The following is a 57,671-nucleotide window of genomic DNA, read 5'->3' on the forward strand; positions in this document are numbered from 1 at the left end:
AGCATGGGGCAGATTCTCTCTATCCCGATGATTATCGCTGGCGCGATCATGATGGTTTGGGCATATCGCCGCCGCCCGCAGCAACACGTTTCCTGAGGAACCATGAAACAGTATTTAGAACTGATGCAAAAAGTGCTGGATGAAGGCACACAGAAAAACGACCGTACCGGCACCGGCACGCTTTCCATTTTTGGCCATCAGATGCGTTTTAACCTGCAGGAAGGCTTTCCTCTGGTGACGACGAAACGCTGCCATTTACGTTCAATTATTCACGAACTGCTATGGTTTTTGCAGGGCGATACCAACATCGCTTACCTGCACGAAAATAATGTCACCATCTGGGACGAATGGGCTGATGAGAACGGCGATTTAGGCCCGGTTTATGGTAAGCAGTGGCGTGCATGGCCAACACCGGATGGCCGCCATATCGATCAGATCGCCACGGTCTTAAGCCAGCTTAAAAACGACCCGGACTCTCGTCGTATTATCGTTTCTGCGTGGAACGTCGGCGAGCTGGATAAGATGGCGCTGGCGCCGTGTCACGCCTTTTTCCAGTTTTATGTCGCAGATGGAAAACTCTCCTGTCAGCTTTATCAGCGCTCCTGCGATGTGTTCCTCGGTCTGCCGTTCAACATTGCCAGCTACGCGTTACTGGTGCATATGATGGCGCAACAGTGCGACCTGGACGTCGGCGATTTTGTCTGGACCGGCGGCGACACGCACCTGTACAGCAACCATATGGAGCAGACGCACCTGCAATTAAGCCGTGAACCTCGCGCGCTGCCGAAATTGGTGATTAAGCGTAAACCCGATTCGCTTTTTGACTACCGGTTCGATGATTTCGAAATTGAAGGCTATGATCCGCACCCCGGTATTAAAGCGCCGGTCGCTATCTAAGCGCTGACGATCCTGCCATAACCGACGTCATTGCGCGTCGGTTTTTTTTACCCTTCGTCTCAATCTTCGGCGCGGATTCCTGAAATTTTGCAACGCGCTGCAAGACATGAACTTTTTCTCGTAACGCGCCGAACAATCTGTATTTGGCGCTCGTTATTTTTCCCCCGCCCGCCATACTGCCGACATGAAAAAACAACAGGGCTATACGCTCATTGAAACGGTGGTCGCGATGTCACTCATTATCATTCTCAGCGCCACAGGACTTTATGGCTGGCAACGCTGGCAACAGCAACAGCGCCTGTGGCAAACCGCATGTCAGGTGCGGGATTACCTGCTGCAACTTCGTGAGGACGCTCACTGGCATAACCGCGATCACATTCTTCGCGTGGTCAGCGAAGGTGGTTCATGGTGCTTTGTCAGCTCTGTTGCTACGCAAACATCGTGTACGCCATCTTCCCCCTTTGTGTTTACGCCCGACTGGCGTGATGTCGTCCTTGCCGATATCACGCCGTCGTTAGCCTTCTTTGGCCTGCGCAATACGGCATGGGCAGGGCACATCGTACTGAAAAACGCTGCCGGAGAGTGGCGTCTGGTCGTCTCTTCCTGGGGGCGAATCAGGCTATGTGAGCGTAACGAGGCCGCCACGTGTCAATAACCACGCGGGGGTTCTCGCTACTGGAGGTTGTGCTGGCGATGGCGATAGGTTCCATTTTACTGCTTGGGTCCGCACGATTTTTACCGGCGCTACAGCGTGAGATCTGGCACAACACGCGACAGTTATCGCTGGAAGATGAAATCTGGCAGCGAACCTATACCGTAGCGAAGCATCTTCAACGTGCGGGTTACTGTCATGGCCACTGCATTGGCGAAGGGTTACATCTTGCCGAACAGGGGCAATGCGTTATCGTTCAGTGGGACGGGAATAATAACGGGGTCTGGGATACCATACCGGCGAAAGAGGCCGACCAGATCGGGTTCCGTATGAAGGATAACGTTCTGGAGACATTACGCGGAGCAACATCTTGCCAGGGGAAGGGATGGGAAAAAATGACCGATCCCAATACGGTACTCATCACGGCGTTTACCGTTGAGCGCCAGGATATAACGGGATTCTCGCCAGTGCTCATGCTGCATCTGCGCGGTGCCAGCAAAGCCGAGCCTCAGACGGTTATTGACGCGCAATACAGCGTAACGGGATTTAATCTGTGAATCGGGAACGTGGCGCTTCTTCGCTAATACTGGCGCTTTTAATACTGATTCTGGGTAGTCTGCTACTGCAAGGCGTAAATCAGCAGCAGGCCAGCTATGCCGCCCGCGTAACGACGCAGAGCATGGCGATACAACGCCAGGCGCTCGTACAGTCGGCGCTGGAATGGGGGCGGGGGCAGCTATGGTCAGGCGTAACCGAAATGGAATGTCGGCGCTATTCCCCTTCAGGAGCGAGGGTCTGTTTGCGGAGATTATCGGGGGATGAGGTGGTGATGGCGGCGCAAGATGATGGCATGACGTTATGGCGTTTGGGCAACGTCATTCAGGGAAGCATTGTCTTTTCTCCCCACGGCTGGAGCGATTTTTGTCCGTTAAAAGAGGTGGCGTTATGTCGCATCCCCTGAATTTACAACGCGGGTTTAGCCTCCCGGAAGTTTTAGTGGCGATGGTTCTAATAGTAATGATCGTCACCGCGCTGTCAGGCTATCAGCGGGTATTAATGCACAGTTTTGCATTGCGACACCAGTATCTTCAGATCTGGCGGCAGGCGTGGCAGCAAACGGCGCTGTATCCATTTTCGCCTGCTGAGGACTGGAAGGCCAACCGGATGCAGACAACGCAATCGGGATGTGTCAGCATCAGCGTCACGATGGTTTCACCCTCTGGCAGGCAGGGGCAGATGACGCGCTTGCATTGTCCAAATCGTTAATCGTCAGGAGTAATTATGTTAAGGGTCTACCACTCCAATCGTCTGGATGTGCTGGAAGCGTTGATGGAATTCATCGTCGAACGCGAGCGGCTGGATGATCCCTTTGAACCAGAAATGATTCTGGTACAAAGCACGGGTATGGCGCAGTGGCTGCAGATGACCCTTTCACAAAAGTTTGGTATTGCGGCGAATATCGCTTTTCCGTTACCGGCGAGTTTTATCTGGGAGATGTTTGTCCGCGTATTGCCTGATATCCCCAAAGAAAGCGCTTTCAGCAAACAAAGCATGAGCTGGAAACTGATGACCTTGCTGCCGCAGTTGCTGGATAAGGATGAGTTTGTACTGCTGCGCCATTATCTGACCGACGACACCGATAAACGCAAACTCTTTCAGCTTTCCGCGCGCGCCGCCGACCTGTTCGATCAGTATCTGGTTTATCGGCCTGACTGGCTTACGCAGTGGGAAGCGGGAAAAACCGTGGAAGGTCTGGGGGAGGCGCAAAACTGGCAGGCGCCGTTGTGGAAAGCATTGGTGGAATATACCGCCGCGCTGGGGCAGCCGCGTTGGCATCGCGCCAATCTCTACCAACGCTTTATTCAGACGCTGGAGCGCGCGACCGCCTGCCCGCCAGGGTTGCCGTCCCGCGTTTTTATTTGCGGCATTTCCGCGTTACCGCCAGTGTATCTCAGCGCATTGCAGGCGCTGGGTAAACATATTGAAATCCATCTCCTTTTTACTAATCCGTGCCGGTATTACTGGGGGGACATTAAGGACCCAGCCTGGCTGGCAAAACTCATGGCTCGCCAGCGTCGTCACAGTTTTGAAGACCGTCATTTACCGTTGTTCCGTGAAAACCAGAATCCGGAAGCCTTATTTAACAGCGACGGTGAACAGGATATCGGTAATCCGCTACTGGCCTCATGGGGAAAACTGGGGCGGGATTATATCTACCTGCTATCTGAACTGGAAAACAGCCAGGAGCTGGATGCGTTTGTTGATATTACGCCAGATAATCTTTTGCATCGGATTCAGGCGGATATCCTTGAACTGGAAAGCCATGCGGTGGCGGGCGTAAATATTGAGGAGTATTCGCGCAGCGACAATAAGCGTCTGCTCGATCCCGAGGATAACAGCCTCTCTTTTCACGTTTGTCACAGCCCGCAGCGCGAGGTGGAGATACTGCACGATCGCCTGCTGGCGATGCTGGAAGCCGATCCGACGCTAACGCCGCGCGACATTATCGTTATGGTGGCTGATATTGACAGCTATAGCCCGTTTATCCAGGCGGTATTTGGTAGCGCGCCAACGGAGCGCTATCTGCCTTATTCCATTTCCGATCGGCGGGCGCGTCAGTCACATCCGGTGTTACAGGCATTTATCAGCCTACTTTCGTTACCGGACAGCCGCTTTGTCTCCGAGGATGTTCTGGCGTTGTTAGACGTACCGGTATTGGCTGCCCGCTTTACGATCAACGAAGAAGGGCTGCGTTATTTGCGCTTGTGGGTCAATGAGTCAGGCATTCGCTGGGGGATTGACGATGACAACGTGCGCGAGCTGGAACTTCCTGCCACGGGGCAGCATACATGGCAATTTGGCCTGACGCGTATGCTGCTGGGGTATGCGATGGAAAGCGCCCAGGGCGAGTGGCAGTCGGTTCTGCCTTATGACGAATCCAGCGGTCTGATTGCTGAGCTGGTCGGGCATCTGGCTTCGCTGCTGATGCAGCTTAATATCTGGCGGCGCGGTCTGGCGCAGGAGCGACCGCTGGAAGAGTGGTTGCCCGTTTGTCGCGATATGCTCAATGATTTCTTCCTGCCCGATGCGGACACGGAAGCGGCAATGACATTGATTGAACAGCAGTGGCAGGCCATTATCGCCGAAGGCGTCGCGGCGGAATATGGCGACGCGGTACCGATTTCGCTACTGCGGGATGAGCTGGCGCAGCGTCTGGATCAGGAACGTATTAGCCAGCGCTTCCTGGCGGGCCCCATCAATATTTGTACGCTGATGCCGATGCGTTCCATTCCGTTCAGAGTCGTTTGCCTGCTGGGAATGAACGACGGCGTATACCCGCGCCAGCTTGCGCCGTTGGGCTTTGACCTGATGAGCCAAAAACCCATGCGCGGGGATCGAAGCCGTCGCGACGATGACCGCTACCTGTTTCTGGAAGCGTTAATCTCGGCGCAGCAGACGCTGTATATCAGCTACATCGGTCGCTCCATCCAGGATAATAGCGAACGCTTTCCCTCTGTACTGGTGCAAGAATTGGTGGATTACATCGGACAAAGCCACTATTTGCCGGGCGACGAAACGCTGACCTGTGATGAGAGCGAAGCACGAGTCAAAGCGCATATTACGCGTCTGCATACCCGTATGCCTTTTGATGCGCAAAATTACCAACCCGGCGAACAGCAAAGTTATGCCAGAGAGTGGTTGCCCGCGGCGAGTCAGTCGGGAAAAGCGCATTCTGACTTTGTGCAGCCGCTTCCTTTTACGATGCCGGAAACATTGACTCTGGAAAGTCTGCAGCGTTTTTGGGCCCATCCGGTACGCGCATTTTTTCAGATGCGGCTGCAGGTTAATTTCCGCTCGGAAGAGAGTGAGATTCCTGATGCGGAACCGTTTGAATTAGAGGGATTGACGCGATATCAACTTAACCAACAGTTGCTCAATACGCTGGTTGAAGAGGACGACGCCGAACGCTTGTTCCGCCGTTTCCGGGCTGCGGGAGAGTTGCCTTACGGCGCGTTTGGCGAAATATTCTGGGATGCGCAATGTCAGGAGATGCAGCAACTGGCAAGCCGGGTCATCGCCTGCCGTAAGCCGAGCCAAAGCCTGGAAGTGGATCTGCTTTGCAATGGCGTTCAGCTAACCGGCTGGCTACCGCAGGTACAGGAGGATGGATTATTGCGCTGGCGTCCCGCTTTAATCAGCGTGGCGCAAGGTGTGCAACTTTGGCTGGAACACCTTGTCTATTGTGCCAGCGGCGGTAGTGGCGAAAGTCGCCTGTTTTTGCGCAAAGAGGGAGAATGGCGATTTCCGCCTCTTGATAAAACGCAGGCAATGGCTTACCTGGCGCAACTGATTGAAGGCTACCGGGAAGGCATGTCTTCTCCGCTATTGGTACTGCCGGAAAGCGGCGGCGCATGGATAAAAGCCTGTTATGACGCTGAAAATGATGTCATGTTAGACGACGATGATACCTTACAGAAGGCCAGGACAAAGTTTTTACAGGCTTATGAAGGCAACATGATGGTGAGCGGCGAAGGCGAAGATATCTGGTATCAACGTCTTTGGCGTCAGCTGGAATCGGAAACGTTGCAGGCTATCATTGCGCAGTCCCGGCATTACCTGTTACCGCTGTTTCGTTTTAATCAGTCTCGTTGATTGTATGAAAATCGCGCAATTAAAAGGCTTCGACTATGATGCGCTCTTCGTCACGGACTGATTACTGATAAAAAGATGCTGCCTGGTTCAGCACAATAATATCCCGTTCTGCTCAGGTCGATGGTTTACGTGGCCATACAGATGAGTGGGAATGAAAGTTAATGATGAGGTCCGTGAATGCCCCGCAGCACCTGGTTCAAAGCGTTATTGTTATTGGTCGCCCTCTGGGGGCCTGCAGTTCAGGCGGATATCGGTTGGCAACCGCTGCAAGAAACTATCCGTAAAAGCGATAAAGATACCCGGCAGTATCAGGCGATACGTCTTGATAATGACATGGTGGTGTTGCTGGTATCCGATCCGCAGGCTGTAAAGTCGCTTTCTGCGTTAGTGGTGCCCGTTGGATCGCTTGAAGATCCTGAGGCTCATCAGGGGCTTGCTCATTATCTTGAGCATATGTGCCTGATGGGGTCAAAAAAATATCCGCAGGCGGATAGCCTTGCCGAATACCTTAAAAGACATGGCGGTAGCCACAACGCCAGCACCGCGCCTTATCGAACAGCCTTCTACCTGGAGGTTGAAAACGACGCGCTTCCAGGTGCCGTAGATCGCTTGGCCGACGCCATTGCCGCGCCATTGCTCAATAAAAAGTATGCCGAACGCGAACGAAACGCGGTGAATGCCGAGCTGACGATGGCGCGCACCCGCGACGGTATGCGTATGGCGCAGGTAAGCGCCGAAACCATTAACCCGGCGCATCCAGGCTCGCACTTTTCTGGCGGCAATCTGGAAACGCTAAGCGATAAGCCGGGCAATCCGGTGCAACAGGCGTTGATCGCTTTTCATGAAAAATACTATTCATCTAATCTGATGAAGGCGGTGATTTACAGTAATAAACCCTTGCCGGAGCTGGCGCGTATTGCCGCCGCAACCTATGGTCGCGTGCCGAATAAACAGATTAAAAAACCGGAAATTAACGTACCTGTCATCACCGAGGCGCAGAAGGGCATCATTATTCATTACGTGCCGGCGCTACCGCGTAAAGTGCTACGCGTGGAGTTTCGTATTGATAACAATAGCGCGCAGTTCCGTAGCAAGACCGATGAACTGGTCTCTTATCTGATTGGCAATCGTAGCCCGGGGACGCTCTCTGACTGGCTGCAAAAACAAGGACTGGTCGAAGGTATTAGCGCGGATTCCGATCCGATTGTTAATGGTAACAGCGGCGTATTTGCCATTTCGGCAACGCTGACCGATAAAGGTTTGGCCAATCGTGATGAAGTCGTCGCAGCTATCTTTAGCTATCTCAATACGTTACGTGAAAAAGGGATAGATAAACGTTACTTTGACGAGCTGGCGCATGTGCTGGATCTCGACTTCCGCTATCCGTCGATTACCCGCGATATGGACTATGTCGAATGGCTGGCGGACACTATGATCCGCGTCCCGGTAGCGCATACGCTGGATGCGGCGAATATCGCCGATCGTTACGATCCTGCCGCTATCAAAAATCGCCTGGCGATGATGACGCCGCAGAATGCGCGCATCTGGTACATCAGTCCCCAGGAACCCCATAATAAGATTGCGTATTTTGTGGATGCGCCTTATCAGGTCGATAAGATTAGCGAACAGACGTTTAAAAACTGGCAGCAAAAAGCACAGGGCATTGCGTTGTCGCTACCGGAGTTAAACCCCTATATTCCTGATGATTTTACGCTTGTTAAGAATGACAAAAACTACGTGCGGCCAGAACTGATTGTCGATAAAGCGGATTTGCGCGTGGTTTATGCGCCGAGTCGTTATTTCGCCAGCGAGCCAAAAGCTGACGTGAGCGTGGTATTGCGTAATCCGCAGGCGATGGACAGCGCCCGCAATCAGGTACTGTTCGCCCTTAATGATTATCTGGCGGGAATGGCGCTCGATCAGCTCAGCAACCAGGCGGCAGTGGGCGGCATTAGCTTTTCCACTAACGCCAACAATGGTCTGATGGTCACTGCGAACGGTTATACCCAGCGTTTGCCGCAGCTTTTCCTGGCGCTGCTGGAAGGATATTTTAGCTACGACGCCACGGAAGAACAGCTGGCGCAGGCGAAATCCTGGTATACGCAGATGATGGATTCTGCGGAGAAGGGAAAAGCCTACGAACAGGCGATTATGCCGGTGCAGATGATTTCGCAGGTGCCTTATTTTTCCCGTGATGAACGTCGCGCTTTGCTGCCGTCCATTACGTTGAAAGAGGTGATGGCCTATCGTAATGCGTTAAAAACGGGCGCTCGTCCGGAATTTCTGGTTATAGGAAATATGAGCGAAGCCCAGGCGACCTCGCTGGCGCAAGATGTTCAAAAACAGCTCGCGGCGAACGGATCGGCGTGGTGTCGCAATAAAGACGTGGTGGTTGAGAAAAAGCAGTCCGTAATATTTGAAAAAGCGGGCAGTAGCACCGACTCCGCGTTAGCAGCGGTCTTTGTCCCGGTCGGCTACGACGAGTACGTCAGCGCCGCCTACAGCGCGATGTTAGGTCAGATTGTTCAACCGTGGTTTTACAATCAGCTACGAACCGAAGAGCAACTGGGATACTCTGTTTTCGCCTTTCCGATGAGCGTTGGCCGTCAGTGGGGAATGGGATTCCTGCTACAGAGCAACGATAAACAGCCCTCTTACCTGTGGCAACGCTATCAGGCATTTTTCCCTGACGCCGAGGCGAAGCTGAGGGCGATGAAGCCGGAAGAGTTCGCCCAAATTCAGCAGGCGATCATTACGCAAATGCGCCAGGCGCCGCAAACGTTGGGCGAAGAAGCATCCCGTTTAAGCAAGGATTTCGATCGGGGTAATATGCGCTTTGACTCGCGTGATAAAATCATCGCTCAGATAAAATTGCTGACGCCACAAAAGCTTGCCGACTTCTTCCACCAGGCGGTGGTGGAACCACAAGGTATGGCAATATTGTCACAGATTGCCGGTAGCCAGAATGGAAAAGCAGAATACGTGCATCCGACAGGCTGGAAAGTGTGGGATAACGTCAGCGCTTTGCAGCAAACGTTACCTCTAATGAGCGAAAAGAATGAATGATGTCGCCGAGACTCTTGATCCTCTGCGCTTGCCCCTTACAGGCGAGCGTTTGATTGAAGCATCAGCGGGCACAGGCAAAACGTTTACTATCGCGGCGCTGTATCTGCGGCTACTGCTCGGTTTAGGCGGCAGTGCCGCATTTCCCCGTCCGTTGACCGTTGAAGAACTGCTGGTGGTAACCTTTACGGAGGCCGCCACTGAAGAGCTGCGTGGGCGAATCCGCAGTAATATCCATGAGTTGCGCATCGCCTGTCTGCGGGAAAGCACGGATAATCCGCTGTATGCCCGCTTGCTGGAAGAAATTAGCGACAAAAAGCAGGCCGCGCAGTGGTTATTACTGGCGGAACGACAAATGGACGAGGCCGCGGTTTTTACCATCCACGGTTTTTGCCAGCGTATGCTCAGCCTGAACGCTTTCGAATCCGGTATGTTGTTTGAGCAACAGCTTATTGAAGACGAATCTTTGTTGCGTTATCAGGCCTGCGCCGATTTCTGGCGGCGTCATTGCTATCCGCTGCCGCGCGACATCGCGCAGGTGGTGTTTGACGTGTGGAAGGGACCGAAGGCGCTCTTAAAGGATATCGATCGTTATCTGCAGGGCGAAGCGCCGGTCATTAAAGCGCCGCCATCGCAGGAGGAGACGCTGGCATCGCGTCATGAACAGATCCTGGCGCGTATCAACCAGGTGAAGCAGCAGTGGTGTGAGGCGGTTAGCGAGCTGGACGCGCTGATCGAATCATCCGGCATCGATCGCAGAAAATTCAACCGCGGCAATCAGGCGAAATGGATCGAAAAGATCACCTCGTGGGCGCAAGAAGAGACGAAAAATTATCAATTACCCGAGGCGTTGGGAAAATTTTCACAGCGTTTTTTAGCTGAGCGCACCAAAGCTGGCGGCGTGACGCCCCAGCACCCATTGTTTGTCGCCATTGATAACCTGTTGGGCGAACCGCTATCGATTAAAGATCTGGTTCTTACCCGAGCGCTCTCAGAGATCCGTGAAACGGTGGCTCAGGAAAAACGCCGGCGCGGCGAGCTGGGGTTTGACGATATGCTCAGCCGTTTAGATACCGCGCTGCGTAGTGAAAGCGGCGAGGCGCTGGCTGCGGCGATTCGTACCCGTTTTCCGGTGGCGATGATCGATGAATTTCAGGATACCGACCCACAACAGTACCGTATTTTTCGCCGTATCTGGCGACATCAACCCGATACGGCGCTATTGCTGATTGGCGATCCTAAACAGGCGATTTATGCGTTTCGTGGCGCGGATATCTTTACCTACATGAAGGCTCGCAGCGAAGTGAGCGCGCACTATACGCTTGACACTAACTGGCGCTCCGCGCCGGGGATGGTGAATAGCGTTAACAAGCTGTTCAGTCAGATGAACGACGCCTTTATGTTCCGCGATATTCCCTTCAGTCCGGTAAAGTTTGCGCCCAGAAACCAGTCGCTGCAATTTAAAGTGAATGACGCGCCTCAACCGGCGATGACCCTGTGGCTAATGGAGGGGGAAAGCTGCGGTTCGGGCGATTATCAAAGTTATATGGCGCAGGTGTGCGCCACGCAAATTCGCGACTGGCTGCGCGCCGGACAAACGGGCGACGCGCTGCTGACGAACGGCGATTCGTCGCGGCCCGTTCGCGCCTCGGATATCAGCGTGCTGGTGCGCAGCAGGCGGGAAGCCGCGCTGATACGGGATGCGCTGACCTTACTGGCGATCCCCTCCGTCTATCTTTCAAACCGCGACAGCGTATTCGAAACGCTCGAAGCGCAGGAGATGCTGTGGGTGTTGCAGGCGGTGATGGCGCCCGAACGTGAGAATACGCTGCGTAGCGCTCTGGCGACATCAATGATGGGCCTTACCGCGCTGGATATCGAAACGCTTAACAATGATGAAAATGCGTGGGATGCGGTTGTCGAAGAGTTTGATGGCTACCGACAGATTTGGCATAAACGCGGCGTGATGCCGATGCTGCGCGCGCTAATGTCGGCGCGCAATATTGCTGAAAACCTGCTGGCGACGGCGGGAGGCGAACGTCGGCTGACGGATATTCTGCATATTAGCGAACTGTTACAGGAAGCCGGTTCGCAGCTGGAAAGCGAACATGCGCTGGTGCGTTGGCTGGCGCAACATATCCTTGAACCCGATAGCAATGCTTCCAGCCAGCAACTACGTCTGGAAAGCGATAAGCATCTGGTGCAAATCGTCACCATTCATAAATCGAAAGGTCTGGAATACCCGCTGGTCTGGCTACCTTTTATCACCCATTTCCGCGTGCAGGACCAGGCTTTTTATCACGACAGGCACTCCTACGAGGCGGTGCTGGACCTTAGTCACGCCGAAGAGAGCATAGCACTGGCGGAAGCCGAACGCCTGGCGGAAGACCTGCGCCTACTTTATGTCGCGCTGACCCGTGCAGTGTGGCATTGCAGCCTCGGCGTCGCGCCGCTGGTGCGGCGTCGTAGCGATAAGAAAGGCGAGACGGATGTGCACCAAAGTGCGCTTGGGCGACTCCTGCAAAAAGGCGAACCGATGGATGCCGCAGGCCTTCGCGCCTGTATTGAGGCGCTATGCGACGAGGATATCGTGTGTCGAACGCCAGGCAGTACGGATAACGACCGCTGGCAAATTGCCGCTGCATCGCACGCGGAACTCAGCGCCAGAACGCTGCAACGCCTGCTTTATGATAGCTGGCGCGTCACCAGTTATTCCGGTTTGCAGCAGCGGGGACATAGCGTGGCGCAAGATCTTATTCCTCGTCTCGACATTGACGCCGCAGGCGTTGGCGAAGCGGCGGAAGCGCCGGCAATGACGCCGCATCACTTTCCTCGCGGGGCATCGCCGGGAACATTTTTGCACAGCCTGTTTGAAGAGCTTGATTTTACTCAACCGATAGACCCCCAATGGGTACAGGAAAAACTGGAGCTGAGTGGTTTTGAAACGCGATGGGAGCCCGTACTTACCCGCTGGCTGGACACCGTGTTGCACGTTCCCCTTAACGAGACGGGCGTTAGTCTGAGCGTGCTGACCGAGCGTGAAAAACAGGTTGAAATGGAGTTTTATCTGCCGATTGCCCAGCCGCTTACCGCCGGAGAGTTAGATGCGTTGATTCGTCGATACGACCCGCTTTCAGCAGGTTGCCCTGCGCTGGATTTCATGCAGGTTCGCGGCATGTTAAAGGGCTTTATCGACCTGGTGTTCCGTTATGAGGGGCGCTATTACCTGCTCGACTATAAATCTAACTGGCTGGGCGAGGATAGCGCCGCTTATACCCAGACGGCGATGGCTGCGGCGATGCAGGCGCATCGCTATGATTTGCAGTACCAGCTTTATACGCTGGCATTGCATCGTTACCTTCGTCATCGAATGGCGAATTACGACTATGAACGCCATTTCGGCGGCGTCATCTATCTCTTTTTACGCGGGGTGGATAGCGAACGTCCGCAGCAGGGTATTTTTACCACTCGCCCTGCGGCGGCGTTAATTAACCAACTGGATGATATGTTTGCAGGTGAAATGAGTGAGGAGGCGCAATGACAATCCAGGAGCGGTTGCTGGAGGCCGTTGAACAAAAACTCTTACGGCCCATTGATGCCCAGTTTGCTTTAACCGTCGCCGGTAACGACGATCCCGCCGTGACGCTGGCGGCAGCGCTGCTTAGTCATGACGCAGGTGAAGGTCACGTGTGTCTGCCGTTGTCGCGTTTAACGTTAACGGAGGAGGCGCATCCCTTACTGGTCGCCTGGATAAGCGAAACGGCTACGCCAATCGACTGGAAAAAGCGGTTACTGGCGTCTGCGGCGGTTAGCTGCGGCGATAGCCCCGCGCCGTTAATTCTGTGCGGCGAGCGTCTCTACCTGAATCGCATGTGGTGCAACGAACGTACGGTTGCGCGCTTTTTTAACGAGGTTAACCAGGCCATCGCCGTAGATGAAGATCAGTTATCCCGTATTCTGGACGCGCTATTCCCTCCGACAGACGAGGTGAACTGGCAAAAGGTGGCCGCCGCCGTAGCGCTAACTCGCCGTATCTCCGTGATTTCAGGCGGTCCCGGCACCGGTAAAACCACCACCGTCGCGAAGTTGCTGGCGGCATTAATTCAAATGGCGGATGGCGAACGTTGCCGTATCCGGCTGGCGGCGCCGACCGGGAAAGCGGCCGCACGCCTGACGGAGTCGCTCGGCGCGGCGTTGCGTCAGCTTCCTCTTACCGATGCGCAGAAAAAGCGTATACCGGAGGACGCCAGTACGCTGCACCGACTGCTGGGCGCACAGCCCGGCAGCCAGCGATTACGCCATCATGCGGGCAACCCGCTGCATCTGGACGTGCTGGTGGTCGATGAAGCATCAATGATTGATTTGCCGATGATGTCACGTTTGATTGACGCTCTGCCGCCGCACGGGCGGGTCATTTTTCTTGGCGATCGCGATCAGTTGGCATCCGTTGAGGCGGGCGCTGTGTTGGGCGATATTTGCGCCTATGTCAACGCAGGGTTTACGGCGGAACGCGCCCGACAGCTAAGCCGACTCACAGGGAACGCCATTCCGGCGGGGGCCGGAACGCAAGCCGCGTCTTTACGCGATAGCCTCTGTTTATTGCAAAAGAGCTACCGTTTCGGCAGCGATTCTGGCATCGGCAAGCTGGCGGCGGCGATTAACTGCGGCGACAGGTCGGCAATCCAGGCTGTTTTTCAGCAGGGGTTTAGCGATATAGAGAAGCGTACATTGCAAAGCAGCGACGATTATGCCGGGATGCTGGATGAAGCGCTGGCGGGCTATGGTCGCTACCTGCGGTTGCTGCATGAGAAAGCGACGCCGGAGGCAATCCTTCAGGCTTTCAATGAGTATCAACTGCTTTGCGCGCTGCGTGAAGGCCCATTTGGCGTGAGGGGACTGAATGACCGCATTGAGCAGGCGATGGTGCAGCAACGAAAAATTCAGCGGCACCCGCATTCTCGCTGGTATGAAGGGCGTCCGGTAATGATTGCGCGCAACGATAGCGCGTTGGGGCTATTTAACGGCGATATTGGTATTGCGCTCGATCGCGGGCAGGGGTTACGCGTCTGGTTTGTGATGCCGGACGGCACGATCAAGTCCGTTCAGCCCAGCCGTCTGCCGGAACATGATACAACCTGGGCGATGACGGTACATAAATCTCAGGGGTCTGAATTTGATCACGCCGCGCTGATTTTACCCAGCCAGCGTTCGCCGGTCGTGACGCGGGAGCTGGTGTATACCGCTGTTACGCGGGCGCGGCGGCGGTTATCGCTGTATGCCGATGAACGGATCCTGGCAGGCGCGATTGTGACGCGCACGGAGCGGCGCAGCGGATTAGCCACCTTATTTGATGAAGTCAGTCGTACCGGATAAGACGAGTTCTCGCCGGATGGCGACGCGTAGCGTCTTATCCGGCCTCCAAATGATGCTTTCGAGCGTAGGCCTGATAAGCGCAGCGCCATCAGGCCCCCTCGTTACCCTAAATCCGCCATCAGCACCTTTGAACGTCGCTGATAGTTATACATTTTTTTCTTGCTCTCAGGCAGTAACTCAATATCGACAGGCGTGAAACCGCGCTCCTGGAACCAGTGAATACTGCGCGTCGTCAGCACAAACAATTTACGCAGCCCCATTTGCCGCGCCTGGGCGGCAACCCGCTCCAGAAGCACTTCTCCACGCGATGAGCTGCGATAATCCGGATGTACCGCTACGCAGGCCATTTCGCCTATTTTCTCTTCCACAAAAGGATACAGCGCCGCGCAGGCGATAGTCATATTATCGCGCTGAATAATGGTAAATTTATCGATCTCCATCTCCAGTTGTTCACGGGAACGGCGTACCAGAATGCCCTGCTGTTCCAGTGGGCGGATAAGCTCCAGAATACCGCCAATATCGTTGATGGTGGCGCGGCGGATCTGCTCGGCGCTCTCCATGACGATCTGCGTACCGATACCGTCACGCGAGAACAATTCCTGTAATAGCGAGCCATCTTCCTGATAGCTGATCAGATGGCAACGACGAACGCCGCTACGACAGGCTTTTACCGCGCCGCGCAAAAAACGTACGGTTCCGGAGTTGTAATCGCCCTGCGCTTCCAACTCTTCCACCCGCGCCTGTGCTTCATTCGGGAAGAGTTCAGAAATGATGCCGCCCTCGCTATTGGTAACGCCCTGAGAAGAACAGAAACCGATCATTTTTTCCGCTTTCAGTTTAACGGCGAGTTGAGTGGCAATCTCTTCTGAGGTCAGATTAAAACTTTCGCCGGTCACTGAGACGGCGACCGGCCCCATCAGAACGATCGCGCCGTTATCCAACTGGCGGTTGATCGCATCTTCATCAATGCGCCGGATACGGCCGCTATGACAGTAGTCCACGCCATCATCAACGCCCAGCGGCTGCGCAATGGTGAAATTGCCACTGACGACATTAATGTGCGCGCCCTGCAACGGCGTATTGTTCAGACTCATCGACAGACGGGCGGTAATATCAAGCTGGAGTAAACCGGCGGCCTGTTTCACCAGCTCCAGTGTTTTGGCGTCCGTCACCCGTGTGTTTTTGTGGTAAATCGGTTCATGATGATGCGCGGCCAGATTGGCGTCGATTTGCGGTCGCGCGCCATACACCACGACAAGGCGAATACCGAGGCTATGCAGTAGCCCGATATCGCTAACGATGCTGGAAAAATTGTCATGCTCAATGGCTTCGCCGCCGAGCATAATGACAAAGGTTTTTCCGCGATGGGTATTGATATAGGGAACTGAATGGCGAAACCCTTCTACCAGTTCGGTTTTACGTTCCTTTATCATTGCGCGCCCCACTAGTGAATTATTATTCGAAATTAGTGTATTTTTATTCTGTTTTTGCCCTCTATGCAAGCGTAAATTTTATGCGGTCCGATCGCTTTTCTTAGTAATGCCGTGAATATAAAAAGAATGTTTACCCTTTTATAGATGACAGATTATGCGTCATTCGCTAAAGTTTCCGGTCAATTTGGATGAACTTTGTATGATCTCTATTTAGTTTTTGCTCGGGAGAAGCATGTCGGGAGCCAATTCAGCAATCAGCCGTCGCCGTTTACTACAAGGCGCGGGCGCCATGTGGCTATTAAGCGTGAGCCAGGTCGGGCTGGCTGCCGTAAGCCAGGTCGTTGCGGTGCGTATCTGGCCTGCGTCCAGCTATACCCGCGTCACGGTAGAGTCGAATCGTCTGCTGAAATATAAACAATTTGCCTTAAGTAACCCGGACCGCGTGGTGGTAGATATTGAGGATGTGAATCTGAACTCGGTGCTTAAAGGCATTGGCGCGCAGATTCGCAGCGACGATCCGTATATCAAATCCGCAAGGGTAGGGCAGTTTGATCCTAAGACTGTGCGTATGGTCTTTGAGCTAAAACAAAACGTGAAGCCGCAGCTATTTGCGCTGGCGCCTGTAGCAGGCTTTAAAGAACGACTGGTAATGGATCTTTATCCTGCCAATGCGCAGGATATGCAGGATCCGCTGCTGGCGCTGCTGGAAGACTACAATAAAGGCGATCTGGATAAACAGGTGCCGCCTTCGCAAAGCGGGCCGCAGCCCGGTAAAGCGGGGCGCGATCGTCCCATTGTCATTATGCTTGATCCGGGACACGGCGGCGAAGACCCCGGCGCGATAGGCAAATACAAAACACGTGAAAAAGACGTGGTGCTCCAGATAGCCCGCCGCCTGCGCGCGTTGATCGAAAAAGAAGGCAACATGAAGGTCTATATGACGCGCAATGAAGACATCTTCATTCCGTTAAAAGTCCGGGTGGCGAAAGCGCAGAAACAGCGCGCCGACCTGTTTGTCTCTATTCATGCGGATGCCTTCACCAGCCGGCAGCCTAGCGGTTCATCCGTATTCGCGCTATCGACTAAAGGCGCCACCAGTACTGCGGCGAAATATCTGGCGCAAACGCAGAACGCCTCGGACTTAATTGGCGGCGTGAGCAAAAGCGGTGACCGTTATGTCGACCATACGATGTTCGATATGGTGCAATCGCTGACCATTGCCGATAGTTTGAAATTCGGTAAAGCGGTGTTGAAGCAGCTTGGTAAAATTAATGACCTGCATAAAAACAAGGTCGAGCAGGCGGGGTTTGCGGTGTTAAAGGCGCCCGATATTCCGTCTATTCTGGTCGAGACGGCGTTTATCAGTAACATTGAAGAAGAACGCAAGCTCAAGACGGCGACGTTCCAGCAACAGGTCGCAGAGTCGATTCTGGCGGGCATTAAAGCGTATTTTGCCGATGGGGCGACGCTGGCGAGAAGAAGTTAACCTGAGATGACGGCGAGTTTATTGCGCGGGTAAGTAGGATGCTGCCCGCACTGTCGTTGCGGACCAGACGACAGATACAAAAAAACACCCGTAAGGGTGTTCATTAAGTTGGTTGCGGGGGCCGGATTTGAACCGACGACCTTCGGGTTATGAGCCCGACGAGCTACCAAGCTGCTCCACCCCGCGTCCGTCTAAACTTGCATTCTCATTGTAATTGGTTGCGGGGGCCGGATTTGAACCGACGACCTTCGGGTTATGAGCCCGACGAGCTACCAGGCTGCTCCACCCCGCGTCCGTGGATGCGCACTATACTCCGCTGAGCTTTTGTTGCAACCCTTTTTTCATATAAATCGCTAATTTCTCATGAATTGCGCAAATACACCGCAGATAGCGCGATTTTTAAACGAATTTACATAATGAGATCGCGATCGCATTTCATTACTTCGGACGGTTTGTTATCTTCACCGGGCACTTTCGATTACGCAGAAGACGAGACACCATGAAAGGACGTTGGGCAAAATATGTGGCGACAGGCGTAATGCTGGCAATGCTGGCTGCCTGTTCATCAAAACCGACCGATCGCGGTCAGCAATATAAGGACGGGAAATTTACCCAGCCCTTCTCCCTGGTAAACCAGCCGGACGCGGTGGGCGCGCCGATTAATGCTGGAGACTTTGCCGAGCAGGTCAACCAGATCCGTTCCGCGTCGCCGCGTTTATACACCAATCAAAGCAACGTCTATAACGCTGTCCAGAACTGGTTACGTTCCGGAGGCGATACGCGCACTATGCGCCAGTTTGGTATTGATGCCTGGCAGATGGAAGGCACCGACAACTACGGTAACGTCCAGTTCACGGGCTACTATACTCCCGTCGTTCAGGCTCGCCATACGCGCCAGGGCGCGTTCCAGTATCCTATCTATAGTATGCCGCCAAAACGAGGACGCTTACCGTCCCGCGCTCAGATCTACGCAGGCGCGCTGAGCGATAAGTACATCCTGGCCTGGAGTAATTCGCTGATGGATAACTTTATTATGGATGTCCAGGGCAGCGGTTATATTGATTTTGGTGATGGTAGTCCGCTGAACTTCTTTAGTTATGCCGGTAAAAACGGCTGGCCTTATCGCAGTATTGGTAAAGTGCTTATCGATCGCGGTGAAGTGAAAAAAGAAGATATGTCGATGCAGGCTATACGCGAATGGGGAGAGAAGCACAGCGAAGCGGAAGTGCGTGAATTACTGGAGCAGAACCCGTCGTTCGTCTTCTTTAAGCCGCAATCTTTTGCGCCGGTCAAAGGCGCCAGCGCCGTACCGCTGATTGGGCGAGCATCCGTCGCCTCCGACCGCAGCATCATTCCGCCTGGCACGACCTTGTTGGCGGAAGTACCGTTGCTGGATAACAACGGTAAATTTAGCGGTCAGTATGAGCTACGTTTGATGGTCGCGCTGGATGTCGGTGGAGCGATTAAAGGCCAGCACTTTGATATTTACCAGGGGATTGGCCCGGATGCCGGGCATCGTGCCGGATGGTATAATCACTATGGTCGCGTCTGGGTGTTAAAAAGCGCGCCGGGCGCCGGTAACGTGTTTAGCGGCTGATTGTGGTATTCTGCGACAACCGGATTGCCCGATAACGCGATCGCTATCGGGCCTGAAAATAGTGAGCAGGGGTGAGGAATAACCTCACCTTTTTTTATTCTGAGGTCATATGTCAGTGGTGATAAGTGATGCCTGGCGCCAACGCTTTGGCGGCACCGCGCGTCTGTACGGTGAAAAAGCGCTGCAGCGGTTTGCTGAGGCGCATATCTGCGTCGTGGGAATCGGCGGGGTGGGATCATGGGCGGCAGAGGCGCTGGCGCGTACGGGCATCGGCGCGATTACGCTGATTGATATGGACGATGTCTGCGTGACCAATACGAACCGCCAGATCCATGCGTTGCGTGATAATGTCGGGTTGGCGAAAGCGGAAGTGATGGCCGAACGGATTCGTCAAATTAACCCGGAGTGCCGGGTAACCGTTATCGATGATTTCATCACGCCGGATAATGTGGCGGGTTATATGGACGCGGGTTTTACCTATGTCATTGACGCCATTGACAGCGTTCGCCCAAAAGCCGCGCTGATTGCGTACTGTCGCCGATATAAGGTTCCTTTAGTGACCACTGGCGGCGCGGGCGGGCAGATCGATCCGACGCAAATCCAGGTCGCTGATTTGGCGAAAACCATACAGGATCCGCTGGCGGCAAAACTGCGCGAGAGATTGAAACATAATTTTGGCGTAGTGAAGAACAGTAAAGGTAAGCTGGGCGTGGACTGTGTTTTTTCCACTGAAGCGCTGGTTTACCCACAGGCGGACGGTTCCGTATGCGCGATGAAAGCTACCGCAGAAGGGCCAAAACGGATGGATTGCGCCTCTGGCTTCGGCGCGGCGACGATGGTGACAGCAACGTTCGGTTTTGTCGCCGTTTCCCATGCGCTGAAGAAGATCATGGCTAAAGCGGCGCGACAAGAATAAAAGGACGGGGCGGAGTGTCACGCAGACGCGTATCCGGCCCTGCGCCCTTCGTTAGCGAAAGAAGCGCTGTACCCTGCCGAACACCGGTTTCAGACGGGCGCGGAGATAATGGGAATATAAATTTTCAGATATGCATAGAAACAACCCGAACCATACCGCACAAAAGCAGAGCAGTTCTGCGTAATTAATGTGTTCGCCAAATATCATAATGGCAAGTAAGAACTGTAAAGACGGCTCTATATATTGCGCCAGTCCGGTGACAATCAACGAGGTGTGATTTAACGCGATGGCAAATAATACCAGTGGAATGATCGTCACTGGCGCCGTCATGACATACAAAAAGAAAGGAGTATTAGCGGATATAATTGGTCCAGTATCGCTAAAGAGAAAAATTAATAGTGAGACAGGCAATGCCCATAATGTTTCAATCGTTATCGATGTCATCACATCATAATGTATAAACTTTCGCGCCAGGCCATATAGCGCAAATGATAATCCCATGGTTAGCGCCAGCGCCGGGAAATGCCGTAACATGATAATTTGAAAAGTCAGGCCGCAGACACCGGAAAAAACGGCGATGGCCTGAAACAACGACAGTTTTTCTTTAAGAAAAATGCATCCCAGCGCAATAACAAATAGCGGGTTGATAAAATAACCGAGGCTGGCATCAAGCACCAGATGATGGGTTAGCGCATAAATAAAAGATGACCATGAGACAATCATCAAAAGTCCGGCGATCATGCAGAAGAAAAAAGATTTTTTATCTTTCCAGGCATCATGGAATCGCGTTCGCTGCCGAAATAACAACCTTACTACCAGTAATAATGGAATTGACCAGAACACCCGGTATATCAATATTTGTGCGAGGTTTCCCCCTGATAAATATTGATAGTATAAAGGTGTTAACCCCCATAATATAAATGCCAGCACCACAAACATGGTACCGTTACGCAGATATTTTTCCACTTATCCATATCCTGTTATAACTTCACCCGATGCGTATGAATTTTCCAGTTCTCCTGCTACGCTACATCGAGTGGCTTTATTTACTCTAAAATCTTCACGCCGTTTTAACATGGATTCTAACATTGTAATTTCATTGTGATAGCTGATAAAAATCAAAAGAATGTTTATCAGGGAAATCTGACGCCGAAACTAATAAAGTGACTGGATTATTTTATCTGCATCGCCTGACCGCCGCGGACGGCACTGTCAGGCGACAGGATATTTACGTTATTTCAACGCTTATGCGTTGCGGCAACAATCGCTTCGCTCAGCGCGTTCAGCCCCTGACTGCGTGAGGCGCTAAGCTGGGCGCGTAAACCCAGCTCATCAAATAGCGCCAGCGGTGAACGAGCCTGTAATTCGGCGGCGTTTTTTCCTTCCACCGCGGTGAGCAATACCGCCAGCAGGCCGCGGACAATCCGCCCCTCACTGTCGCCGAAAAAGTGCATCGTTCCGTTATCTGATCGGGTAAAGCCCAGCCAGACGCGGTTCTCGCAGCCGGCTATCTCTTTCGCCTGCGCTTTGCATTCATCCGGCAGAGCGGGGAGCTGTTTTCCTAACAGAATCAACTGACGATATTTATCCTCCCACTGGGTCAGCGGGAGAAAGATAGCGCGTAACGTCTCTTCCGTTACCGTTGTGCCGAACGGGTGTCCGGTATAAAGAGGGTTTGTCATTAATCCACCAGCAGTTCCAGCGCGCGGTCAACGGCGTTAACCAACGCATCCACATCATGTTGGGTATTATACGGCGCAAAAGAGGCGCGCAGAGTTCCTGTGACGCCAAGTTCCGCCAGCAATGGCTGGGCGCAATGTTGCCCGGCCCGGAGCGCAATACCGTATTCCGCCAGCAGTGTCACCATATCGCCGTGGTGCACGCCGACAAAATCAAAGGCCAGAAGGCTGGAGTCCTGGCAGCGGAACGAACGAAAGCCCGGGCGTTTCGCCAGTGCGTCTTCCGCCAGCGTTGCCAGCCCCCGGCTCCAGTTTTCGGCCTGTTCAATATCGATATCGGACAGCCATTCCAGCGCAGCGCTCAGGCCGATGACCCCGGCGACGTTCGGCGTCCCCGCTTCCAGTTTCCAGGGAGCGCTTTGAGTGGTGAAGCCTTCAAAGCTAACGTCACGGATCATCTTGCCGCCGCCGAGCCAGGGCGACATCGCCTCAAGAAGCTCCGGCTTACCGTACAGCACGCCGATACCGGTCGGGCCATACAGTTTGTGAGCGGAAAAAGCATAAAAATCGATATCAAGCTGCTGAACATCCGCCGGGAAGTGTACCGCGCCTTGCGCGCCATCTACCATCACGACCATTCCCGCAGCGTGAGCGGCGCTGATAGCGCTTGCGAGATCCGGGCAGCCGCCCGTTACGTTCGACATTTGCCCCAGCGCCAGAATGCGGCTGCGCGACGTGATCAGTTCCGGCAGACGCTCAACATCAGGAAGACGCCGGTCATTAAGCGGCAGTTTTATGACCTGCGCGCCGGTTTGTTGCGCCACCATCAGCCAGGGCACAAGGTTGGCGTGATGCTCGGCGACGCTAACGATAATTTCATCGCCGGGGCGCAGACGAGGACGGGCGTAACACTGCGCCACCATGTTGATCGCTTCGGTGGTGCCTCGTGTCCAGACGATACTTTTTTCATCGGGCGTATTTAACAGCCGCGCTGCTTTTGCTCTGGCCGCTTCATATTGCGCCGTCAGGCGCTGCGCCTGCGCAAACTGGCTACGATGAACGTTACCGGCGCTCAAACAATAAAACTGGTGCGTGGCGTCAATGACTGCCTGTGGCTTTAATGCCGTGGCGGCGCTATCGAGATAAACACCCGCATCGGCTAGCGCGGGAAACTGCGCGCGAAACTGCGTGGGATTAAAAGCGTTCATGATATTCCTCGGTTCAGTTTACCGATCGTGGCGTAAAAGCGCGGCTGATACAAGGTTTGTCCTAACCATCGGAATCGTCTGTATATCCTGGCGAATTATGTAAAGGAGGTTATGCTGAATAATGTTAGGCGAATGTTTAAGCCTGTTACGGAGTCCGCTTTAAATAGCACAAACAGCTTTAAGGAGAAGAAGATGAAAAAGACTGCCGCAATTATCTCTGCATGTATGCTGACTTTTGCCCTGAGCGCCTGTTCCGGTCCTAATTACGTTATGCACACCAATGATGGACGTAGCATTGTGACCGACGGTAAACCCCAGACCGATAACGATACCGGTATGATTTCGTATAAAGACGCTAATGGCAACAAACAGCAGATCAATCGTACTGACGTGAAAGAGATGGTGGCTCTGGAAAACTAACCGTTTGTTATACAAAAAAAAGCACCGCAATATGGCGGTGCTACATTAATCACTATGGACAGACAGGGTAAATGTACAGGAAGTGAAAAAGGGTAGTCTCGCTACCGTGGTCTGAATCGCAGACCAATTGCAAACACAACAACACAACATCACAACCGTAAGCCAAAAGCCCATCAGAACACGCATTCCGATAAAACTTTTCGTTCCGGCTCAGGAAGTGCCGCCACTATAGGTATTTGCTGGTAGAACCTCAACGGACAATTTATAATGTCTCAGATTAAAAAAACTAATAGGTTACATGTTGTTACCTATTTGTTAAATTCATTCGACATTAAGTCCAGAGGCCATGTCAAAACGATTACCTCCTTTAAATGCGTTACGCGTTTTTGATGCTGCCGCGCGCCATTTGAGCTTTACGCGAGCAGCGGAAGAACTTTTTGTGACGCAGGCCGCAGTAAGCCACCAAATTAAGTCACTTGAGGATTTTTTGGGGCTAAAACTGTTCCGCCGCCGCAATCGTTCGCTGCTGCTGACGGAAGAAGGCCAAAGCTATTTTCTCGACATTAAAGAGATATTTTCCCAGCTCACGGAAGCAACGCGTAAGCTCCAGGCGCGCAGTGCCAAAGGGGCGCTGACGGTGAGTTTACCGCCCAGTTTTGCCATCCAGTGGCTGGTGCCCAGGCTCTCCAGCTTTAACTCAGCTTATCCGGGAATTGACGTTCGGATACAAGCCGTTGACCGTCAGGAAGATAAACTGGCAGACGATGTCGATGTCGCGATTTTTTATGGCCGGGGAAACTGGCCGGGCTTGCGCGTCGAAAAATTATACGCAGAATATTTACTGCCCGTCTGTTCTCCTTTATTACTCACAGGCGAAAAACCGTTAAAAACGCCGGAAGATCTGGCGAAACACACGCTATTGCACGACGCCTCCCGGCGTGACTGGCAGGCCTATACTCGTCAGTTAGGGCTCAACCATATTAACGTTCAGCAAGGGCCGATATTTAGCCACAGCGCGATGGTGCTACAGGCCGCTATTCACGGACAGGGGATCGCGCTGGCGAATAATGTTATGGCGCAGTCGGAAATTGAAGCCGGGCGACTGGTGTGTCCATTTAACGATGTTCTGGTGAGTAAGAATGCTTTTTATCTGGTTTGTCATGACAGCCAGGCAGAACTGGGTAAAATAGCCGCCTTCCGTCAGTGGATTTTGGCGAAGGCGGCGACGGAGCAAGAAAAATTCCGTTTTCGTTACGAACAATAATTAACTTAGGGTATGACCATGACCAGCCGTTTTATGCTGATTGTCGCCGCTATCAGCGGTTTTATTTACGTTGCTCTGGGCGCGTTCGGGGCGCATGTTTTGAGTAAAACCCTGGGCGTGGTTGAAATGGGCTGGATTCAGACCGGCCTGCAATATCAGGCGTTCCATACGCTGGCGATCTTTGGCCTGGCGGTGGCGATGCAGCGCCGTATCAGCATCTGGTTTTACTGGAGCAGCGTTTTTCTGGCGCTGGGCACGGTGCTGTTTAGCGGCAGCCTGTACTGCCTTGCGCTTTCGCATCTGCGCCTGTGGGCGTATATCACGCCTGTCGGCGGCGTCAGTTTCCTGGTGGGCTGGGCGCTATTGCTGATTGGCGCCATTCGTATGAAACGTAAGGGCGCGAGCCATGAATAAAGTTGTCTTGCTCTGCCGTCCGGGGTTTGAAAAAGAGTGCGCTGCAGAAATTACCGATAAAGCGGGAAAACGGGAAATATTTGGTTTTGCACGCGTAAAAGAGAACGCAGGCTATGTCATTTATGAATGCTATCAGCCGGAAGATGGCGAAAAGCTGATTTCAGAACTGCCGTTCAGTTCGCTGATTTTCGCCCGCCAGTGGTTTGTGGTGGGGGAACTGCTGCAACATTTACCGCCGGAAGACAGAATTACGCCGATTGTCGGCATGTTGCAGGGCGTAGTGGAAAAGGGCGGCGAGCTGCGGGTTGAAGTCGCCGACACCAATGAAAGTAAAGAACTGATGAAGTTCTGCCGCAAATTTACGGTGCCGCTGCGCGCGGCTTTGCGTGATGCGGGCGTATTGACGAATTATGAAACGCCGAAGCGTCCGGTCGTTCATGTCTTTTTTATCGCGCCAGGATGCTGCTATACCGGTTATTCGTTCGCGCATAACAATTCACCGTTTTATATGGGCATCCCGCGTTTGAAGTTTCCGTCTGATGCGCCGAGCCGCTCAACGCTGAAACTGGAAGAGGCGCTCCACGTTTTCATCCCGGAAGATGAGTGGGATGAACGTCTGGCGAACGGCATGTATGCGGTGGATTTGGGTGCCTGTCCCGGCGGATGGACGTACCAGTTAGTGAAGCGCAATATGTGGGTCTACTCCGTTGATAACGGCCCGATGGCGCAAAGCCTGATGGACACCGGACAGGTGACCTGGTTGCGTGAGGATGGCTTCAGGTACCGTCCGAACCGGAATAATATTTCATGGATGGTCTGCGATATGGTGGAGAAGCCGGCCAAAGTCACCGCGTTAATGGCGCAGTGGCTGGTGAACGGCTGGTGCCGGGAGACGATTTTTAACCTTAAACTGCCGATGAAAAAACGCTATGAAGAGGTGTCGCATAACCTGGCGTATCTTCAGGCGCAGTTGGATGAGCATGGCGTTAATGCGCAGATCCAGGCGCGTCAGCTTTATCACGATCGCGAAGAAGTGACGGTACACGTGCGTCGGTTGTGGGCGGCTGTTGGCGGGCGTCGCGACGAGCGATAAAAACGCGCTGCCGTCATCCGGCGCGTCATCAGCGCCGGATGGCGCACGCTTATCCGGCCTATGACTGCGGCGCATCTGAAACAATATGCGTCACGTCATCCAGATGGCCGATGCGCGCCTCTCCTGAACGATTAAATTTACTTTTATCAATCAATAATAAAGACTGCGAGGCGCGCCTGAGCAGGATAGATTTAAAATCGGCGTTGATCGCATTGGAGTCCCACAGATCGCCGCCGCCGTCGATCCCCTCACAGGAAAAGATGAACAGATCGATATCAAGCGATTTTAGCTGTGAGATAAGCGACGGATTAACATAACAGCCATATTTACGTTCAAGCTGGCCGCCGGAACTTATCAGCGCAATGCGTTCGCGTTTTCCCAGCTCCTGACAGATAGGATGGCTATTGGTAAAAACCTGAATGGGAATATCCGGCAACTGGCGGGCCAGATACCAGCAGGTTGAACTGGCATCCAGCGCAATTGTCATTCCTTCTTCTATCCACGCTAACGCTTCACGGGCAATATCGGCTTTGTGCGCATAATGGCTTTTCAGGCGGATATGGAATGGATCGCCGCTGTCCTGATTTTCACGATGAATATATTTAGCTCGTCCGTGATTACGCAGCACTTTTCCCTGCGTCTGTAGTTCACTGAGATCGCGGCGGATGGTCTCTTTACTGACGTTAAGCCGGGTGGCCAGCGCTTCGGTGGTCAGACTTTTATGATTGATCAGCAGATCGACTATCGCTTGTTGGCGTGCCACTTTCATTTTTCTCACCCCATCATTCGATGAACGCCCGCGTCATGCGGGCGCACCGGCAAGAGATTACGGCGTTACCCCTTTTTTTAAAAGAATATTTCCGTACTTCGCGCACTCACCTGTGATAACGATCGCAAACGCTTTTTGCGCCCGCTCATAAAACGCATAACGGTCGATACGAACGATATCCGGGCACGGCGCTTCTAATGATAAAGCATCGCGATAGCGCGCTTCAACGCTGGGGTCGAGCGTGTCGCCTTCCACGGCGGCCATCATTACCAGCGGCGGGGCGTAGCTATCCAGCTCAAAGAGCGGAATAATTGCCCGCAGTAGATCGCTGACGCTAAGACCATCGGCGCGAATCACCTGTGGGCCCAGGCTATGCGCGGGAAAGTGAGCGTCGGAAAAAATGATTTCGTCCCCGTGGCCCATCTCGGCCAGCACTTTGAGCAGTGTCGGGGAAATTAACGGTGAAATGGTTTTTAGCATTTCATACTCCCTCAATAATTTCAGGTTCGGTTTGCGGCCAGAAATAGCGATACTGATAATTGACCTGCGCGCGCGCCTGTTCCGGGCTACTAAATTCGCCTACGCCGTACCAGCCAAACATGGCAGCGCCGGCCACGGTGGTTTCCGCGTCGTCCAGCACTTTGATAGGGATATCAAGCTGATTCGCTTTAATTTGATTCCACAAAGCGTTGCGACTGCCGCCGCCAACCAGTAACAGTTCTGTGGCGTTAAAATGGCCGATTTTCTCCAGCGTGCGCAGATTACGCTGAAGTTGCGCCGTCAGGCCTTCCAGCGCGGCGCGATAGAAATGGCCGCGGGTGGTATTGAGCGTCACGCCCTGCCAGCCTGCATTTTGGCAGGCGAGCAGATCGCACTGCATCCGTACGCCTTCCGCGCCAGCGGGAATAGCGCGCGCTTCGTCGATCAGCGTTTGCCATGGCGTTTCCGGCGTCCACAGCAGTTTTCGTACCCATTCGAGTACGCCGGAGGCCAGCCACTGCATTCCGGGGTTATAAAGCCCCGACTGACTGTCCAGTTCACAGGTCGAGCCCGGATACTGACTGAGCAGCGAGGTATCCACCTGACCGCTGCGCACCATCAGAATCTCCCATGTTCCGGAGGAGAGCACCGGTTCACCTTGCTGCGCGCCAGCGCCGAATAACGCGAACTGAGTATCGTGTCCGGCAGAGATCACCGGCACACCCGCCGGGAGACCGAGTAGCCTGGCCGCGTCTGTCTGTAGCGTGCCTATCGGGGCGCCCGCTTCCACGATACGCGGGAACAGGCGGCGCGCCAGCCCCGTCGCCTGCAGGATTTCCGGACTAAAGTCGCGCTGATGGATATCCAGTAGCTGGCTGGTGCCTGCCATAGTGATATCGGTCGTAAACTCACCGGTCAGACGGTGGTTAATCAGCGACGAGATAAACAGCCAGCAGTGAGCTTGTTCCAGCAGGCGCGGATGATTCTCTTTAAGCCAGACCAGTTTATACAGCGTGTTAAAGCTGAACGCGCCGACGCCGGAGAGCGTCTGCAATTGCCGGGGCGAGATAAAGCGCTCAATCGTTTCCATCACGGCGGCGGTTCGCGGGCATTTCCAACTGATGACCGGGTAGAGCAGCTTACCCTGCGCATCGACCAGCGCGCCATCGACGCCGAACGTAGTCACCGTAATACCGCGAACAACACACTCCGACAGGGCGCTGGAGAGTGACTTGCAGCAGTCGGCGAAACGTTGCAGGATGGCGTCCAGCGACCACTGATGCCAGGCGCTATTTTCTGCGGCAATGTCGCTGGCGTTAGCGGTTGAGGCGCGGGCGACAATTTTCCCCTGGCGATCAACGGCGATCGCCCGAACGTTAGTCGCACCGCAGTCGAGAACCAGGATAACGTCTTGTTTCATAGATAACTCCATAAACGCCGCCCGATGGCGCTACGCTTATCCGGCCTACGGTTCACGCGCCCGTAGGCCCGGTAAGCCTGCGTCACCGGGCTAAGCCGCATTAACGTTTATACAGCGGGCCATAATTCTGGCAGGCGCGATAATCCTGGCCTTCGATATCCATACCGTGAGCCGCCCAGGCGGAAGGACGGTAGATCTTCGCCTCCTCCACGTTGTGCATACATACCGGGATACGCAGCATCGCGGCGAGAGTAATAAAGTCCGCCCCTACATGGCCGATGGTGAGTACGCCGTGGTTAGCGCCCCAGTTCGCCATCACCGAATAGACATCGGTAAACGGACCTTTGCCGGTAAGACGCGGCGCAAACCAGGTGGTAGGCCAGGTAGAGTTGGTGCGGGCATCAAGCTGATCGTGCATCGCTTTCGGCAGTTCGACGCTCCAGCCCTCGGCGATTTGCAGCACTGGTCCCAGGCCTTTGATGATATTCACGCGGGTCATGGTGAATGGCACGCCGCCTTCGGTCAGGAAACGGGATGAGTAGCCGCCGCCGCGGAAGTATTCGTGAATCGCCGGGCACCATTCGGTGGCCGCCAGACACGCATCCGCCTCTTGTTGGCTGATTTCCCAGTGCGGTTTCATGGTCGGCTTGCCTTCGCTGTCGCGCTGTTTACAGGCACCGTCCAGAGCGGCAGAACCGGAGTTAATCAGGTGAATAATGCCGTGCTCCGCCAGTCCGCTGAGCGCCTGGCCGGTGACGCGTTCTACGGCTTCCGGCGACCAGTAGGTTCGTACGTCGGCGAATATCTGCGCGGTACCAGTGAGTTGATGGCCAAACAGCATCGCTACGCCGTTCAGACTGTCATTTTCGGTGGCGACGACAAACGGTTCGCGTACGCCGTTCCAGTCAAAAGAGCTATTGAGCAGCGCTTCGGCGGTATCGCCGTTCGGGTATTGATCGGTCCAGTGGCGCTGGCCCTGGAAGCCGGCGGCAATGGCGTTGTAGCCCAGCGATTCTTCAACTAACCCTTTGTCTGCCAGCGTCTTGTTGCCCTGCATCATATCGCGAATACACATCGCCATCAGCAGGCTCTCTTTTAGCACCGCGCGGTTCTGGGCTTCATTGCGCTTATACTGCGAGGCGTTCTGATCTTCGCCGTAGCGGAAGTTTTTATCCGCCCACGCCAGCGCCATCTCCAGTTCGGCCTCATCATAAATTTTTTGATCGATACGGCGGCGCAGTTCGGTCATATCTACCGCTTGCACCTTCATGCCCAGCCAGGATTCAAAGAAGTTATGATCGACAATGGAACCCGCGATCCCCATCGACACGCCGCCGACGGAGAGGTAGCTTTTGCCTTTCATGCTGGCTACCGCTAACCCTGCCCGCGCAAAACGCAGCAGTTTTTCTTCGACGTCGGCAGGAATGGAGGTATCGTCGGCATCCTGCACGTCATGGCCATAAATGGAGAACGCCGGAATGCCTTTCTGGCTGTGCGCCGCCAGCGCTGCGGCAAGGTAAACCGCCCCGGGACGCTCTGTGCCGTTAAAGCCCCAGATGGCTTTCGGACGCATCGGGTCCATATCAATGGTTTCGCTGCCATAGCACCAGCACGGCGTAACGGTAATGGTCACGCCCACGTTCTGGCTACTGAATTTTTCTTCACAGGCGGCGGATTCCGCCATTCCGGCAATACAGGTATCCGCAATGACGCACTCCACCTGTGCCCCACAGGCGTGGCGGATTTTCTCGGTGATGAGCGCCGCCGTCGCTTTCGCCATATTCATGGTTTGCTCTTCGAGCGACTCGCGTACGCCCATACGACGTCCATCAATCACCGGGCGGATACCGATTTTCGGTAAGCTGATTTTTTTCATGACAGATTCCTCACGTTATTCGGATAAATGTTCAGTTTGTCGCCGCTTGTGAACGGAAACGGGCAAAAATGAAGATGACGGCAAAGCACAATGCCGGAACCAGTTCGGCGGTCGGGATTTTGCCTGCGGCGTCGCTAACGAAGCCCATTACTGGCGTGACAATACCGCCGCCAATGATGGTCATGACGATAAAAGACGAGCCGTACTTAGTGTCCTGTCCCAGATTTTTGATACCCAACGAGAAGATGGTCGGGTACTGGATTGACATAAATGCGCTACACAACGTCAGCGCCAGCAGGCCGATATGTCCGCCGCTAAAGGCGGAAATCAGACACAGGAGCATGGCAAGCAGGGCATAGGCGGCCAGCACTTTATGCGGCGCGAAGCGGCTGATAAGCCAGGTCCCGGTGAAACGGCCGATAAAGAAGCACACCATCGTGCCGGTCAGGTAGTTGGCGGCGAAACCGGGCGTCATTCCAGGGATCTCCTCAATGGCGTAGCGGATCAGATAGCTCCAGCAGGCGGTTTGCGCCCCCACGTAGCAGAACTGCGCCAGCACCGCCCAGCGCCAGTGGCGGATACGGATGAGTCGGGAGAGAGAAGATAAGAAAGAGCTTTGTTTAGCATCGCTATGATCGTCACTTTGCAGGGCCGGAAATTTGGTCAGCATAATCAGCAGCGCAACTACTAATACGATGGCGACGATAATCATGTATGGCGTTTGTACCGATAACACCAGGCTGTGTTTATAGGCGCTAAGCTGATCCGGCGTCATTTTATCAAGCGCTTCTTGTGATTGATGCGGCACGTTAGACAAAATAAGGCTTTGCCCAAACACAACGGCGATAATAGCGCCAAAGGAGTTAAAAGTTTGCGCCAGATTAAGCCGGAAATGTCCGCCGCTTTCTGGACCTAATACCGTCACAAAAGGATTGGCCGCAGTTTCAAGGCAGCCTAAACCGGCGGCGATGATAAACAGGCCAATTAAAAATAATGTGTAATTCATTATCTCGGCGGCAGGCCAGAATAATGCGGCGCCAAAAGCATACAAAAAAAGTCCAGTGATAATCCCTGCTTTATAACTGAGTTTTTTCATCAAAATCCCAGCGGGAATTGGAATGACGAAATAACCGAAATAAAAGGCTGACTGAATAAGTCCGGCCTGGAAGTTAGTTAGCGTAAAAGCTTGTTGAAACTGCGGTAATAAAATGTCATTCAGATTATTGGCGACGGCCCACAGAAAAAATAGCGAGCAAAGTAAGGCGAATGGAATAATGTAGCGCTTGCTTTTGCTTTGCTCTGCATCCACAGCACGAAAACTCTGTGTTTGTATTGTTGTGTTTCCCATAGCATCCTCATCGGTTCAGAAGCTTTTGCGTGCGGTCGGTTCTGGTCACCAGACCGTAAAATTAGGTGAGTTCGCTTTTCTTACCGGTAATAAATTGGCGTCCGGAATGAACTCATGGAGTCATTTTCAAATAAAAAAGGCCTTTTAATATGATGGCGGTCACATTTATACCTGAGAGCAGAGCGTTCTGTGATTATCATCACTTTAATTTTCATAAAAAAATGACCGTTTGAGATGTTTAATTTAAAAAACCACAGACTGAATGCCCGAATTAAATTATTGCCACGAAAACGGGCAGTAGTAACTTATTCTTCATCTTTGCCCGTTTTGAAAAATATTATTAAGAGCGGGCATTTATCGGCGAGAGAAATGGCAGTCGTCTGGTTTATCGTGGCGAATTAATTGATGTGTATCACAAAATATTGTTATTTAAATTCCCTTCTCTTTATTCAGTATGATGATAGTTGCTAACTATTCGATTATTTCAACAGGACAGCAGCGTGATGCGAAAGGCGGTTTTGTTGTCTCATTTTGAATCACAGAGAGAGGTAAATAATGGAACGAAATAGACTGGCTCGGCAGATTATTGATACCTGTCTGGAAATGACGCGGTTAGGGTTAAATCAGGGGACGGCAGGTAACGTGAGCGTACGTTATCAGGGCGGAATGCTGATTACGCCGACGGGGATCCCCTACGAGAAGCTGACAGAGTCGCACATTGTTTTTATTGATGCTGACGGTCAGCATGAGCAGGGCAAGCTGCCTTCCAGCGAGTGGCGTTTTCATATGGCGGCATACCAGACGCGCCCTGACGCCAATGCTGTGGTACATAACCACGCTGTCCATTGTACGGCAGTCTCGATCCTCAATCGCCCGATTCCGGCGATTCACTACATGATTGCCGCCGCGGGTGGAAACTCTATTCCCTGTGCGCCCTACGCCACTTTTGGCACCCGCGAACTTTCTGACCATGTTGCCGTGGCGCTTAAAAATCGTAAAGCGACGCTGTTACAGCATCACGGGCTTATCGCTTGTGAAGAAAATTTAGACAAAGCGTTGTGGCTGGCGCATGAAGTGGAAGTGCTGGCGCAGCTCTATTTAAGTACGCTGGCCATTGTCGATCCGGTACCGGTACTGGATGACGAGGCGATCGCTATCGTACTGGAGAAATTTAAAACTTACGGGTTACGTATTGAAGAGTGATGTCAGGAGACAGGCGATGGCGAACAGAATGATTCTGAATGAAACGGCATGGTTTGGCCGGGGAGCGGTGGACGCATTAACCGATGAGGTGACGCGCCGCGGTTATCATAAGGCGCTGATTGTTACCGATAAAACGCTGGTGCAATGCGGTGTGGTCGATAAAGTGACAAGCAGAATGGATGCCGCAGGGCTGGCGTGGGAGATCTATGCGGGCGTGATCCCTAATCCTACGATTTCCGTTGTCCAGGAAGGGCTTAAGGTCTTTACCCAAAGCGGCGCGGACTATCTCATCGCCATTGGCGGCGGTTCTCCGCAGGATACCTGCAAAGCGATCGGTATTATCAGTAACAATCCGGAATTTGCCGATGTGCGCAGTCTGGAAGGGCTATCGCCGACCCGTAAACCCAGCGTGCCGATTATGGCGATCCCGACAACGGCGGGAACCGCGGCGGAAGTCACTATCAATTATGTGATTACCGATGAAGAGAAACGGCGCAAATTCGTTTGTGTCGATCCGCATGATATTCCGCAGGCGGCATTTATCGATGCCGATATGATGGACGGTATGCCGCCCGCGCTGAAAGCGGCAACGGGCGTGGATGCGCTAACCCATGCTATTGAAGGCTATATTACCCGGGCCGCATGGGCGCTGACGGATGCATTACATATCAAAGCCATTGAGATTATTGCTGGCGCGCTACGCGGCGCCGTAGCCGGAGAAAAAGAGGCCGGCGAGGCGATGGCGCTGGGGCAATACGTTGCCGGGATGGGGTTTTCCAATGTGGGGCTGGGACTGGTGCATGGGATGGCGCATCCGTTGGGCGCGTTTTACAACACGCCGCACGGCGTCGCGAATGCTATTTTGCTTCCGCATGTGATGCGTTTTAATGCCGGGTCTACCAACGAGAAATTCCGTGATATCGCCCGGGCGATGGGGGTGAAGGTAGAAGGATTGAGTCTTGAAGAGGCGCGTAATGCCGCAGTGGAAGCCGTATTTACGCTAAATCGCGATGTGGGAATTCCGCTGCATTTGCGTGATGTCGGCGTTCGAAAAGAGGATATCCCGGCGCTGGCGCAGGCGGCGTTCGATGATGTCTGCACGGGCGGCAATCCGCGTGAAGCGAGTCTGGCGGACATTGTCGAACTGTATCATACCGCCTGGTAATTTTGCCGGATGGCGCTGCGCTTATCCGCTCTACATTTCGTGCAGTTCTGTAGGCCGGATAAGGCGTTCACGCCGCCATCCGGCAACAAAACTACCGTACCAGCCGTAGCTGCTGTAAGTTTCCGTCGATATGTAAATCGGTTTGCAGACGTGCAATATCGCGGCAGAGAAATGCCATTTCTTTATGCGTCTCAAGCTTTTTGCGCCACTTTTCCGGCACCTTGTCCAGATGGGCGTAAATTCCCTCCAGATTTTGAAACTGAATCAATAGCTGGGTCGCGCTTTTGGGGCCGATACCGGCAACGCCGGGGACTTTCGAACTACTGATTCCTGCCAGACCCCAGTAATCCGGCAACTGCCGGGGAAGTACGCCAAACTCTTTTTCAATAAACGGCGCGTCCAGCCAGCGTTTCTGGAAGTAGTCGCGAATGCGCAATCCCGGAGAGAGCAACTGGCAATAGCCTTTATCGGTTGACACAATGGTTGCCTGGTGTCCGGCTTCGGTAACTTTTAGCGCCAGCGTCGCCGCCAGATCGTCCGCTTCGTTACCGTCTGATGCCCAACAGCGTACGCCGCGCTGTTCAAACGCGGCGCGTAGGGCGGGCATTTCATTATGTAAATCGTCAGGCATCGGCGGACGTCCTGCTTTGTAGTCCGGCAAACGCTGATGACGCCAGCCGCTGCTGCGCGCGTCGTCATCAAATACCGCTACGGCATGGGTTGGCTGGCTGTGGATAATCAATTGATCGAGCGCGTGTTGGCAGGTTTCCACACAGGGCGATCCCTGAACGGCGTGAATACGGCGAATCAAATTGAGCGCGTCGACGATAAGCAGATGAGCAGCCACGGTGTTCTCCCTTACAAACCTGCGCGTAGGGTAACATTCACGGCGGGGGGAGGCGAGCATTGCGAAATAGCGCTATCCGTAGGCCTGATAAGCGAAGCGACATCAGGCAACAAAGCCGGATGGCGGCGAGCGCCTTATCCGGCCTACAGATCCTAAAATGTGCTGAGAATTAATCGCAGGTAACGATCTTCATCGCCAGGCCCCCGCGCGAAGTTTCGCGGTACTTAGCGTTCATGTCTTTACCGGTTTCGTACATGGTCTCAATCACTTTATCGAGGCATACGCGCGGTTCGCTGGTACGGCGCAGCGCCATACGCGCGGCGTTGACCGCTTTGACTGAAGCAATTGCGTTACGCTCAATGCAGGGAACCTGTACCTGACCGGCAACCGGATCGCAAGTTAACCCCAGATTATGCTCCATGGCGATTTCTGCGGCGATACACACCTGCGCCGGACTACCGCCCAGCAGCTCGGCCAGACCCGCTGCCGCCATGGAACAGGCCACGCCGACCTCTCCCTGACAACCCACCTCGGCGCCGGAAATAGAGGCGTTCATCTTATACAGCGAGCCAATCGCGCTGGCGACCAGCATATAGCGAGCAAGCGAGTTAGCATTTACTTCGCGGATAAACTTGTCATAGTACGCCAGCACCGCCGGAACAATACCACATGCGCCGTTAGTCGGGGCAGTGACTACTCGTCCGCCTGCGGCATTCTCTTCGTTCACCGCCAGCGCGAACATATTGATCCAGTCGACGACCGCCATCGGATCGGTGGTGGTCTTATCCTGACTGACCAGCATCCGACGCAGCGCCGCCGCGCGACGCGGAACGCGCAGTTTGCCCGGCAATACGCCCTCGGTGGTGATACCGCGCTCAATACCGCTGCGCATCACCTCCCAGACCCTGGCGAAGTGCTGCTCCAGCGCTTCTTTACTGTGCAGAGCCAGTTCGTTTTGCATCATCAGACCGGAGAGCGACAGACCCGTCTCCTGGCAATGGCGCTGTAAATCCGCGGCGGTTTTGTAAGGGTACGGTACGTTAACGGGTTCGCTATTCGTCAAACCAAAGTGCTCTTCATCGACGATAAAGCCGCCGCCAATGGAGTAGTAGGTTTGGCTGTAGAGCACCTTATCGCCCGCCAGCGCGGTAATACGCATCCCGTTTTCATGCAGAGACAGGTTGTCGGCGTGGAAATTCATGCACTTATCGACCGGAAATTCGACTTCATGCTGCCCATTGGCCAGTAGTAAACGCCCATGGGTGTTCACATCCTGGATAAAGGACGGAATGGCGTCGATATCGACGGTATCCGGCAGATTCCCCGCCAGGCCCATAATAATGGCGATATCAGTGTGGTGGCCTTTACCCGTCAATGACAGAGAGCCGTAGACATCCACCACGACGCGGGTGACATCTGTAAGGATATGGCGGGCAATCAGATCGTCCGTGAACTGCTTGCCTGCTTTCATTGGTCCGACGGTGTGAGAACTGGAAGGGCCAATGCCGATTTTAAAAATATCGAATACGCTAATCATAGGGCATCCATTGCGGTTGTATCATAGAGAAGCGCCGCGGTAAGCGGCGCTAAAGGACTTAGCTGAACAGTGAGTAGAAAATAGCGGAGATGGCAATCAGGCCCATAATCACAACGAATACGTTGCTGATATGACCGCTGTACTTACGCATTGCCGGTACTTTCTGGATGGCATACATCGGCATCAGGAACAGAATCATCGCGATGATCGGGCCGCCCAGGGTTTCAATCATGCCCAGGATGCTGGGGTTCAGCGTCGCCACAATCCAGGTGGTGACCAGCATGAACAGCGCGGTAATTTTATTCAGTTTGTTGATTTCGATGGATTTACCTTTACCACGCAGCGATTTAATCACCATCCCGTTAAAGCCTTCACGCGCGCCCAGGTAGTGGCCGAGGAAGGATTTGGTGATAGCAATCATCGCAATGATCGGCGCCATCCAGGCGATGATCGGCGCGTTAAAGTGGTTCGCCAGGTAAGACAGAATAGAGATGTTCTGCTCTTTTGCCGCCGCCAGATCTGCCGGCGTCAGGCTCAGCACGCAGCTGAAGACGAAGAACATTACGGTCAGCACCATCATGATGTGGGCGAAGGCCAGAATTTTAGAACATTTCTTCTCTGCGCCTTCACCGTACTCTTCACGCTTCGCAACCGCGAAGGAGGAGATGATCGGGGAGTGGTTGAAAGAGAAAACCATCACCGGAATCGCCAGCCACAGCGTCATCCACAGACCGTTACCGGTAGACGCGGCGGAATCAAAGGACAGAGTTTCCAGCGCCGCGCCGTTCCACTGCGGGATCAGGTACAAGGCCAGCAGCATCAGCGCAGCGACGAACGGGAATACCAGGATACTCATCGCCTTAACGATCATTTGCTCGCCGAAGCGCACGATGGTCATCATGCCAACAATCAGGATCAGGGAAAGAATCGCCCGCGGCGGCGGATTAATCGCTAACTGGTGGGTCAGGAAGCTTTCCACGGTATTAGTAATCGCCACGCTGTAAACCAGCAGGATGGGGTAAATCGCGAAGAAGTAGAGCAGGGTAATCAGTTTACCTGCGCCGATACCGAAGTGTTCCTCAACGACTTCAGTGATGTCTTCACCCGGATTTTTACCGGACAGCACGAAGCGGGTTAAACCACGGTGTGCGAAAAAGGTCATCGGGAAAGCGAGAATCGCCATGATGATGAGCGGAATCATGCCGCCGACGCCTGCGTTGATCGGCAGGAACAGAACGCCCGCGCCGATAGCCGTGCCGTAAAGGCCCAGCATCCACATGGTATCCGTTTTGCGCCATGCGCTTCGAGAGTCAATCGAAGCAATAGTGCTGGTCTGAGTGGTTTCCATCTATTTCTCCTGGAGGATGCTAAAAATCAGGTTGCTGGTCTAATCCAATGAAAAAAGACCTGATCGTAAAATGAAATCTGCTTAAGGACGCTTTTTATATAATTTTTCGCCGTAATAATTTTCGGGCGGAAAGATACATTTAACTGATGAATCTATCAGTGATCGCGATCTCAAATGCAATAATCCGCTTCTTACATGGATAAATTTGGACCATTAATCTATTAAAAAAACGTCATAACGAATTTCCGGGCGCGAAGGCTACCATTAACGATATAAGGCCGGAAAGATTGGGGCGCAAGATACGGAGGTTTGACTATAAAAATCAATGTTTTTAGTGGATTCTGGCGAAGAATAAGAGTTTGGACCGATAAATCACGGTAAGAGGAGTGAGGTAAACGTTTGCCTGGCAATCTATTTATGGTGAATTATAAATGGTGTTTATAAAACAATGCGGGCTATGCCTCTGATGATCATCATAAAAAATGAAGGCATACGTTAATTGCCGTACCGCAATGAAAGGAATGGGAGAAGCGCCCGGCTGCTGGCGGCAACCGGGCATAAGCGTTAAGCGCAGATCTCGTAACAGGGGATGTAGGCGGAACCTGGCAATTTCATACGATGCTGCGCGACGAAACCCTGCAGCAGATCGTCCATGCGACGCATCATCTCTCGATCGCCGTGGATTTTATACGGACCATTAGCTTCAATGGCGCGTATCCCGACCTCCTTCACGTTCCCCGCGACAATACCGGAGAAGGCGCGCCGCAGATCCGCCGCCAGAATCTCAACCGGCTGATCCGGGTACAGTTTCAGGTTGGCCATATTCTCATGCGACGGTTCAAACGGTACCTGCAGATCCGGTGCAATACGCATCGACCAGTTAAAACTATAGGCGTCGCCGGTATCGCGGCGATTCTCTTTCACTTGCGGCATCGCTTTCTTCATCAGCCGCGCTACCTCCGCCGCATCGTCAATGATGATGCGGTAATGACGGCGGGCCGCTTCGCCCAGCGTATGGGTAATAAACTCATCCAGCACGCGGAAGTAATCGGCGCTCTCTTTTGGTCCGGTCAGGATCAGCGGCAACACCTGATTTTTATTGGCTGGATTCATCAGAATACCCAGCAAATAAAGCAGCTCTTCCGCCGTACCCACGCCGCCCGGGAAGATGATGATACCGTGTGCGATACGGACGAACGCTTCCAGGCGTTTTTCGATATCCGGCATGATGATCAGTTCGTTCACCAGCGGGTTAGGCGGTTCAGCCGCAATAATGGAAGGCTCAGTCATGCCGATAAAGCGGCTGTCTTTATAGCGCTGCTGCGCGTGACCGACCGCCGCTCCCTTCATGGGGGCTTCCATCGCCCCAGGGCCGCAGCCGGTGCAGATGTTCAGCTCGCGCAATCCCAACTGCGTGCCGACGCGACGGGCATACAGGTACTCGTTTTCGTTAATTGAGTGGCCGCCCCAGCATACCACCATGTTTGGCGCTTCGCCGACGTGCAGCGCCCGGGCGTTGCGCAAAATGGAGAACACCAGATTGGTGATATGTGTTGAGCTTTCAAGATCCAGATGCTGGAAACGGCCGGCATTGTGGATCTGCCCATTCACAAAGAGAATGTCGCGCAGCACCGCGAACAGGTTAGCCTGTAGCGCACGAATAATCCGCCCGTCAACAAAGGCGTCTTCAGGCGGATTAATCAATTCCAGCTTCACGCCGCGCTCGCGGCGCAGTACGTTAATATCGAAATTTTCAAAGCGGGACAGCAGCTCTTTGCTGTTGTCGGTCAGGCTGCCGGAGTTAAGAACGGCAAGTGAACAGTTACGAAACAGTTGATACAGGTCGCTACTGGCCGTGCGTTTCAGCATGTCCACTTCCAGTTGCGACAACATATCCATTGAGCCAAGCGGGCTAATATGTGTAATCAAGTAAACTCCTTATGGGACGCAACACGCCATTCCCTGTTGATTACAATAGCCCTGGCTGATGACCTTTCACAACCTTACATGCGCAATCCGGCACGCAAAATTGACAAAAAAGATTACTGACGCGCCAGCCTGCCCGTGGCGGGCACAAAATCGGTATTGCTGCGCCAGGGATTAATGTCCAGCCCGCCGCGGCGGGTATAGCGCGCATAAACGCTTAACGTTTCCGGCTGGCAGAAGCGCAGAATGTCATTGAAAATACGCTCTACGCACTGCTCGTGAAATTCATTATGGTGACGGAAGGAGACCAGATAACGCAGCAGTTTTTCCCTGTCGATTTTGCGCCCGCGATACTGAATTTGTATCGAGCCCCAGTCCGGCTGGTGGGTGATCAGGCAGTTGGATTTCAACAGATGACTGACCAGCGTTTCTTCTACTTGCTTCTCGCCGCTGACCGCATGTTGCAGATAGTCGGTAGTAAACTGGTAGTTGTCGATACTGATATCCTGATCGTCAATACAGGTGCCGTGGAAATGGGCGACAGGCTGTCCTTCCAGCTCATCAAGACGATAAAGCCTCACGCTAACGTTGCCCTGCGCGCAGGCGCGCAGATCGCGCTCCAGCGTCTGGCGCACCGTCTCCCAGGTGTCAAAGCGCGTCTGGTTAAAGCTGTTCAGATACAGTTTAAAACTTTTGGATTCGATTAAATTAACGCTGGTGTAATCCAGTTCGACATGCCCGACGGCGACCTGCGGAAGACCCTGGCTGTTAAGCCAGGAAAGTTCATACAACGTCCAGATATCCGCGCCGTGGAACGGTAAATTATCGGCTGTTAATCCGAGCGGGTCGCGATTCAAACTGCGCGGTACGCCCTGCAGCAGGCTGGCGTCATAATTGTCCCGGTAATCCGTTGATTTTCCGAGAGTCAGGCTATCGAGAGCCTGATGGTTTTCATAAGAAGACATGTTTCACCGTCATAAACCAGATACACTATGCGTCAAGTGTATCCTGGCTTTTATGAAGAGAGAAACTGGTGGACGAACTGACAGCGCAGGCATTGAAAGCCTTTACGACGCGTTACTGCGACGCGTGGCAAGAAAAACACGGTAGCTGGCCGTTGAGCGAAGAACTGTATGGCGTACCTTCTCCGTGCATTATTTCTTCAACCCGCGATGCCGTTTACTGGCAGCCGCAACCTTTTGAAGGCGAAGAAAATGTAAACGCGGTTGAACGCGCCTTCGATATTATGGTACAACCTGCGCTCCACGCGTTTTACACCACGCAGTTTGCTGGCGACATGCCCGCGCAGTTTGCGGATGAAAAGCTTACGCTACTGCAAACCTGGAGTCAGGATGACTTTCGGCGCGTGCAGGAAAATCTGATAGGCCACCTGGTCACGCAAAAGCGGCTCAAGCTTCCTCCCACGCTTTTTATTGCGACGCAGGAAAATGAGCTTGAGGTCATTTCGGTCTGTAATCTGTCCGGCGAGGTGATTAAAGAAACGCTGGGCACCCGCAATCGTACCGTTCTTGCCGCAACGCTTGCGGAATTCCTTACGCAACTTAATCCTCTTCTGTAATCGTTTGCCCTAACAGGTGTGAGAGATCTCTTACAAAGTCTGTAGGAGATCGCCAGGATATCAGCGGATACTGAGCCCCGTTTTCTTATGTAAGTCTATATAAAACAACTAATTAAAATGTTTTTGCGCACTTTCATATGAAAATTTACTTAAGGTATTGTCTGTAAGCGTCTTGTAAGACAAGGTGAAACAGGCGATTCTATCTTCGTCGACAGGGAGTCGTACAACGAAGTGAACGTCAGGATGATGACGCTTCAGCAGGACACGCCAGGATGGTGTTACAAGGAAAGGCTTCAGGATGAAGCAAAGTGGAAAGCGCAGGATGCGTTAAAGGACACCTCCAGGACGGAGAACGAGAGCCGATCAGGATGTTCGGCGGGTCTGGATGACCAGGGACGCTTCAGGAAGAAGCTATCACATCGGGCGATGTGCGCAGGATGCAAACGTTCAGGATGAACAGGCCGTAAGGTCACAGGAAAAGTTGTCACGGATGAGCAGGGAGCACGAAAAGTAGCTGGAATGCTGCGAAACGAACCGGGAGCACTGTTTATACAGTGCTCCCTTTTTTTTGTTATTCTTCGCGCCAGATTTTCATCATTGAGGTTTTTAACATGACGACTCATGACCGTGTGCGTCAGCAGTTACATACGCTTGAAACGCTGCTGCGCGAGCATCGCCACTGGCGGCAGGATGCGCCGCAGGCGCACCTGTTTACCAGCACCCAACCATTTTTTATGGATACCATGGAACCGCTGGAATGGCTGCAATGGGTATTGATCCCACGTATGCATACCCTACTTGATAATGCGCAGCCGCTGCCCGAGGCGTTTGCCGTCGCCCCTTATTATGAAATGGCGCTGGCGGCGGATCATCCGCAGCGGGAGGCGATCCTGGCGGTTTTGCAGGATCTGGATGCGTATTCGCCCGCGATAAATCCTGATGCTGGAGATCCTCTATCAAGACCCGTGGCTGGTTGCCGTGAATAAACCCGCAGGATGGCTTGTTCACCGGAGCTGGCTGGATCGCGACGAAAAAGTCGTGGTCATGCAAACGGTGCGCGACCAAATCGGCCAGCATGTTTTTACCGCCCACCGTCTCGACAGACCCACGTCGGGCGTACTGTTAATGGGGCTGTCCAGCGAAGCGGGACGCCGTCTGGCGCAGCAGTTCGAGCAGCACCACATCCGTAAACGCTACCATGCCATTGTGCGCGGCTGGCTGATGGATGACGCGGTACTGGATTATCCGCTGGTGGAAGAGCGCGATAAAATTGCCGATAAATTCGCCCGCGAAGATAAAGCGCCCCAGCCGGCCGTAACGCAGTATCGCGGACTGGCGACGGTCGAAATGGCGGTGCCGACCGGACGTTATCCCACCACGCGTTATGGTCTGGTTGAGCTGGAACCAAAAACGGGACGCAAGCACCAGCTTCGTCGTCATCTGGCGCATCTGCGTCATCCTATCATCGGCGACAGCAAGCATGGCGATTTGCGACAAAACCGCAGCGCCGCAGAGCATTTTGCCTGTCGTCGCCTGATGCTTCATGCCAGTCGGCTTGAACTGACGCACCCCTTCACCGGACAGCCGTTGATAATTCAGGCCGGGTTGGATGAAACCTGGATGCAGGCGCTGACACAGTTTGGCTGGCGGGGACTTCTCCCTGACAATGAAAGGGTTGAGTTTACGGCGGCGTCCCGGCAGGATGAGACTCATCAGGCATAATTCAGGGAGATACGCATAATGGCAGAAATTGGTATTTTTGTCGGGACCATGTATGGCAACTCACTGCTGGTGGCGGAAGAAGCGGAAGCGATCCTCGCCAGACAGGGCCACAGCGCGACCGTGTTTGAAGATCCTGAACTGTCCGACTGGCAGCAATATCAGGATAAGGTTGCGCTGGTCGTTACCTCGACGACCGGGCAGGGCGATCTACCGGATAGCATTGCGCCGCTCTTTCACGGCATTAAAGATACGTTGGGTTTTCAGCCAAACCTGCGTTACGGGGTGATTGCGCTAGGTGATAGCAGCTACCCCAATTTCTGTAATGGCGGCAAACAGTTTGATGCCCTGTTGCAAGAACAAAGCGCGCAGCGGGTGGGGGAGATATTATTCATTGACGCCAGCGAACATCCGGAGCCGGAGAGCCAATCCAATCCCTGGGTTGAAAACTGGGGAACTTTACTTTCCTGAGGTAAATCCCTCCCCCCTACGGGAGGGTACCTTTTCGTTTGCTTGCGTTGCCAGTAAGCAAATAACGACCTGTACACAGTGTAAAGTAACTGAATCGTGTTAGCTTTGGGCATATGCCCGCAAAAGCGGCAGTTTTTTACGGGCGTTTTCATGTAATCAAGCGACCTGTTTCACATTCTTCTCTTTTTACTCCTCCTGCGTCGACGCCGACGCCTTCTGATTTCATTTCCGTGAAGTGGCTTCCACTGTCCTGGGCTTTTGCCATAAACAGGCGTAATTCATCGCCAAAATACTGTGTTGTTGCACGGTGAGTGTGTGTGGCGCGCTTTTTATACTTCTCCTGCCAGTGAATAAAAGCATGCAGCGTGCAAAGCAAACGACCTAATAAAAGCTGCAACAAGGAAACGTTATCTCTGATTCCCTACCGGTTGTGCAGTTCAGAGTGAGCGTAGCTAACGCGAAATTTCAGGAGTGCAACAATGAGTTCATTAAGTCACGCGGCGAGCAGTGCGGAGAAACGCACGAACGCCCGCTACTGGATAGTGGTGATGCTGTTTATCGTCACATCCTTCAACTACGGCGACCGCGCCACATTGTCCATTGCCGGCTCAGAAATGGCCAAAGATATCGGCCTTGATCCGGTAGGCATGGGCTATGTTTTTTCTGCTTTTTCATGGGCCTATGTTATCGGGCAGATCCCGGGCGGCTGGCTGCTGGACCGCTTTGGTTCCAAACGCGTCTATTTCTGGTCTATTTTCATTTGGTCAGTCTTCACCCTGTTGCAGGGTTTTGTCGATATCTTTAGTGGTTTCGGCATTATTGTCGCCCTCTTTACGCTTCGTTTCCTGGTTGGTCTGGCGGAATCGCCTTCTTTCCCGGGTAACAGTCGCATCGTTGCAGCCTGGTTCCCGGCGCAGGAGAGGGGAACGGCGGTGGCCATCTTTAACTCCGCGCAATACTTTGCCACGGTTATTTTCGCGCCGATTATGGGCTGGCTGACGCACGAAGTGGGCTGGTCGCATGTCTTCTTCTTTATGGGCGGGTTAGGGATCATCATCAGCTTTATCTGGTTGAAAGTTATCCATGAACCAAATAACCATCCGGGCGTAAATAAGAAAGAGTTGGAGTACATCGCAGAAGGCGGCGCGCTGATCAATATGGATCAGAAAGACACTAAAGCGAAAGTACCGTTTAGCGTCAAATGGGGCCAGATCAAACAGCTGCTGGGCTCTCGTATGATGATTGGCGTTTACATCGGTCAGTACTGTATTAACGCATTGACCTATTTCTTTATTACCTGGTTCCCGGTCTATTTGGTCCAGGCGCGCGGCATGTCGATTCTCAAAGCGGGCTTTGTCGCCTCGGTTCCTGCGGTCTGCGGCTTTATCGGCGGCGTGTTGGGCGGCATCATTTCCGACTGGCTGATGCGTCGTACCGGCTCCCTGAATATCGCGCGCAAGACGCCGATTGTGCTGGGGATGTTGCTGTCAATGGTCATGGTGTTCTGTAACTATGTGAACGTGGAATGGATGATCATCGGCTTTATGGCGTTGGCCTTCTTCGGTAAAGGTATCGGCGCGTTGGGCTGGGCAGTAATGGCGGATACCGCGCCGAAAGAGATCAGCGGTCTTTCCGGCGGCTTGTTTAATATGTTCGGCAATATCTCCGGTATTGTGACGCCAATCGCGATTGGTTACATCGTTGGCACCACCGGTTCCTTCAACGGCGCGTTGATCTATGTCGGCGTACATGCCCTGGTGGCCATCATCAGCTATCTGGTGCTGGTAGGTGATATTAAGCGTATTGAACTGAAACCTGTCGCAGGACAATTATCATGACAACGCAATCCAGTCCCGTTATTACGGACATGAAGGTCATTCCGGTTGCCGGACATGACAGTATGTTACTCAACATCGGCGGCGCGCATAACGCGTACTTCACCCGTAACATCGTCGTCCTCACCGATAACGCCGGGCATACTGGCGTCGGCGAGGCGCCGGGCGGAGAAGTGATTTATCAGACGCTGGTCGATGCTATTCCGATGGTATTAGGCCAGGAAGTCGCCCGCCTGAACAAAGTGGTGCAACAGGTGCATAAAGGCAACCAGGCTGCTGATTTTGACACCTTTGGTAAAGGCGCATGGACGTTTGAACTGCGGGTTAACGCGGTGGCAGCTTTGGAAGCGGCGCTGCTTGATCTACTGGGGCAGGCGCTTAATGTGCCGGTCTGTGAACTGTTAGGACCCGGTAAACAGCGCGATGCCGTCACCGTGTTGGGCTATCTCTTCTATATTGGCGATCGCACTAAAACCGATCTGCCGTATCTGGAAAGCACGCCGGGCAGTCATGAATGGTATCGCCTGCGCCATCAGGAAGCGCTGAACAGCGACGCGGTCGTGCGGCTGGCGGAAGCGTCTCAGGATCGCTACGGCTTTAAAGATTTTAAACTCAAGGGCGGCGTGCTGCCGGGCGAACAAGAGATTGATACCGTTCGCGCGCTAAAAAAACGCTTCCCGGACGCGCGTATTACCGTGGATCCGAACGGCGCCTGGCTACTGGATGAAGCCATTGCGTTGTGCAAAGGGCTGAATGATGTACTGACCTACGCGGAAGATCCGTGCGGCGCGGAGCAAGGATTCTCTGGTCGTGAAGTCATGGCGGAGTTCCGCCGCGCGACAGGACTGCCGGTGGCGACCAATATGATTGCCACCAACTGGCGCGAAATGGGGCATGCAGTGATGCTCAACGCGGTAGATATTCCTCTTGCCGACCCGCATTTCTGGACTCTCACCGGCGCCGTTCGCGTGGCGCAACTGTGCGATGACTGGGGGCTAACCTGGGGCTGCCATTCGAATAACCATTTTGATATTTCACTGGCGATGTTTACCCATGTCGGCGCGGCGGCGCCAGGCAAACCCACCGCTATTGATACGCACTGGATCTGGCAGGAGGGCGATTGCCGCCTGACTAAAAATCCGCTGGAAATTAAAAACGGCAAAATTGCCGTTCCGGATGCGCCAGGACTGGGCGTGGAGCTTGACTGGGAACAGGTGCGAAAAGCGCATGACGCGTATAAAAAGCTGCCAGGCGGCGCGCGTAATGATGCAGGCCCGATGCAATACCTGATCCCCGGCTGGACTTTTGACCGCAAACGCCCTGTTTTTGGTCGTCACTAATTCTGAATAAGGACACAGTTATGAGTACTCAATTTACGACGCCTGTAGTGACTGAAATGCAGGTTATCCCGGTTGCGGGTCATGACAGTATGCTGATGAACCTGAGCGGCGCGCACGCCCCGTTCTTTACGCGCAACATCGTCATTATTAAAGATAACTCCGGTCATACCGGGGTCGGCGAGATTCCGGGCGGCGAAAAAATTCGCAAAACGCTGGAAGATGCGATCCCACTGGTGGTGGGAAAAACGCTGGGTGAATATAAAAATGTCCTGACCGCCGTTCGCAACCAGTTTGCCGATCGCGATGCGGGCGGACGCGGTTTACAAACGTTCGATCTCCGTACCACTATCCATGTGGTGACTGGTATTGAAGCGGCAATGCTTGACCTTTTGGGCCAACACCTGGGCGTCAACGTCGCTTCGCTGTTAGGCGACGGTCAGCAGCGAAGCGAAGTCGAAATGCTGGGTTATCTGTTCTTTGTCGGCAATCGCAAGGCTACGCCGCTGCCGTATCAGAGCCAGCCGGATGAGCAATGCGACTGGTATCGTCTGCGCCATGAAGAGGCGATGACGCCGGAAACGGTAGTGCGTCTGGCGGAAGCCGCCTATGAAAAATACGGCTTCAACGACTTCAAACTGAAAGGCGGCGTGCTGGCGGGCGAAGAAGAGGCCGAGTCAATCGTGGCGCTGGCGAAACGTTTCCCACAAGCGCGCGTCACGCTCGATCCAAACGGTGCCTGGTCGCTGAACGAAGCGATCAGCATTGGTAAATACCTGAAAGGTTCTCTGGCCTATGCAGAAGATCCGTGCGGCGCGGAGCAGGGTTTTTCCGGTCGTGAAGTGATGGCGGAATTCCGTCGCGCGACCGGATTACCGACGGCCACCAATATGATCGCCACCGACTGGCGTCAGATGGGGCATACGCTGTCGCTGCAATCCGTCGATATCCCGCTGGCGGACCCGCACTTCTGGACTATGCAAGGCTCTGTACGCGTGGCGCAAATGTGTCATGAGTTCGGCCTGACCTGGGGCTCGCACTCTAACAACCACTTTGATATTTCACTGGCGATGTTTACCCATGTTGCCGCGGCGGCGCCGGGCAAGATCACTGCTATCGATACCCACTGGATCTGGCAGGAAGGCAACCAACGTCTGACTAAAGAACCGTTTGAAATTAAAGGCGGCATGGTGCAAGTACCGACCAAACCGGGGCTGGGCGTTGAGCTCGATATGGATCAGGTGATGAAAGCGCATGAGCTCTATCAAAAGCATGGCTTAGGCGCGCGTGACGACGCGATGGGAATGCAGTACTTAATTCCTGGCTGGACGTTTGATAATAAGCGCCCTTGCATGGTGCGTTAAGTCAGAGCCGGTTCCGTAAGGAACCGGTCCTTCTCTGGGTGTATGCTTAACAGGATCAACATGCGTAAGGACGACTTATGAAAATAGTGATCGCACCAGATTCGTATAAGGAAAGTTTGAGTGCTCTTGAGGTAGCGACCGCCATTGAACAAGGATTTCGCGAGATCTGGCCTGACGCGGATTACCTGAAATTACCGCTGGCTGATGGCGGAGAAGGTACTGTCGAAGCGATGGTTGAAGCGACGGCGGGTCGAATCGTGCATGTTGAGGTCACCGGGCCGTTGGGGCATCGCGTCAATGCGTTTTATGGGCTTTCCGGCGATGCGCGTTCCGCGTTCATTGAAATGGCGGCCGCCAGCGGGCTGGAGCAGGTGCCGCCCGCGCAACGCGATCCGTTGAAGACCACGTCATGGGGAACCGGCGAGCTGATCCGTCATGCGCTGGATGCGGGCGTTGAGCATATCATTATTGGTATCGGCGGTAGCGCCACCAACGATGGCGGCGCGGGGATGGTGCAGGCGCTGGGGGCCAGGCTACGGGATGCGCAGGGCAATGATATTGCGCAAGGCGGCATTGGGCTGGAAACACTCGCCAGCATTGATATCAGCGGCCTGGATAAGCGTTTGTCGGCGTGCCATATAGAGGTCGCCTGCGATGTCACGAATCCCCTTACCGGCAAAGAGGGCGCGTCTGCAGTTTTTGGTCCGCAAAAAGGGGCGACGCCGGAAATGATTGAACGCCTGGATACGGCATTGACTCGCTATGCGCATTTGATTGCCCGCGATTTGCATGTCGATGTGTTGGAGCTGGCAGGCGGCGGCGCGGCTGGCGGCATGGGAGCGGCGTTATACGCGTTTTGCGGCGTGCAGCTACGGCGTGGCATTGAGATTGTCACCGATGCGCTTCATCTGGAAGCGTGTCTTGCGGATGCTGATTTAGTCATCACTGGCGAGGGACGCATCGACAGCCAGACCATTCACGGTAAAGTCCCTATTGGCGTGGCAAACATCGCCAAACGGTATAACAAGCCGGTAATTGGTATAGCGGGTAGCCTGACGGCGGACGTTGGCGTGGTTCATGAACATGGGCTTGATGCGGTTTTCAGCGTGATTTATACCATCTGCACGCTGGAGGATGCGCTGAAGAATGCGAGTGAAAACGTACGAATGACCGCGCGCAACGTGGCTGCAACGCTGAAAGCGGGGCAACAGTTACGCTGAGTTGTAGGCCGGATAAGGCGGTCACGCCGCCATCCGGCGAATATCAGCCCAATATCTTCTTCGCTTCACGCGCGACATTATCCATCTCATCCAGCAGCTCCAGAAACTCAGGCTCCAGCTCCTCTTCGTGGACGCCGCTGCGAAGCTGTTGCTCAATAAGCTGGCAAAGGTTCTTCATCCGCGGTACGCCGCTATAGCCGCAGCTCCCGTGTAGCTTATGGACCAGATCGACCAGACCGTTGGGATTTTCTCCCACCAGTTGTTCTTCAATTTTGTTGCGCACTTCCGGCAGAAAATCAATCAGCATTTGCAGCATATCCCGCGCCAGATCGGGCTTACCGGCAGCCTGGCGGAGCGCAAGCTGCCAGTCGAGCGTCGCATTCGGATTGAAGATAAACTCAGCCGGTTCCGGCGCCATCAGACGCGCTGCTACGTTGGCGCCAGGTTTATAGCGCAGCAACAGATTATGCAACTTCTCTTCTTCTATCGGTTTAGCCAGATAGTCGTTCATGCCCGCGCTGAGCAACTTCTCTTTTTGCCCGGCCATCGCATGTGCCGTAACGGCAATAACCGGTGTTTGCTGCTGATGAGGAAGCTGGTGAATCAATTCGCAGGCGCGTATGCCGTCCATATCCGGCATCTGAATATCCATCAAAATCAGATCAAACTGCATTTGTTTCGCCCGATCCACCGCCTGATGTCCGCTATCACAAAGCTCTACGTGCTGGACTTTATCTTCCAGTAACGCGCCGATAAGCTTCAGATTAGCGGGATTATCATCAACCGCCATAACCGTCATGGTGATTTTACTGGTATCCATTAGCAGCGGTTCAGGATGGTGATTCAACTGGCAATATTCCGTCAGCGCTGGCAACAGGCGCGTTGACGTCAATGGTTTTAACAGACAGGCCGCCGCGCCTCCTTGTTTCAGCTTTTCGGCGTTAATTTGCGCATGGCAAGGTAGCGCCAGCAGTAGAAAGTCCGTCATTGACGCCGCTTTCGCCAGACGTTCATGCTGCATGGTGAGCGGCTCGCGGAAGGTCACCGGAACGCTCAAAATCATAATATCGTAGTGCGCTAACGGCAGCGCGGAGAAGGTCGGGCTGTAAATCACTTCCACCGGCGTGTCGCTCAGCAGATCCAGGGTACATTGCGCGGCGGTAGCATTCGGTTCGATATAAGCCAGCCGTTTTCCGGCCAGACACGCGGTCGACGGACCGTCAATAATGACATTTGGGTTAAGATCAAGATTAATATGAAACCAGAAGGTCGAGCCGCGATTAGGCTGGCTGTGGAAAGAGATATCCCCGCCCATTTCGTTGACCAGCTTTTGCGTAATCACCAGCCCAAGCCCGGTGCCGCCGTGACGGCGAGAAATACTGGCATCGGCCTGGCGAAACGCCTGAAACAGTCGCGACTGGTCGCGCTCCGGAATGCCGATCCCCGTATCGCGGATCTGCACTTCAATCTGTACTTTGGTGTTACTGAGCGCCCGCTTTTCTACCAGAATATCGATATTGCCACTCTCGGTGAACTTAATGGCATTACCCACCAGATTAGTAATGACCTGTTGCAGGCGCAGCGGGTCGCCAATCACATTATCCGGGACGTCGTTTTTAATATTTAACGTCAACTCCAGCCCTTTATCATGCGACGAGTGGGCCAGCAGCGTAACCACTTCATCCAGCGTGTTGCGCAGTGGAAAAGGGATACTTTCCAGAATGAGCTTACCGGCTTCCAGCTTGGAGAAGTCGAGCACGTCATTAATGATCGCCAGCAGATTATTCGCGGAACGCTCAATGGTGTTCAGATGGTCACGCTGGGTGGGGTTCAGCTCCGTTTTTAATGTCAGGCGGGTAAAGCCAATGACGCCGTTCAGCGGCGTTCGCAGTTCGTGCGACATGTTCGCCAGGAACTCCGACTTAATACGCGCCGCTTCCTGGGCGCGCTTTTTCGCCAGATCCAGCTCAACGTTTTGGATTTCCATCTGCTCAAGGGTTTCACGCAGGTCTGAAGTGGCCTGATCGATATTATGCTGCATCTCTTCGTGATAGGCGGCAAGCGACATCGCCATGGAATTAATGCCGTTTTTCAGCATGTCCAGCTCGCCCAGCATAAATCCTTCCACACGGCTATCCAGTTGTCCGCGACGAATGCGGTCAACGGTATTCACCATATTACGGATAGGCCCGGTGACATCGCGCATAAGCCGCCAGCCAAAGATCAGCGCAATGCCAATACAAAAAAGCATCATCACGCTGGAGATAAAAATCTCTTTGTATTGCTGTAGCCTGACCGACTTGAGATCCAGTTCAAGCGCCACATACCCCAGCATATTTTTGGTATTTTTCGCGTCAGCAATCGCTGACTCGTCCGGCGAATAGCTCTCCGAGATAATCGGGGTGCGCAGAATCATAATATCGCCGTGGCGATCAACGCTCAGACGACGTGGAAACGGCGCTCCGGCAGGAAGCTGCATCTGTGAGGGGTCCAGATGGAAATTAGACGTTACAAACAGGCGGTTATGATCGTCATAAACGGAAATCGCCCGCACAATATCAGAGTGTCTGCGGTGCAGGACGCTGATAAGTTGGCCGATAGACTCCCGGTTTTGTAAGTTCATACCATATTCGCTGGAGACGGCGAGCGGTTCAATAATACTGGCGCCGGCATCTTCCAGTTGACGCTGCAGGTCGTTATAGCGGTGCACTACAAAAAAGATACTGAGCAGCAAACCTATCAGGACGGTCGGGGCCAGGATCAGAATCATCATGCGTGCGCGCAGGCTGTAGTTGGTCATGGAGTTCCGTTATGGGACAATTAGGGTCACACTGTTAAATTGAGAAAAAGCTGGTCGATGGCGCAATTCTACTCTGCAAAACGGCGCGTGACGACGCGTCAGATCATAACCGTTAAAGTCAATGACCTCGATTCATTTGGTCAGGGCGTAGCCCGTCATAACGGAAAGGCGCTGTTTATCCCCGGTTTATTGCCTGAGGAAAGCGCAGAAGTCATTATTACAGAAGATAAAAAGCAATTTGCCCGCGCACGCGTTTCGCGCCGTTTGAATGATAGCCCGGAACGAGAAACGCCGCGCTGCCCGCATTTTGGCGTCTGCGGCGGTTGTCAGCAACAGCATGTCAGCGTCGCCCTGCAACAACGCAGCAAAAGCGCGGCGCTGGCGCGTTTGATGAAACACGAGGTGAATGACATCATCGCCGGCGCGCCCTGGGGTTATCGGCGTCGTGCGCGGTTAAGTCTGAATTGCCCGCCGGATAAACCGCTGCAAATGGGATTTCGCAAAGCGGGTTCCAGCGATATCGTCAATGTCGAACAGTGCCCCGTTTTGGCGCCCCAGCTTGAAGCATTGCTGCCCCGCATCAGGGCGTGTCTGGCGAGTTTACACGGCACCCGACATCTTGGGCATGTTGAGCTGGTACAGGCGGGAAGCGGTACGCTGATGATTCTGCGCCATACCGCGCCATTAAGTGCGGCGGATAAAGAAAAACTGGAACGCTTTTCGCATTCTGAGGGATTGTCTCTGTTTCTGGCGCCGTTTAGCGAGATACTGGAAACGGTATCTGGCGAGGCGCCCTGGTATGATTCGCACGGCTTACGTTTAGCCTTCAGTCCGCGAGACTTTATTCAGGTTAATGAGGCGGTAAACCAGCAAATGGTCGCCCGCGCGCTGGAGTGGCTTGATGTGCGCGCCGAGGATCGTGTCCTGGATCTGTTCTGCGGAATGGGGAATTTTACGCTGCCGCTGGCAACGCGCGCGGCAAGCGTGGTAGGGGTTGAGGGCGTTCCGGCGCTGGTAGAAAAAGGCCGTGAAAACGCCATCCGCAATGGTTTACATAATGTGACATTCTTCCATGAGAACCTGGAGGAAGATGTCACGAAGCAGCCGTGGGCGAAAAACGGCTTTGACAAAGTCTTACTCGATCCTGCGCGTGCGGGGGCTACAGGAGTGATGCGACATATTATAAAATTAAAACCTATTCGCATTGTTTATGTATCCTGTAACCCGGCGACGCTGGCGCGCGATAGTGAAGCGCTAGTCAATGCGGGATATGAGGTTACGCGTTTAGCGATGCTCGACATGTTCCCGCACACAGGACATCTGGAATCAATGGTTCTGTTCGAGCGCATGTAATGATTACCGGCTTACCGACTTCGGTAGGCCTGGTCCCTTAAGGAGAGGACGATGGTCGCGGTAAGAAGTGCACATATTAATAAAGCTGGTGAATTTGATCCGAAAAAGTGGATCGCAAGCCTGGGAATTTCCAGCCAGCAGTCGTGTGAGCGCTTAGCCGAAACCTGGGCGTATTGCCTGCAACAGACACAAGGACATCCGGATGCGGATCTGTTGCTGTGGCGTGGCGTGGAGATGGTAGAAATTCTTTCCACGCTGAGTATGGATATCGACACGCTGCGGGCGGCGCTACTGTTCCCTCTGGCCGACGCCAACGTAGTCAGCGAAGATGTACTGCGCGAAAGCGTCGGCAAATCTATCGTTACCCTGATTCATGGCGTGCGCGATATGGCGGCGATCCGCCAGTTAAACGCCACTCATAATGATTCTGTTTCTTCGGAGCAGGTCGATAACGTCCGTCGAATGTTATTGGCGATGGTGGATGATTTCCGCTGCGTGGTCATCAAACTGGCCGAGCGAATCGCTCATTTGCGCGAAGTGAAAGAGGCGCCGGAAGATGAGCGCGTGCTGGCGGCGAAAGAATGTACCAACATCTATGCGCCGCTCGCTAATCGTCTGGGCATCGGGCAACTGAAGTGGGAACTGGAAGACTACTGTTTCCGCTACCTGCATCCGGCGGAATACAAACGCATCGCCAAACTGCTGCATGAACGCCGCCTCGATCGCGAACATTACATCGAAGAGTTTGTTGGACATCTGCGCGCCGAAATGAAAAACGAAGGCGTGCAGGCGGAAGTCTACGGACGACCAAAACATATTTATAGCATCTGGCGCAAAATGCAGAAAAAGCATCTGGCGTTTGATGAACTCTTTGATGTGCGCGCCGTGCGTATCGTCGCTGAACGTCTGCAAGACTGCTACGCCGCGTTGGGGATAGTGCATACGCACTATCGCCACCTGCCGGATGAATTCGATGATTATGTCGCTAACCCGAAACCGAACGGTTACCAGTCTATCCACACCGTGGTCCTGGGACCGGGCGGTAAAACCGTTGAGATCCAGATCCGTACCAAACAGATGCATGAAGACGCCGAACTGGGTGTGGCGGCGCACTGGAAGTATAAAGAAGGCGCCGCGTCCGGCGGCGTGCGTTCCGGCCATGAAGACAGAATTGCGTGGCTGCGTAAGCTGATCGCCTGGCAGGAAGAGATGGCCGATTCCGGCGAAATGCTGGATGAAGTGCGCAGCCAGGTGTTTGACGATCGGGTCTACGTTTTTACGCCAAAAGGCGATGTGGTTGACTTGCCTGCCGGATCTACGCCGCTCGATTTTGCTTACCATATCCACAGCGATGTCGGGCACCGCTGCATCGGCGCGAAAATTGGTGGGCGTATTGTGCCATTCACCTATCAGTTGCAGATGGGCGATCAGGTTGAAATTATCACTCAGAAGCAGCCGAATCCCAGCCGCGACTGGCTGAATCCAAACCTGGGCTATGTGACGACCAGCCGCGGACGCTCGAAAATTCACGCCTGGTTCCGTAAACAGGACCGTGACAAAAATATCCTGGCTGGACGGCAGATCCTCGACGATGAGCTGGCGCATTTGGGGATTAGCCTGAAAGAGGCCGAGAAACATCTGCTGCCGCGCTACAACTTTAATGAGCTGGAAGAGTTGCTGGCGGCGATAGGCGGCGGCGATATCCGTCTTAATCAGATGGTGAATTTCCTGCAATCGCAGTTCAATAAGCCGAGTGCGGAGGAGCAGGATGCAGCGGCGCTGAAACAGCTTCAGCAAAAAACATACGCGCCGCAAAATCGTCGTAAAGACGACGGGCGCGTGGTGGTAGAAGGCGTGGGTAACCTGATGCACCACATTGCCCGCTGCTGCCAGCCGATTCCGGGGGATGAAATTGTCGGCTTCATTACTCAGGGGCGGGGGATTTCCGTGCACCGGGCCGACTGCGAACAGCTGGCGGAACTGCGCTCCCATGCGCCGGAGCGGATCGTAGAGGCGGTATGGGGCGAAAGCTACTCGGCGGGATATTCGCTGGTGGTGCGCGTCCAGGCCAACGATCGCAGCGGTTTATTGCGTGATATCACCACCATTCTGGCTAACGAAAAAGTCAACGTGCTGGGCGTCGCCAGCCGCAGCGACATTAAACAGCAGATCGCCACCATTGATATGACCATCGAGATCTACAACCTGCAGGTGCTGGGCCGCGTGCTCGGTAAGCTGAACCAGGTACCGGATGTGATTGATGCACGGCGACTGCACGGGGGGTAAACCCCAGACAGTAATAATGTAGCGGCTTTGCTACTCGTTCAGCAAAGCCGCATTAGCCAACCCCATAAGCATGATATATGGGGTATGTTTTTGACGTACATTTCATTTCAGGTGTACTCTTATGTAAGATTTATACTTACAGTGGAGGCTGTTATGGCCAGAACAATGACCGTTGATCTTGGCGATGAACTGCGCGAGTTTATTGAATCGCTCATAGAATCAGGTGATTACAGAACGCAAAGTGAAGTGATCAGAGAGTCTCTTCGTCTGCTGAGGGAAAAACAGGCCGAGTCACGACTTCAGGCGTTACGTGAACTTCTGGCTGAAGGTCTGAACAGCGGAGAGCCGCAGGCCTGGGAAAAGGATGCCTTTTTACGGAAGGTCAAAACAGGGATGATCAAACCCGATGAGAACGGTAAAATTAACGCCAAAGGCCAGTGAAGATCTGGAAAATATCTGGCATTACGGCTGGCAGCATTTTGGCGAAATAAAGGCCGATCGATATATTAATCATCTATCAGAAATATTCAGCATTATGAGTGCCAATAACATTGGCACGCCTCGACCTGAACTGGGTGAATACATTTATGCCTTACCGTTTGAAAGGCATATTATCTATTTTATACAATCAGTTACGGAAGTTATCGTGATACGTATTCTGAGCCAGCATCAGGATTCTGGTAAGCATGTAAATTGGTTATAGCCTTTTTATTTAAAAAACAAGTTATACTCTATGTGATATCGGTTAAGGTTTTATGTGTTTGAAATACGTAACACCTATTCTGAATTTTATTCATTACTATAGTATTTATTCTATGAATAATTAGCTATGAGTCTGGATCTAAGCTTCTTCATTCTTTATCTGTTCTCATCATTAATTCTTTTCGCCCTGCGATTCTGGATCTGTTTTTTCATCTATCCCGTGAGGGGCTGACCTCCTTTCTGGTATGCCGAAGCGTTCCCTGTACAACCAAAAAGAAAGATTTCCCCTTCGCCGTAGATTACTATTTAAATCACTGTGCCTACCCCTCTGCTTGCCATATCATTCAATTCGGCATTGATCTTAACGTATCCAGATCCAAATGTATTGTTGGTGAAGCACATAAATAGAATAAATGAAATTATGATTCTTTTGCTTATGGTCATCATTTTTCCTGTGTTTATTCGTAGGGTATCAAAACGGTAATTGCACAAGTTGTATCGATGTTGACTCTCTCCCAGGTACCCTTTATCGTACCTACTTTTCCGTTCAGGCAATGTGTTGTGCCTGAAGCATTACAAGTGTTGCTAAAGTTAAGTTGCGCATTCAGATCGTGACATACAAGAGAAACTGATGTCTTATTAAGACTGTAGTTACACAAGGATGTATCATCGCATGGCGTATTGCCATGGTAGAGATATACAGAGGCTAGCTCGACATTATTTTTTGCGCCAGTCATGGCGACTTCGGTACTGTGCGCTATCGCATTTTCAGAAAATGAAGCATCTAATATTTCTGGAAGCAAATAACGATGTAGGGTGGACGCTGGAGAGCCATTAAGTACAAGTGATCCGTTCCATATACCGACATCACCTTCGGTATCTTCTGTCACTGTTACAGTCCATTTTAATTTTAAATTCTCAATGCCCGATGTTTCCGG

At 53.3% G+C, this 57,671-nt stretch carries 47 protein-coding genes, 2 tRNA genes and 1 pseudogene (2 of these 50 cut by a window edge); 31 read left to right on the forward strand and 19 right to left on the reverse strand.

The window, feature by feature from the left end; genetic code table 11:
* The 10 genes from lgt to recD form a co-directional block, all read left to right on the forward strand.
* Positions 1–96, forward strand: partial view of a prolipoprotein diacylglyceryl transferase gene (gene lgt, locus HU143_RS04525; RefSeq protein WP_000204647.1) — the 3' portion only. It extends 780 nt beyond the left edge of the window; 96 of the gene's 876 nt are visible here — the last part of the coding sequence; its start codon lies beyond the left edge, outside the window; it ends in the stop codon at positions 94–96.
* A gap of 6 nt (positions 97–102) precedes the next feature.
* Positions 103–897 (forward strand): thymidylate synthase, encoded by a 795-nt coding sequence (gene thyA / locus HU143_RS04530; protein ID WP_000816247.1) that lies wholly within the window; start codon positions 103–105, stop codon positions 895–897.
* 184 nt (positions 898–1,081) lie between these two features.
* The gene (locus HU143_RS04535) at positions 1,082–1,552 is read left to right on the forward strand and encodes a prepilin peptidase-dependent protein (protein WP_000744668.1); all 471 of its coding nucleotides are present in this window, start codon (positions 1,082–1,084) and stop codon (positions 1,550–1,552) included.
* The gene (locus HU143_RS04540) at positions 1,543–2,106 is read left to right on the forward strand and encodes a prepilin peptidase-dependent protein (RefSeq protein WP_023227737.1); all 564 of its coding nucleotides are present in this window, start codon (positions 1,543–1,545) and stop codon (positions 2,104–2,106) included. The genes HU143_RS04535 and HU143_RS04540 overlap by 10 nt, the downstream gene beginning before the upstream one ends.
* Complete coding sequence (locus HU143_RS04545) at positions 2,103–2,510, forward strand: DUF2509 family protein (RefSeq protein WP_001078535.1); 408 nt, start codon at positions 2,103–2,105, stop codon at positions 2,508–2,510. The genes HU143_RS04540 and HU143_RS04545 overlap by 4 nt, the downstream gene beginning before the upstream one ends.
* A complete protein-coding gene (locus HU143_RS04550; protein WP_000019283.1) occupies positions 2,495–2,815 on the forward strand; it encodes a prepilin-type N-terminal cleavage/methylation domain-containing protein in 321 nt (106 codons plus the stop codon). The genes HU143_RS04545 and HU143_RS04550 overlap by 16 nt, the downstream gene beginning before the upstream one ends.
* A 15-nt stretch (positions 2,816–2,830) precedes the next feature.
* Positions 2,831–6,202, forward strand: a complete 3,372-nt coding sequence (gene recC, locus HU143_RS04555; RefSeq protein ID WP_023227739.1) for an exodeoxyribonuclease V subunit gamma — start codon at positions 2,831–2,833, stop codon at positions 6,200–6,202.
* A gap of 177 nt (positions 6,203–6,379) precedes the next feature.
* Entirely contained in the window at positions 6,380–9,268 is a 2,889-nt protein-coding gene (ptrA, locus tag HU143_RS04560; protein WP_023227740.1) for a pitrilysin, read from the forward strand.
* Entirely contained in the window at positions 9,261–12,806 is a 3,546-nt protein-coding gene (recB, locus tag HU143_RS04565) for an exodeoxyribonuclease V subunit beta (RefSeq protein WP_023227741.1), read from the forward strand. The genes ptrA and recB overlap by 8 nt, the downstream gene beginning before the upstream one ends.
* On the forward strand, positions 12,803–14,638 hold the full coding sequence (gene recD / locus HU143_RS04570) for an exodeoxyribonuclease V subunit alpha (RefSeq protein ID WP_023227742.1): 1,836 nt from the start codon (positions 12,803–12,805) through the stop codon (positions 14,636–14,638). The genes recB and recD overlap by 4 nt, the downstream gene beginning before the upstream one ends.
* A 101-nt stretch (positions 14,639–14,739) precedes the next feature.
* On the opposite strand, the gene argA is transcribed toward recD, so the two are convergent.
* Complete coding sequence (argA, locus tag HU143_RS04575; RefSeq protein WP_000588970.1) at positions 14,740–16,071, reverse strand: amino-acid N-acetyltransferase; 1,332 nt, start codon at positions 16,069–16,071, stop codon at positions 14,740–14,742.
* Between the two features lie 232 nt (positions 16,072–16,303).
* Between argA and amiC the strand changes: the two genes are divergently transcribed.
* A complete protein-coding gene (gene amiC, locus HU143_RS04580) occupies positions 16,304–17,557 on the forward strand; it encodes an N-acetylmuramoyl-L-alanine amidase AmiC (RefSeq protein ID WP_000011919.1) in 1,254 nt (417 codons plus the stop codon).
* Positions 17,558–17,666: 109 nt separating this feature from the next.
* Here the strand turns inward: amiC and HU143_RS04585 are convergent.
* Positions 17,667–17,743: transfer RNA gene (locus tag HU143_RS04585), tRNA-Met, on the reverse strand.
* Between the two features lie 29 nt (positions 17,744–17,772).
* A tRNA-Met gene (locus tag HU143_RS04590) sits at positions 17,773–17,849 on the reverse strand.
* A gap of 207 nt (positions 17,850–18,056) precedes the next feature.
* Here HU143_RS04590 and mltA point away from each other — a divergent pair.
* Positions 18,057–19,154 (forward strand): murein transglycosylase A, encoded by a 1,098-nt coding sequence (gene mltA / locus HU143_RS04595; protein ID WP_000678626.1) that lies wholly within the window; start codon positions 18,057–18,059, stop codon positions 19,152–19,154.
* Positions 19,155–19,263: 109 nt separating this feature from the next.
* Positions 19,264–20,070 carry a tRNA cyclic N6-threonylcarbamoyladenosine(37) synthase TcdA gene (gene tcdA, locus HU143_RS04600; protein ID WP_000117742.1) on the forward strand — a complete coding sequence of 269 codons (807 nt, stop codon included), beginning with the start codon at positions 19,264–19,266 and terminating at the stop codon, positions 20,068–20,070.
* 51 nt (positions 20,071–20,121) lie between these two features.
* On the opposite strand, the gene rarD is transcribed toward tcdA, so the two are convergent.
* The 3 genes from rarD to csdA all read right to left on the reverse strand — a co-directional run bounded on the left by rarD (position 20,122) and on the right by csdA (position 22,957).
* Positions 20,122–21,009, reverse strand: coding sequence for an EamA family transporter RarD (rarD, locus tag HU143_RS04605; protein ID WP_077910008.1), 888 nt, complete (start codon positions 21,007–21,009; stop codon positions 20,122–20,124).
* A gap of 299 nt (positions 21,010–21,308) precedes the next feature.
* Positions 21,309–21,752 carry a cysteine desulfurase sulfur acceptor subunit CsdE gene (gene csdE, locus HU143_RS04610; protein ID WP_000184199.1) on the reverse strand — a complete coding sequence of 148 codons (444 nt, stop codon included), beginning with the start codon at positions 21,750–21,752 and terminating at the stop codon, positions 21,309–21,311.
* Positions 21,752–22,957 (reverse strand): cysteine desulfurase CsdA, encoded by a 1,206-nt coding sequence (gene csdA / locus HU143_RS04615; protein WP_023227744.1) that lies wholly within the window; start codon positions 22,955–22,957, stop codon positions 21,752–21,754. Before csdA ends, csdE begins: the two co-directional genes overlap by 1 nt.
* Before the next feature lie 192 nt (positions 22,958–23,149).
* Between csdA and HU143_RS04620 the strand changes: the two genes are divergently transcribed.
* The 4 genes from HU143_RS04620 to rlmM all read left to right on the forward strand — a co-directional run bounded on the left by HU143_RS04620 (position 23,150) and on the right by rlmM (position 26,148).
* The gene (locus HU143_RS04620; protein WP_000750393.1) at positions 23,150–23,377 is read left to right on the forward strand and encodes a YgdI/YgdR family lipoprotein; all 228 of its coding nucleotides are present in this window, start codon (positions 23,150–23,152) and stop codon (positions 23,375–23,377) included.
* Positions 23,378–23,723: 346 nt separating this feature from the next.
* Positions 23,724–24,641, forward strand: a complete 918-nt coding sequence (gene gcvA, locus HU143_RS04625; RefSeq protein WP_000044409.1) for a glycine cleavage system transcriptional regulator GcvA — start codon at positions 23,724–23,726, stop codon at positions 24,639–24,641.
* 18 nt (positions 24,642–24,659) lie between these two features.
* Positions 24,660–25,055, forward strand: coding sequence for a DUF423 domain-containing protein (locus HU143_RS04630; protein ID WP_000203913.1), 396 nt, complete (start codon positions 24,660–24,662; stop codon positions 25,053–25,055).
* Positions 25,048–26,148, forward strand: a complete 1,101-nt coding sequence (gene rlmM / locus HU143_RS04635) for a 23S rRNA (cytidine(2498)-2'-O)-methyltransferase RlmM (protein WP_001045494.1) — start codon at positions 25,048–25,050, stop codon at positions 26,146–26,148. The genes HU143_RS04630 and rlmM overlap by 8 nt, the downstream gene beginning before the upstream one ends.
* Positions 26,149–26,206: 58 nt before the next feature.
* On the opposite strand, the gene fucR is transcribed toward rlmM, so the two are convergent.
* From fucR to fucP, 5 genes are all read right to left on the reverse strand, one after another.
* Positions 26,207–26,917: an L-fucose operon activator gene (gene fucR, locus HU143_RS04640; protein WP_023227745.1), complete on the reverse strand. Its 711-nt coding sequence runs from the start codon at positions 26,915–26,917 to the stop codon at positions 26,207–26,209.
* A gap of 57 nt (positions 26,918–26,974) precedes the next feature.
* Entirely contained in the window at positions 26,975–27,397 is a 423-nt protein-coding gene (fucU, locus tag HU143_RS04645) for an L-fucose mutarotase (RefSeq protein ID WP_000920848.1), read from the reverse strand.
* A 1-nt stretch (position 27,398) separates the two neighbouring features.
* Complete coding sequence (gene fucK, locus HU143_RS04650) at positions 27,399–28,817, reverse strand: L-fuculokinase (protein ID WP_023227746.1); 1,419 nt, start codon at positions 28,815–28,817, stop codon at positions 27,399–27,401.
* Between the two features lie 100 nt (positions 28,818–28,917).
* Positions 28,918–30,693 carry an L-fucose isomerase gene (gene fucI, locus HU143_RS04655; RefSeq protein WP_000724126.1) on the reverse strand — a complete coding sequence of 592 codons (1,776 nt, stop codon included), beginning with the start codon at positions 30,691–30,693 and terminating at the stop codon, positions 28,918–28,920.
* A 31-nt stretch (positions 30,694–30,724) separates the two neighbouring features.
* Complete coding sequence (gene fucP / locus HU143_RS04660) at positions 30,725–32,041, reverse strand: L-fucose:H+ symporter permease (protein ID WP_000528621.1); 1,317 nt, start codon at positions 32,039–32,041, stop codon at positions 30,725–30,727.
* A gap of 555 nt (positions 32,042–32,596) precedes the next feature.
* Here fucP and fucA point away from each other — a divergent pair.
* Positions 32,597–33,244: an L-fuculose-phosphate aldolase gene (fucA, locus tag HU143_RS04665; protein WP_000440828.1), complete on the forward strand. Its 648-nt coding sequence runs from the start codon at positions 32,597–32,599 to the stop codon at positions 33,242–33,244.
* Between the two features lie 16 nt (positions 33,245–33,260).
* Positions 33,261–34,409 (forward strand): lactaldehyde reductase, encoded by a 1,149-nt coding sequence (gene fucO, locus HU143_RS04670; RefSeq protein WP_000013565.1) that lies wholly within the window; start codon positions 33,261–33,263, stop codon positions 34,407–34,409.
* 91 nt (positions 34,410–34,500) lie between these two features.
* On the opposite strand, the gene xni is transcribed toward fucO, so the two are convergent.
* The 5 genes from xni to queF all read right to left on the reverse strand — a co-directional run bounded on the left by xni (position 34,501) and on the right by queF (position 41,032).
* Positions 34,501–35,256: a flap endonuclease Xni gene (xni, locus tag HU143_RS04675; RefSeq protein ID WP_023221202.1), complete on the reverse strand. Its 756-nt coding sequence runs from the start codon at positions 35,254–35,256 to the stop codon at positions 34,501–34,503.
* Between the two features lie 169 nt (positions 35,257–35,425).
* The gene (gene sdaB, locus HU143_RS04680) at positions 35,426–36,793 is read right to left on the reverse strand and encodes an L-serine ammonia-lyase II (protein ID WP_000626381.1); all 1,368 of its coding nucleotides are present in this window, start codon (positions 36,791–36,793) and stop codon (positions 35,426–35,428) included.
* Between the two features lie 58 nt (positions 36,794–36,851).
* Positions 36,852–38,141 (reverse strand): HAAAP family serine/threonine permease SdaC, encoded by a 1,290-nt coding sequence (gene sdaC / locus HU143_RS04685; protein WP_000450462.1) that lies wholly within the window; start codon positions 38,139–38,141, stop codon positions 36,852–36,854.
* 564 nt (positions 38,142–38,705) lie between these two features.
* The gene (gene ppnN / locus HU143_RS04690) at positions 38,706–40,070 is read right to left on the reverse strand and encodes a nucleotide 5'-monophosphate nucleosidase PpnN (RefSeq protein ID WP_000627973.1); all 1,365 of its coding nucleotides are present in this window, start codon (positions 40,068–40,070) and stop codon (positions 38,706–38,708) included.
* Between the two features lie 113 nt (positions 40,071–40,183).
* Positions 40,184–41,032 (reverse strand): NADPH-dependent 7-cyano-7-deazaguanine reductase QueF, encoded by an 849-nt coding sequence (gene queF, locus HU143_RS04695; protein WP_023227747.1) that lies wholly within the window; start codon positions 41,030–41,032, stop codon positions 40,184–40,186.
* A 68-nt stretch (positions 41,033–41,100) separates the two neighbouring features.
* Between queF and syd the strand changes: the two genes are divergently transcribed.
* The 4 genes and pseudogenes from syd (at position 41,101) to HU143_RS04715 (ending at position 43,836) form a co-directional block, all read left to right on the forward strand.
* The gene (gene syd / locus HU143_RS04700) at positions 41,101–41,646 is read left to right on the forward strand and encodes a SecY-interacting protein (RefSeq protein WP_000343990.1); all 546 of its coding nucleotides are present in this window, start codon (positions 41,101–41,103) and stop codon (positions 41,644–41,646) included.
* Positions 41,647–42,257: 611 nt separating this feature from the next.
* Positions 42,258–42,586 (forward strand): annotated as a pseudogene (locus tag HU143_RS04705) (YqcC family protein).
* Complete coding sequence (truC, locus tag HU143_RS04710) at positions 42,586–43,368, forward strand: tRNA pseudouridine(65) synthase TruC (protein ID WP_000890028.1); 783 nt, start codon at positions 42,586–42,588, stop codon at positions 43,366–43,368. Before HU143_RS04705 ends, truC begins: the two are co-directional and overlap by 1 nt.
* A gap of 18 nt (positions 43,369–43,386) precedes the next feature.
* Positions 43,387–43,836: a flavodoxin gene (locus HU143_RS04715; RefSeq protein WP_000807735.1), complete on the forward strand. Its 450-nt coding sequence runs from the start codon at positions 43,387–43,389 to the stop codon at positions 43,834–43,836.
* Between the two features lie 148 nt (positions 43,837–43,984).
* Here HU143_RS04715 and HU143_RS04720 read toward each other — a convergent pair whose 3' ends face one another.
* Positions 43,985–44,236, reverse strand: coding sequence for a hypothetical protein (locus HU143_RS04720; RefSeq protein ID WP_001626563.1), 252 nt, complete (start codon positions 44,234–44,236; stop codon positions 43,985–43,987).
* A 79-nt stretch (positions 44,237–44,315) separates the two neighbouring features.
* Between HU143_RS04720 and gudP the strand changes: the two genes are divergently transcribed.
* The 4 genes from gudP (at position 44,316) to HU143_RS04740 (ending at position 49,592) form a co-directional block, all read left to right on the forward strand.
* Positions 44,316–45,674, forward strand: a complete 1,359-nt coding sequence (gudP, locus tag HU143_RS04725; RefSeq protein WP_000097015.1) for a galactarate/glucarate/glycerate transporter GudP — start codon at positions 44,316–44,318, stop codon at positions 45,672–45,674.
* Positions 45,671–47,011: an enolase C-terminal domain-like protein gene (locus tag HU143_RS04730; RefSeq protein ID WP_000211806.1), complete on the forward strand. Its 1,341-nt coding sequence runs from the start codon at positions 45,671–45,673 to the stop codon at positions 47,009–47,011. The genes gudP and HU143_RS04730 overlap by 4 nt, the downstream gene beginning before the upstream one ends.
* Positions 47,012–47,031: 20 nt before the next feature.
* Complete coding sequence (gene gudD / locus HU143_RS04735) at positions 47,032–48,372, forward strand: glucarate dehydratase (protein ID WP_000107113.1); 1,341 nt, start codon at positions 47,032–47,034, stop codon at positions 48,370–48,372.
* 77 nt (positions 48,373–48,449) lie between these two features.
* Positions 48,450–49,592, forward strand: a complete 1,143-nt coding sequence (locus HU143_RS04740; RefSeq protein ID WP_023227748.1) for a glycerate kinase — start codon at positions 48,450–48,452, stop codon at positions 49,590–49,592.
* A 43-nt stretch (positions 49,593–49,635) separates the two neighbouring features.
* Here the strand turns inward: HU143_RS04740 and barA are convergent, their stop codons facing one another.
* Positions 49,636–52,392 carry a two-component sensor histidine kinase BarA gene (gene barA / locus HU143_RS04745; protein ID WP_000186396.1) on the reverse strand — a complete coding sequence of 919 codons (2,757 nt, stop codon included), beginning with the start codon at positions 52,390–52,392 and terminating at the stop codon, positions 49,636–49,638.
* A gap of 57 nt (positions 52,393–52,449) precedes the next feature.
* Between barA and rlmD the strand changes: the two genes are divergently transcribed.
* The 4 genes from rlmD (at position 52,450) to HU143_RS04765 (ending at position 56,734) form a co-directional block, all read left to right on the forward strand.
* Positions 52,450–53,745: a 23S rRNA (uracil(1939)-C(5))-methyltransferase RlmD gene (gene rlmD, locus HU143_RS04750; protein ID WP_023227749.1), complete on the forward strand. Its 1,296-nt coding sequence runs from the start codon at positions 52,450–52,452 to the stop codon at positions 53,743–53,745.
* Between the two features lie 51 nt (positions 53,746–53,796).
* Positions 53,797–56,031 (forward strand): GTP diphosphokinase, encoded by a 2,235-nt coding sequence (gene relA / locus HU143_RS04755; RefSeq protein ID WP_000226841.1) that lies wholly within the window; start codon positions 53,797–53,799, stop codon positions 56,029–56,031.
* A gap of 84 nt (positions 56,032–56,115) precedes the next feature.
* Positions 56,116–56,472, forward strand: a complete 357-nt coding sequence (locus HU143_RS04760; RefSeq protein ID WP_010989226.1) for a type II toxin-antitoxin system ParD family antitoxin — start codon at positions 56,116–56,118, stop codon at positions 56,470–56,472.
* A complete protein-coding gene (locus HU143_RS04765; protein ID WP_023227750.1) occupies positions 56,438–56,734 on the forward strand; it encodes a type II toxin-antitoxin system RelE/ParE family toxin in 297 nt (98 codons plus the stop codon). Before HU143_RS04760 ends, HU143_RS04765 begins: the two co-directional genes overlap by 35 nt.
* Positions 56,735–57,191: 457 nt before the next feature.
* Here HU143_RS04765 and HU143_RS04770 read toward each other — a convergent pair whose 3' ends face one another.
* Positions 57,192–57,671: the 3' portion of a hypothetical protein gene (locus HU143_RS04770; RefSeq protein WP_031622610.1), read on the reverse strand. The gene runs 606 nt beyond the window's last position; the window shows 480 of its 1,086 coding nt (coding positions 607–1,086); the start codon falls outside the window, past its right edge; its stop codon occupies positions 57,192–57,194.

This window comes from Salmonella sp. SJTUF14076, assembly GCF_015534835.1.
Classification (GTDB): Bacteria; Pseudomonadota; Gammaproteobacteria; order Enterobacterales; family Enterobacteriaceae; genus Salmonella; species Salmonella enterica.

Coding starts and splice junctions, on each gene's coding strand:
- recB (WP_023227741.1), top strand. CDS start 9,261: ATGAATGATGTCGCCGAGACTCTTGATCCTCTGCGCTTGCCCCTTACA.
- tcdA (WP_000117742.1), top strand. CDS start 19,264: ATGTCAGTGGTGATAAGTGATGCCTGGCGCCAACGCTTTGGCGGCACC.
- fucK (WP_023227746.1), bottom strand. CDS start 28,817: ATGAAACAAGACGTTATCCTGGTTCTCGACTGCGGTGCGACTAACGTT.
- gudP (WP_000097015.1), top strand. CDS start 44,316: ATGAGTTCATTAAGTCACGCGGCGAGCAGTGCGGAGAAACGCACGAAC.
- rarD (WP_077910008.1), bottom strand. CDS start 21,009: ATGTTTGTGGTGCTGGCATTTATATTATGGGGGTTAACACCTTTATAC.
- sdaB (WP_000626381.1), bottom strand. CDS start 36,793: ATGATTAGCGTATTCGATATTTTTAAAATCGGCATTGGCCCTTCCAGT.
- barA (WP_000186396.1), bottom strand. CDS start 52,392: ATGACCAACTACAGCCTGCGCGCACGCATGATGATTCTGATCCTGGCC.
- fucR (WP_023227745.1), bottom strand. CDS start 26,917: ATGAAAGTGGCACGCCAACAAGCGATAGTCGATCTGCTGATCAATCAT.
- recD (WP_023227742.1), top strand. CDS start 12,803: ATGACAATCCAGGAGCGGTTGCTGGAGGCCGTTGAACAAAAACTCTTA.
- fucU (WP_000920848.1), bottom strand. CDS start 27,397: ATGCTAAAAACCATTTCACCGTTAATTTCCCCGACACTGCTCAAAGTG.
- mltA (WP_000678626.1), top strand. CDS start 18,057: ATGAAAGGACGTTGGGCAAAATATGTGGCGACAGGCGTAATGCTGGCA.
- relA (WP_000226841.1), top strand. CDS start 53,797: ATGGTCGCGGTAAGAAGTGCACATATTAATAAAGCTGGTGAATTTGAT.
- HU143_RS04715 (WP_000807735.1), top strand. CDS start 43,387: ATGGCAGAAATTGGTATTTTTGTCGGGACCATGTATGGCAACTCACTG.
- fucI (WP_000724126.1), bottom strand. CDS start 30,693: ATGAAAAAAATCAGCTTACCGAAAATCGGTATCCGCCCGGTGATTGAT.
- rlmD (WP_023227749.1), top strand. CDS start 52,450: ATGGCGCAATTCTACTCTGCAAAACGGCGCGTGACGACGCGTCAGATC.
- csdE (WP_000184199.1), bottom strand. CDS start 21,752: ATGACAAACCCTCTTTATACCGGACACCCGTTCGGCACAACGGTAACG.
- HU143_RS04535 (WP_000744668.1), top strand. CDS start 1,082: ATGAAAAAACAACAGGGCTATACGCTCATTGAAACGGTGGTCGCGATG.
- queF (WP_023227747.1), bottom strand. CDS start 41,032: ATGTCTTCTTATGAAAACCATCAGGCTCTCGATAGCCTGACTCTCGGA.
- amiC (WP_000011919.1), top strand. CDS start 16,304: ATGTCGGGAGCCAATTCAGCAATCAGCCGTCGCCGTTTACTACAAGGC.
- fucA (WP_000440828.1), top strand. CDS start 32,597: ATGGAACGAAATAGACTGGCTCGGCAGATTATTGATACCTGTCTGGAA.
- fucO (WP_000013565.1), top strand. CDS start 33,261: ATGGCGAACAGAATGATTCTGAATGAAACGGCATGGTTTGGCCGGGGA.
- ptrA (WP_023227740.1), top strand. CDS start 6,380: ATGCCCCGCAGCACCTGGTTCAAAGCGTTATTGTTATTGGTCGCCCTC.
- fucP (WP_000528621.1), bottom strand. CDS start 32,041: ATGGGAAACACAACAATACAAACACAGAGTTTTCGTGCTGTGGATGCA.
- gcvA (WP_000044409.1), top strand. CDS start 23,724: ATGTCAAAACGATTACCTCCTTTAAATGCGTTACGCGTTTTTGATGCT.
- HU143_RS04730 (WP_000211806.1), top strand. CDS start 45,671: ATGACAACGCAATCCAGTCCCGTTATTACGGACATGAAGGTCATTCCG.
- argA (WP_000588970.1), bottom strand. CDS start 16,071: ATGATAAAGGAACGTAAAACCGAACTGGTAGAAGGGTTTCGCCATTCA.
- recC (WP_023227739.1), top strand. CDS start 2,831: ATGTTAAGGGTCTACCACTCCAATCGTCTGGATGTGCTGGAAGCGTTG.
- csdA (WP_023227744.1), bottom strand. CDS start 22,957: ATGAACGCTTTTAATCCCACGCAGTTTCGCGCGCAGTTTCCCGCGCTA.
- HU143_RS04765 (WP_023227750.1), top strand. CDS start 56,438: ATGAGAACGGTAAAATTAACGCCAAAGGCCAGTGAAGATCTGGAAAAT.
- HU143_RS04630 (WP_000203913.1), top strand. CDS start 24,660: ATGACCAGCCGTTTTATGCTGATTGTCGCCGCTATCAGCGGTTTTATT.
- HU143_RS04740 (WP_023227748.1), top strand. CDS start 48,450: ATGAAAATAGTGATCGCACCAGATTCGTATAAGGAAAGTTTGAGTGCT.
- truC (WP_000890028.1), top strand. CDS start 42,586: ATGCTGGAGATCCTCTATCAAGACCCGTGGCTGGTTGCCGTGAATAAA.
- sdaC (WP_000450462.1), bottom strand. CDS start 38,141: ATGGAAACCACTCAGACCAGCACTATTGCTTCGATTGACTCTCGAAGC.
- gudD (WP_000107113.1), top strand. CDS start 47,032: ATGAGTACTCAATTTACGACGCCTGTAGTGACTGAAATGCAGGTTATC.
- HU143_RS04760 (WP_010989226.1), top strand. CDS start 56,116: ATGTTTTTGACGTACATTTCATTTCAGGTGTACTCTTATGTAAGATTT.
- HU143_RS04550 (WP_000019283.1), top strand. CDS start 2,495: ATGTCGCATCCCCTGAATTTACAACGCGGGTTTAGCCTCCCGGAAGTT.
- HU143_RS04620 (WP_000750393.1), top strand. CDS start 23,150: ATGAAAAAGACTGCCGCAATTATCTCTGCATGTATGCTGACTTTTGCC.
- rlmM (WP_001045494.1), top strand. CDS start 25,048: ATGAATAAAGTTGTCTTGCTCTGCCGTCCGGGGTTTGAAAAAGAGTGC.
- thyA (WP_000816247.1), top strand. CDS start 103: ATGAAACAGTATTTAGAACTGATGCAAAAAGTGCTGGATGAAGGCACA.